Origin of the sequence: Sediminimonas qiaohouensis DSM 21189, from assembly GCF_000423645.1 — a bacterium.
In the GTDB taxonomy this organism is placed as follows: Bacteria; Pseudomonadota; Alphaproteobacteria; order Rhodobacterales; family Rhodobacteraceae; genus Sediminimonas; species Sediminimonas qiaohouensis.
This window is the reverse complement of the sequence record NZ_AUIJ01000015.1, coordinates 1-55361: the sequence shown is the minus strand read 5'-3', so window position 1 is coordinate 55361 and position 55361 is coordinate 1. Positions and strand designations below refer to the sequence as shown.

Annotated in this window: 55 protein-coding genes, 1 tRNA gene and 2 pseudogenes (1 of these 58 running past the window's edge); 29 read left to right on the top strand and 29 right to left on the bottom strand. The window is 63.9% G+C overall.

Annotated elements, in window-relative coordinates; genetic code table 11:
* Window positions 1-407 carry the 3' portion of an ATP-binding protein gene (locus G568_RS18800; RefSeq protein WP_169576958.1) on the top strand. 58 nt of this gene lie to the left of the window's left edge, so only the last 407 of its 465 coding nucleotides appear in the window; its start codon lies beyond the left edge, outside the window; its stop codon occupies window positions 405-407.
* Between the two features lie 402 nt (window positions 408-809).
* Complete coding sequence (locus tag G568_RS0112830; RefSeq protein ID WP_026758421.1) at window positions 810-2387, top strand: gamma-glutamyltransferase family protein; 1578 nt, start codon at window positions 810-812, stop codon at window positions 2385-2387.
* A 33-nt stretch (window positions 2388-2420) separates the two neighbouring features.
* On the opposite strand, the gene hspQ is transcribed toward G568_RS0112830, so the two are convergent.
* Window positions 2421-2747 carry a heat shock protein HspQ gene (gene hspQ, locus G568_RS0112825; RefSeq protein WP_026758420.1) on the bottom strand — a complete coding sequence of 109 codons (327 nt, stop codon included), beginning with the start codon at window positions 2745-2747 and terminating at the stop codon, window positions 2421-2423.
* A gap of 223 nt (window positions 2748-2970) precedes the next feature.
* Here hspQ and G568_RS0112820 point away from each other — a divergent pair, with 223 nt between their 5' ends.
* Window positions 2971-3561: a transglycosylase SLT domain-containing protein gene (locus tag G568_RS0112820; RefSeq protein ID WP_026758419.1), complete on the top strand. Its 591-nt coding sequence runs from the start codon at window positions 2971-2973 to the stop codon at window positions 3559-3561.
* Window positions 3562-3694: 133 nt separating this feature from the next.
* Here the strand turns inward: G568_RS0112820 and G568_RS0112815 are convergent, their stop codons facing one another.
* Both G568_RS0112815 and G568_RS0112810 read right to left on the bottom strand, forming a co-directional pair.
* Window positions 3695-4075, bottom strand: a complete 381-nt coding sequence (locus G568_RS0112815) for an HIT domain-containing protein (RefSeq protein WP_026758418.1) — start codon at window positions 4073-4075, stop codon at window positions 3695-3697.
* A gap of 8 nt (window positions 4076-4083) precedes the next feature.
* The gene (locus tag G568_RS0112810; protein WP_026758417.1) at window positions 4084-5661 is read right to left on the bottom strand and encodes a DUF5928 domain-containing protein; all 1578 of its coding nucleotides are present in this window, start codon (window positions 5659-5661) and stop codon (window positions 4084-4086) included.
* A gap of 141 nt (window positions 5662-5802) precedes the next feature.
* Between G568_RS0112810 and G568_RS0112805 the strand changes: the two genes are divergently transcribed.
* The 4 genes from G568_RS0112805 to G568_RS0112790 all read left to right on the top strand — a co-directional run bounded on the left by G568_RS0112805 (window position 5803) and on the right by G568_RS0112790 (window position 11425).
* The gene (locus G568_RS0112805) at window positions 5803-6621 is read left to right on the top strand and encodes a sulfotransferase family protein (RefSeq protein WP_026758416.1); all 819 of its coding nucleotides are present in this window, start codon (window positions 5803-5805) and stop codon (window positions 6619-6621) included.
* 138 nt (window positions 6622-6759) lie between these two features.
* On the top strand, window positions 6760-7938 hold the full coding sequence (locus tag G568_RS0112800) for an aminotransferase class I/II-fold pyridoxal phosphate-dependent enzyme (protein ID WP_026758415.1): 1179 nt from the start codon (window positions 6760-6762) through the stop codon (window positions 7936-7938).
* Window positions 7939-7954: 16 nt separating this feature from the next.
* Window positions 7955-10732 carry a DNA translocase FtsK gene (locus G568_RS0112795; RefSeq protein WP_026758414.1) on the top strand — a complete coding sequence of 926 codons (2778 nt, stop codon included), beginning with the start codon at window positions 7955-7957 and terminating at the stop codon, window positions 10730-10732.
* Window positions 10733-10801: 69 nt separating this feature from the next.
* On the top strand, window positions 10802-11425 hold the full coding sequence (locus G568_RS0112790) for a LolA family protein (protein WP_037374105.1): 624 nt from the start codon (window positions 10802-10804) through the stop codon (window positions 11423-11425).
* Between the two features lie 108 nt (window positions 11426-11533).
* Here G568_RS0112790 and G568_RS0112785 read toward each other — a convergent pair whose 3' ends face one another.
* Window positions 11534-12325 carry an alpha/beta hydrolase gene (locus G568_RS0112785; RefSeq protein WP_026758412.1) on the bottom strand — a complete coding sequence of 264 codons (792 nt, stop codon included), beginning with the start codon at window positions 12323-12325 and terminating at the stop codon, window positions 11534-11536.
* Window positions 12326-12409: 84 nt separating this feature from the next.
* Here G568_RS0112785 and G568_RS0112780 point away from each other — a divergent pair, with 84 nt between their 5' ends.
* The 4 genes from G568_RS0112780 to G568_RS0112765 all read left to right on the top strand — a co-directional run bounded on the left by G568_RS0112780 (window position 12410) and on the right by G568_RS0112765 (window position 16122).
* Window positions 12410-13888 carry an NAD-dependent succinate-semialdehyde dehydrogenase gene (locus tag G568_RS0112780; protein ID WP_026758411.1) on the top strand — a complete coding sequence of 493 codons (1479 nt, stop codon included), beginning with the start codon at window positions 12410-12412 and terminating at the stop codon, window positions 13886-13888.
* A gap of 165 nt (window positions 13889-14053) precedes the next feature.
* Window positions 14054-14746: a phosphatidylserine decarboxylase gene (locus G568_RS0112775; RefSeq protein ID WP_026758410.1), complete on the top strand. Its 693-nt coding sequence runs from the start codon at window positions 14054-14056 to the stop codon at window positions 14744-14746.
* Between the two features lie 4 nt (window positions 14747-14750).
* Window positions 14751-15497 (top strand): CDP-diacylglycerol--serine O-phosphatidyltransferase, encoded by a 747-nt coding sequence (gene pssA / locus G568_RS0112770; protein WP_026758409.1) that lies wholly within the window; start codon window positions 14751-14753, stop codon window positions 15495-15497.
* A gap of 1 nt (window position 15498) precedes the next feature.
* On the top strand, window positions 15499-16122 hold the full coding sequence (locus tag G568_RS0112765) for a class I SAM-dependent methyltransferase (RefSeq protein ID WP_026758408.1): 624 nt from the start codon (window positions 15499-15501) through the stop codon (window positions 16120-16122).
* A gap of 246 nt (window positions 16123-16368) precedes the next feature.
* Here G568_RS0112765 and G568_RS20530 read toward each other — a convergent pair whose 3' ends face one another.
* The 7 genes and pseudogenes from G568_RS20530 to G568_RS0112735 form a co-directional block, all read right to left on the bottom strand.
* Window positions 16369-16776, bottom strand: coding sequence for a DUF934 domain-containing protein (locus G568_RS20530; RefSeq protein WP_169576960.1), 408 nt, complete (start codon window positions 16774-16776; stop codon window positions 16369-16371).
* Between the two features lie 33 nt (window positions 16777-16809).
* Window positions 16810-17547 (bottom strand): annotated as a pseudogene (locus G568_RS20525) (phosphoadenylyl-sulfate reductase); the annotation flags it as partial.
* Complete coding sequence (locus tag G568_RS0112755; RefSeq protein WP_026758407.1) at window positions 17537-19213, bottom strand: nitrite/sulfite reductase; 1677 nt, start codon at window positions 19211-19213, stop codon at window positions 17537-17539. The pseudogene G568_RS20525 and the gene G568_RS0112755, both read right to left, overlap by 11 nt.
* Complete coding sequence (locus G568_RS0112750; protein ID WP_026758406.1) at window positions 19206-19514, bottom strand: DUF2849 domain-containing protein; 309 nt, start codon at window positions 19512-19514, stop codon at window positions 19206-19208. The genes G568_RS0112755 and G568_RS0112750 overlap by 8 nt, the downstream gene beginning before the upstream one ends.
* On the bottom strand, window positions 19511-20341 hold the full coding sequence (gene cobA / locus G568_RS18790) for a uroporphyrinogen-III C-methyltransferase (RefSeq protein ID WP_084627400.1): 831 nt from the start codon (window positions 20339-20341) through the stop codon (window positions 19511-19513). Before cobA ends, G568_RS0112750 begins: the two co-directional genes overlap by 4 nt.
* A gap of 286 nt (window positions 20342-20627) precedes the next feature.
* On the bottom strand, window positions 20628-21095 hold the full coding sequence (locus G568_RS0112740) for an Hsp20 family protein (protein ID WP_026758405.1): 468 nt from the start codon (window positions 21093-21095) through the stop codon (window positions 20628-20630).
* A 252-nt stretch (window positions 21096-21347) separates the two neighbouring features.
* A complete protein-coding gene (locus tag G568_RS0112735; protein ID WP_026758404.1) occupies window positions 21348-22682 on the bottom strand; it encodes an amidase in 1335 nt (444 codons plus the stop codon).
* 46 nt (window positions 22683-22728) lie between these two features.
* On the opposite strand from G568_RS0112735, the gene G568_RS0112730 reads away from it, so the two are divergent.
* On the top strand, window positions 22729-23985 hold the full coding sequence (locus G568_RS0112730; RefSeq protein ID WP_026758403.1) for a UbiH/UbiF/VisC/COQ6 family ubiquinone biosynthesis hydroxylase: 1257 nt from the start codon (window positions 22729-22731) through the stop codon (window positions 23983-23985).
* A 12-nt stretch (window positions 23986-23997) separates the two neighbouring features.
* Here the strand turns inward: G568_RS0112730 and G568_RS0112725 are convergent, their stop codons facing one another.
* The 5 genes from G568_RS0112725 to G568_RS0112705 all read right to left on the bottom strand — a co-directional run bounded on the left by G568_RS0112725 (window position 23998) and on the right by G568_RS0112705 (window position 27715).
* Entirely contained in the window at window positions 23998-24210 is a 213-nt protein-coding gene (locus G568_RS0112725; protein ID WP_026758402.1) for a Trm112 family protein, read from the bottom strand.
* Entirely contained in the window at window positions 24207-24854 is a 648-nt protein-coding gene (locus G568_RS0112720; RefSeq protein ID WP_026758401.1) for an LON peptidase substrate-binding domain-containing protein, read from the bottom strand. Before G568_RS0112720 ends, G568_RS0112725 begins: the two co-directional genes overlap by 4 nt.
* A 28-nt stretch (window positions 24855-24882) precedes the next feature.
* The gene (locus G568_RS0112715; protein ID WP_026758400.1) at window positions 24883-25803 is read right to left on the bottom strand and encodes a thioredoxin family protein; all 921 of its coding nucleotides are present in this window, start codon (window positions 25801-25803) and stop codon (window positions 24883-24885) included.
* Window positions 25804-25868: 65 nt separating this feature from the next.
* Entirely contained in the window at window positions 25869-26657 is a 789-nt protein-coding gene (locus tag G568_RS0112710) for an exodeoxyribonuclease III (protein ID WP_026758399.1), read from the bottom strand.
* 371 nt (window positions 26658-27028) lie between these two features.
* The gene (locus G568_RS0112705; protein WP_026758398.1) at window positions 27029-27715 is read right to left on the bottom strand and encodes a response regulator transcription factor; all 687 of its coding nucleotides are present in this window, start codon (window positions 27713-27715) and stop codon (window positions 27029-27031) included.
* Between the two features lie 160 nt (window positions 27716-27875).
* On the opposite strand from G568_RS0112705, the gene ribA reads away from it, so the two are divergent.
* Both ribA and G568_RS0112695 read left to right on the top strand, forming a co-directional pair.
* Window positions 27876-28970, top strand: coding sequence for a GTP cyclohydrolase II (gene ribA / locus G568_RS0112700; RefSeq protein WP_026758397.1), 1095 nt, complete (start codon window positions 27876-27878; stop codon window positions 28968-28970).
* 85 nt (window positions 28971-29055) lie between these two features.
* A complete protein-coding gene (locus tag G568_RS0112695; RefSeq protein WP_026758396.1) occupies window positions 29056-29553 on the top strand; it encodes a L,D-transpeptidase family protein in 498 nt (165 codons plus the stop codon).
* Window positions 29554-29568: 15 nt separating this feature from the next.
* On the opposite strand, the gene G568_RS0112690 is transcribed toward G568_RS0112695, so the two are convergent.
* Window positions 29569-30222 (bottom strand): YggS family pyridoxal phosphate-dependent enzyme, encoded by a 654-nt coding sequence (locus tag G568_RS0112690; protein ID WP_026758395.1) that lies wholly within the window; start codon window positions 30220-30222, stop codon window positions 29569-29571.
* Between the two features lie 179 nt (window positions 30223-30401).
* On the opposite strand from G568_RS0112690, the gene G568_RS19705 reads away from it, so the two are divergent.
* Window positions 30402-32123 carry a tetratricopeptide repeat-containing sulfotransferase family protein gene (locus tag G568_RS19705; RefSeq protein ID WP_169576957.1) on the top strand — a complete coding sequence of 574 codons (1722 nt, stop codon included), beginning with the start codon at window positions 30402-30404 and terminating at the stop codon, window positions 32121-32123.
* 82 nt (window positions 32124-32205) lie between these two features.
* Here G568_RS19705 and G568_RS0112680 read toward each other — a convergent pair whose 3' ends face one another.
* On the bottom strand, window positions 32206-33174 hold the full coding sequence (locus G568_RS0112680; RefSeq protein ID WP_026758394.1) for a porin: 969 nt from the start codon (window positions 33172-33174) through the stop codon (window positions 32206-32208).
* Window positions 33175-33440: 266 nt separating this feature from the next.
* Here G568_RS0112680 and G568_RS0112675 point away from each other — a divergent pair, with 266 nt between their 5' ends.
* Window positions 33441-33950 carry a DUF3576 domain-containing protein gene (locus tag G568_RS0112675; protein WP_026758393.1) on the top strand — a complete coding sequence of 170 codons (510 nt, stop codon included), beginning with the start codon at window positions 33441-33443 and terminating at the stop codon, window positions 33948-33950.
* A 7-nt stretch (window positions 33951-33957) separates the two neighbouring features.
* Here G568_RS0112675 and G568_RS0112670 read toward each other — a convergent pair whose 3' ends face one another.
* Entirely contained in the window at window positions 33958-35217 is a 1260-nt protein-coding gene (locus tag G568_RS0112670) for a glycosyltransferase (RefSeq protein WP_037374104.1), read from the bottom strand.
* Between the two features lie 176 nt (window positions 35218-35393).
* Here G568_RS0112670 and leuS point away from each other — a divergent pair, with 176 nt between their 5' ends.
* From leuS to holA, 3 genes are read left to right on the top strand one after another with little or no spacing between them, the layout of a single operon-like run.
* A complete protein-coding gene (gene leuS / locus G568_RS0112665) occupies window positions 35394-37964 on the top strand; it encodes a leucine--tRNA ligase (protein ID WP_026758391.1) in 2571 nt (856 codons plus the stop codon).
* Window positions 37951-38439, top strand: a complete 489-nt coding sequence (lptE, locus tag G568_RS0112660; RefSeq protein WP_026758390.1) for an LPS assembly lipoprotein LptE — start codon at window positions 37951-37953, stop codon at window positions 38437-38439. Before leuS ends, lptE begins: the two co-directional genes overlap by 14 nt.
* Window positions 38436-39461, top strand: coding sequence for a DNA polymerase III subunit delta (gene holA / locus G568_RS0112655; RefSeq protein ID WP_026758389.1), 1026 nt, complete (start codon window positions 38436-38438; stop codon window positions 39459-39461). Before lptE ends, holA begins: the two co-directional genes overlap by 4 nt.
* A 12-nt stretch (window positions 39462-39473) precedes the next feature.
* Here the strand turns inward: holA and G568_RS0112650 are convergent, their stop codons facing one another.
* Window positions 39474-39938, bottom strand: coding sequence for a hypothetical protein (locus G568_RS0112650; RefSeq protein ID WP_051202979.1), 465 nt, complete (start codon window positions 39936-39938; stop codon window positions 39474-39476).
* A 135-nt stretch (window positions 39939-40073) separates the two neighbouring features.
* Between G568_RS0112650 and G568_RS0112645 the strand changes: the two genes are divergently transcribed.
* The gene (locus G568_RS0112645) at window positions 40074-40496 is read left to right on the top strand and encodes a MerR family transcriptional regulator (protein ID WP_026758387.1); all 423 of its coding nucleotides are present in this window, start codon (window positions 40074-40076) and stop codon (window positions 40494-40496) included.
* A gap of 12 nt (window positions 40497-40508) precedes the next feature.
* On the opposite strand, the gene G568_RS0112640 is transcribed toward G568_RS0112645, so the two are convergent.
* Together G568_RS0112640 and G568_RS0112635 are read right to left on the bottom strand one after the other, a co-directional pair.
* The gene (locus tag G568_RS0112640) at window positions 40509-41213 is read right to left on the bottom strand and encodes a winged helix-turn-helix domain-containing protein (protein ID WP_026758386.1); all 705 of its coding nucleotides are present in this window, start codon (window positions 41211-41213) and stop codon (window positions 40509-40511) included.
* Window positions 41185-41475, bottom strand: coding sequence for a hypothetical protein (locus G568_RS0112635; RefSeq protein ID WP_026758385.1), 291 nt, complete (start codon window positions 41473-41475; stop codon window positions 41185-41187). The genes G568_RS0112640 and G568_RS0112635 overlap by 29 nt, the downstream gene beginning before the upstream one ends.
* A 181-nt stretch (window positions 41476-41656) precedes the next feature.
* Between G568_RS0112635 and G568_RS0112630 the strand changes: the two genes are divergently transcribed.
* From G568_RS0112630 to G568_RS0112620, 3 genes are all read left to right on the top strand, one after another.
* Window positions 41657-42127 carry a hypothetical protein gene (locus tag G568_RS0112630; RefSeq protein ID WP_026758384.1) on the top strand — a complete coding sequence of 157 codons (471 nt, stop codon included), beginning with the start codon at window positions 41657-41659 and terminating at the stop codon, window positions 42125-42127.
* A gap of 297 nt (window positions 42128-42424) precedes the next feature.
* Window positions 42425-43057: a ribonuclease HII gene (locus G568_RS0112625; RefSeq protein ID WP_026758383.1), complete on the top strand. Its 633-nt coding sequence runs from the start codon at window positions 42425-42427 to the stop codon at window positions 43055-43057.
* A 93-nt stretch (window positions 43058-43150) separates the two neighbouring features.
* Entirely contained in the window at window positions 43151-44257 is a 1107-nt protein-coding gene (locus G568_RS0112620) for a site-specific DNA-methyltransferase (RefSeq protein WP_026758382.1), read from the top strand.
* A gap of 96 nt (window positions 44258-44353) precedes the next feature.
* Here the strand turns inward: G568_RS0112620 and G568_RS0112615 are convergent, their stop codons facing one another.
* Entirely contained in the window at window positions 44354-45487 is a 1134-nt protein-coding gene (locus G568_RS0112615; RefSeq protein ID WP_026758381.1) for an alkane 1-monooxygenase, read from the bottom strand.
* A gap of 29 nt (window positions 45488-45516) precedes the next feature.
* Window positions 45517-46596: an A/G-specific adenine glycosylase gene (mutY, locus tag G568_RS0112610; RefSeq protein ID WP_026758380.1), complete on the bottom strand. Its 1080-nt coding sequence runs from the start codon at window positions 46594-46596 to the stop codon at window positions 45517-45519.
* Between the two features lie 83 nt (window positions 46597-46679).
* Between mutY and G568_RS0112605 the strand changes: the two genes are divergently transcribed.
* Genes G568_RS0112605 through G568_RS0112595 form a run of 3 tightly spaced genes read left to right on the top strand, consistent with a single transcriptional unit; the run spans window position 46680 to window position 48992 of the window.
* Window positions 46680-47192, top strand: coding sequence for a DUF721 domain-containing protein (locus G568_RS0112605; protein WP_026758379.1), 513 nt, complete (start codon window positions 46680-46682; stop codon window positions 47190-47192).
* A 13-nt stretch (window positions 47193-47205) separates the two neighbouring features.
* Complete coding sequence (locus tag G568_RS0112600; RefSeq protein ID WP_026758378.1) at window positions 47206-47874, top strand: DsbA family protein; 669 nt, start codon at window positions 47206-47208, stop codon at window positions 47872-47874.
* On the top strand, window positions 47871-48992 hold the full coding sequence (locus G568_RS0112595) for a CaiB/BaiF CoA transferase family protein (protein WP_026758377.1): 1122 nt from the start codon (window positions 47871-47873) through the stop codon (window positions 48990-48992). Before G568_RS0112600 ends, G568_RS0112595 begins: the two co-directional genes overlap by 4 nt.
* Window positions 48993-49028: 36 nt before the next feature.
* Here the strand turns inward: G568_RS0112595 and lpxK are convergent, their stop codons facing one another.
* From lpxK to G568_RS0112570, 5 genes are all read right to left on the bottom strand, one after another.
* Window positions 49029-50021 (bottom strand): tetraacyldisaccharide 4'-kinase, encoded by a 993-nt coding sequence (gene lpxK / locus G568_RS0112590; RefSeq protein ID WP_026758376.1) that lies wholly within the window; start codon window positions 50019-50021, stop codon window positions 49029-49031.
* Complete coding sequence (locus G568_RS0112585) at window positions 50021-51244, bottom strand: 3-deoxy-D-manno-octulosonic acid transferase (protein WP_026758375.1); 1224 nt, start codon at window positions 51242-51244, stop codon at window positions 50021-50023. The genes lpxK and G568_RS0112585 overlap by 1 nt, the downstream gene beginning before the upstream one ends.
* 6 nt (window positions 51245-51250) lie before the next feature.
* Complete coding sequence (locus G568_RS0112580; protein ID WP_026758374.1) at window positions 51251-51493, bottom strand: DUF4170 domain-containing protein; 243 nt, start codon at window positions 51491-51493, stop codon at window positions 51251-51253.
* Between the two features lie 129 nt (window positions 51494-51622).
* Window positions 51623-52207: a glutathione S-transferase family protein gene (locus G568_RS0112575; protein WP_026758373.1), complete on the bottom strand. Its 585-nt coding sequence runs from the start codon at window positions 52205-52207 to the stop codon at window positions 51623-51625.
* A 162-nt stretch (window positions 52208-52369) separates the two neighbouring features.
* Entirely contained in the window at window positions 52370-53389 is a 1020-nt protein-coding gene (locus G568_RS0112570) for a LacI family DNA-binding transcriptional regulator (RefSeq protein WP_026758372.1), read from the bottom strand.
* A gap of 92 nt (window positions 53390-53481) precedes the next feature.
* On the opposite strand from G568_RS0112570, the gene G568_RS0112565 reads away from it, so the two are divergent.
* The 3 genes and pseudogenes from G568_RS0112565 to G568_RS20295 form a co-directional block, all read left to right on the top strand.
* A tRNA-Arg gene (locus G568_RS0112565) sits at window positions 53482-53558 on the top strand.
* A gap of 97 nt (window positions 53559-53655) precedes the next feature.
* Window positions 53656-55020: a tyrosine-type recombinase/integrase gene (locus G568_RS0112560; protein WP_026758371.1), complete on the top strand. Its 1365-nt coding sequence runs from the start codon at window positions 53656-53658 to the stop codon at window positions 55018-55020.
* A 213-nt stretch (window positions 55021-55233) separates the two neighbouring features.
* A pseudogene (locus G568_RS20295) lies at window positions 55234-55361 on the top strand (IS5/IS1182 family transposase); the annotation flags it as partial.

Below are 55361 nucleotides of genomic sequence, written 5' to 3'. Positions count from 1 at the left end.
GCAGCCTTGAACAGATCAAGGCGCACGCCACCCGGCATAACGCGGATCACGTGATGCTGGGCACGATCGAGATCGTTCTTGCCGAAGTGCTGAACAATATTGCCGAACACGCCTATGCCAGCCAGCCGCGCGGCGGCCCGATCGATATCACCTGCACCGCCACCCCCGTTGCATTTCGCTTTGCCGTGCTGGATGAGGGGACGCCATTGCCTAGGGGCGTGTTGCAGGCCCGTTCGATGCCAAGGCAATACCCCCCCGAGGGCCCCCTGCCCGAAGGTGGCTTTGGTTGGGATCTGATCCGGATGCTCAGCGTCAGGCTGAGCTTCACGCGCAAGCACGGCCGCAATTGCCTAAGCTTTGCCGTGCCCATCCTCAAGGGCGCGATGTGCCCAAAGGATGGCAGATAGCGGCGCGGCGCCCCTAATTTGCCCCAATGCAATCCTATTGCGGTCGGATTCCTTCTTCATACACAATACTGTAGCTGGATATGGCTTCCCTCGGCGCCGCGGTTTTCACAGCCCCCACCCAGTGCGCGGCGTCGAGGTTCTCTTTCCCCCATGATCACGGCCATGCTGCCATTCGATATAGCGCCCGGCGCGGAATCAAAGCCGCGGGCCGCCCCGTCGCCCCAAAGGGGCGCCGTCCATCATAGGCACGGCGATGCGCGGCTTCTCAACCGATCGCCCTATGCCCGCAACAAGCTATTCATACCCCATGTGTTTGGCCCCGGCCCGCTCCAAGCTGCTGATATCTTGTAGTTCTGGCGCCAGTGATGCAGGATCGACGCGCCAAACCCCAAAGGAATACCCATGCGCGATTTTCATCTTCCCGGCCGCTCTCCCGTTCTGGCGACGGGTGGCATGTGCGCCACCTCTCATCCGCTGGCGGCGAAGGTCGCCGTTGATACGCTTGAGCGCGGCGGAAACGCCATGGATGCGGCCATCGCCGGCGCCGTCCTTCTGGGCATATGCGAGCCGCACATGACCGGCATTGGCGGCGATTGCTTTGTCCTGTTTTCCACTCCCGGCAGCCAGGATATCCATGCCTGGAACGGCTCCGGCCGCGCGCCTGCCAGCGCCGATGCAGACGCGCTGCGCGGGGCCGGCCACGATGCGGTGCCGCTCAACAGTGCCGAGGCGGTCACCATCCCCGGCGCCGTTGATGCGTTCTGCCAACTGTCTGACAAGCACGGCAAACTTGGCCTCGACGCGCTGCTGGCCCCGGCCATTCACTATGCCGATGCCGGCGTTCCGGTGGCGCCGCGTGTCGCGATGGATTGGACGGCAACCAGCGGCGCGCTGGACGATACCGCGCGCAAGCATTTCATGTTCGATGGCAAACCCGGCCAGATCGGGCAGGTCTTCCGCTCCCCCGGTCAGGCCGAGGTGCTGCGCCGTATCGCGCGCGACGGACGCGATGCGTTCTACACCGGCGAAGTGGCCGACGACATGCTTGCCGCGCTGCACCGCCATGGCGGTGGCCACGACGCGCAGGATTTCGCCGCCGCGGCAAGCAACGCGACCACGCCCGTGGACGGCACCTACAAGGGCACCGATTTGCTGGAGCATCCGCCCAACGGCCAAGGCGCAACCGCGATATTGCTGCTCAATATCCTGTCGCATTTCGACATCGCCAGCATGGACCCGTTCGGCAGTGCCCGCGCCCATATCGAGGCCGAGGCGACCAAGCTGGCCTATGACGCGCGCAACCGTTTCATCGCCGACCCGGACCACACCACCGCGCTGGATCACATGCTATCGCCGGAAACGGCGGCGCGGTTGGCCGCGCTGATCGATCCGGCCCGCGCGATGGGGCCGCCCGCCCCCCTGACCGAGGCGGTGCACCGCGACACCGTCTATATCACGGTCGTGGACAAGGACCGGATGGCGGTCTCGCTGATTTACTCGATCTTCCACCCGTTCGGATCGGGCATCGCGTCGGACAAGTTCGGCATCTTGCTGCAAAACCGCGGCGCCGGGTTCACCCTGTCGAAGGGGCACCCGAATGAATATGGCCCCGGCAAGCGCCCCATGCACACGATCATTCCCGGCATGCTCCGCCGCCAAGGGCGCCTGATCATGCCGTTCGGCGTGATGGGCGGCCAGTATCAGTCAACCGGGCACGCGCGCTTCGTGTCGAACCTGGTCGATTTCGGCATGGCGCCGCAAGACGCCGTCGATGCGCCGCGCGCCTTTGCCGATGGCGGTGTGCTCAAGCTTGAAAAAGGCTACAACGCGAAAACCCGGCAGGAGCTGGCCGACCTGGGCCACCGGATCGAGGTGCCTGACGCCCCCATCGGCGGCGCGCAAAACATCCTGATTCGCGAGGATGGCGTTCTCGAAGGCGCCTCAGACCCGCGCAAGGACGGGTGCGCGTTGGGGTACTGACCCCATGCCGCCCGGCGCGCCGTGCCGTTCTGTTCAGTTCAGTTGGAAATCCAGCGGATAGTGCCCATCCTCGAACGGGCCGAACAGGTCCGGGATATCGGGGTGATCCACCGGCTCGCCGGAATAGTCGGCGACAAGGTTCTGCTCGGACACATAAGCGACGTAATAGCTCTGCTCGTTTTCCGCCAGAAGGTGGTAAAACGGCTGCTCGCGCCGCGGGCGGCTATCCTCGGGGATGGCATCGTACCATTCCTCGGAATTGCTGAATTCCGGGTCCACATCGAACACGACCCCGCGAAACGGGTGCTTCTTGTGGCGAACGACCTGGCCAAGATGATATTTCGCGCGCGTTTTCAACATATCAGACGTGCCCCTACCTGCCATGAATAGCCGCAACAAGGGGTATTTGTCCAACGATAGGACAAATTTCAACGGAAACACTCTGTCTCGGCGATCACGAAAATAAGAGCCAACACGCGCTCAAATCCAAACCGCCAAGCGCGCAAGCAGGGAATACCCGTTTCCTCGCGGGCCTGTTTCAGCTAACATGGCAAAAAAAGAAGACATACGAGGCGAGAGGCAGATGAGCAGAACTCTTCGCGCTATGGTGATCATACTTGTGCTGGCGTCATGCGGCGGCGGCGACAGGTCTGCGCCGCGCAACCTTGACGATGCCTGTGCAATCGTGAAGGACAGGCCGGTTTACGGCCGTGCCTTCAAGAAGGCGCAAAGCAAATGGGGCGTCCCCGTCGCGGTGCAGATGGCCTTCATCCACCAGGAAAGCAAATTCGACGCCCGCGCGCGCACGCCGCTGCGCTACGCCCTTGGCATCCTGCCGATGGGGCGGCAAAGCTCGGCCTACGGCTACGCGCAGGCACTCGATGGCACGTGGCGGGATTATCAACGCGATCAGAACCGTTATGGCGCGCGCCGAGACAGGATATTCGACGCCACCGATTTCATCGGCTGGTACATGAACAAGACGCGTGAACGAAACAGCATCCCGCTATCGGACGCCCGCAATCAATACCTGGCTTACCACGAGGGGCATAACGGGTTCTCGCGCGGTACCTATCGGCGCAAAAGCTGGCTGATGCGCATCTCGGGCGAGGTGGCATCGCGCGCGATGACCTACGACGCGCAACTTGCCACCTGCGGGCGGCGCTGGCGCTAGGGCACAAGTTGCCGGGATGGGACTGGCCTGCTGTTGAGGCGGACGGTTGAGAAGCCGCGCTGACCCGCCGCAAGGGCCTCCTGATCTTCATCGGGTGTCTTGTGTCAGGCGGTAAACGCTAGCTCGCCGCGCCTCAATCCGCGCGGGGTAGCATCCGGCCAAGGCGGCGCCCGCCGAGGATGTGCACATGCAGGTGCGGCACCTCTTGAATTCCGGCCTCGCCCGCGTTGGAGATCATGCGAAAGCCGCCCCCCTCGCCCGGTTGCACGCCCATCATCTTGCAGACCTCGCCGATGGCGCGGGTGTAATCCACGATCTCGGCCTCGGACGCGGTCAGCGCGAAATGGTCGTAGCTGATATACGGGCCCTTGGGGATCACCAGAACGTGCACCGGTGCCTGTTCGGATATGTCATGGAAGGCAAGGCTGTGTTCGGTTTCCAGAACCGTCTTGCTGGGAATTTCGCCGCGCAGGATCTTGGCGAAAATGTTCTGGTCGTCGTAGCGTTCGGTCATCATGCACCTCAATCGGCAAAAATGTAGTGGATCGCGAGTATTTCATGCGCTTTCTGTTCGGAAACGGCAAGGAAGCGCGCCAGGTTTCGCGCGTTCACATCGACCGAGTCCACCTCGCGGATGCGGCTGTAATTGTCGTACCCGGCATCGCGGATGTTTTCGCTTTCGTTGGCGATGTCCTGCCGGATCGTGGGCAGCAGACGCTCTAGCGTGCGCGTCGGCGTTTGCTCGCCGGCCAGGCCGACGCGTTTGGCGTGACCCTTCAGGTAGATGTCGGAAAACAGGCAATCGACCTCAAGCAGGCGGGTGGTCGAGCGGTCGCCGCCGAAATCGTTCAGCAGCTCGATATTGGACGGATCTATGCAGATGATCAGGCGGTTGGTGTCGTGGTATTCGAACAGCATCCGCATCAGGGCGCGGCGGTGGCGCGTCCGTTTGCCCAAGGTCGCCTGGATGCCGCCCAGATCGGGCAGGTCGGTGTCGGCTTCGTTGAACAGGTATTCGATCGCCGGGATGTCCGTCGCCGCGCGGATACGGCCGACGAGGCGCTTGGCGATGTGCCATTTCTTGCAGATGATGATCATCAGCTCGCGCTCGCGGCCCAGGGTGCTTTCGGTTTCCCAAAACCGGGTGCCAAAGCGCCGCCCGATGCGGCCGCGCCCCGCCAGGAACTGATAGAGGCTGCGCCCCTCGTTCGAGATTTGGAAGTCGACGCCGGTGGCTGAATACAGCACCCCCAGCCGCGATTTCAGCTCCAGCGCCTCGGGGCTGATCTTGCGGGCAAAGAGGTAGTCCTGCGCCAGCAGTAGATCGTAGTGATCATTGTAGAACGTCACCGGCATGCCGTAATCCGAAAACATCAGGAAGGTCAGCGTCCGGGAACGGATCTCGGGGGCGGGGATCAGGTGCCTCACGAGGGTCTGAAAGAAGGTTTCATCGGGGATCCACGTGGTGCGGAAAAACCGCATCACATCGGGGCGCTCACGCGTGAAGGCGAGGATCTTTTCGATGGTGCGGCGGCGCAGGCACCACCATTGGCTACCGATCTGGACATCGATATCGTGCGGAATGGGCCGCGACAGGTGCAGCTTTTGTTGCAGCGCCATCGAGGCATAGAACAGCCGCTTGTGTTTGCGTTCGTTGAAATAGTGGCGGTAAATCAGGCGCTCTTGCTTGATGCCGGTCTTGATCCAGTCGCTTTTGAAGAAATCGAAGCTTTCGATATAATCAACGTCTTCGGCATCGAGGAAATCGTGGGCGTATTCGGCGGACTTGATCGCCATGCAATCGCCCGACACCATGTAGAAATGCGTGGCGCGGGGAAAGGCGGCTTCGGCCGCTTCGACGGCGTTGAGGGTGGCCTGCACCAGGGACCATTCGCCCCAGCCGCACTTGATCCGCTTGCGCGCGAAAGTGATGTTGGGATTGTCCGCCAGGGCGGACCTGATACGATCGAAATCGGCGTTGGCGGCGCGGGCATCAAAGTGGATCGCCATGCAATCGCCCATGGCGGTAAGCTGCTCTGCCTGCCTGATTATGGCGTCGGGGTCCTTGTGGCACAGCAGTATGAAGGCGATTTTTGCCATTACGGAAACGAAAGCCCCTGTTCAATGTCTTTGTAGGGATAGATAAAGGGCAAAAGTCGTTGAATAAACATTATTTATTTTGTTTTTTCGACAATGGTAGCTCCGGCGCGTTGTGGCGCGTTGGCAAAGGAGGGCGTGTTCATGGGATTTCCCGGAACCTGGATGACGACAAGCGAAAGCGTGGTGTATCGCGTGGTGCCGAAATGCGCCTGCTCGACCATTGGGCAGATCATGTATTATTCCGACCATGGCGAATTTTTCGACGGCGATATTCATGACGCCCGCAGCGGCATCCACAAATGGGCGCTCGAGGACAGTCAGAAGGCCATTTCGGACAACGTGAAAGGGCACAAATCCTATGCGTTCACATGTGTGCGCAACCCTTACACGCGCATATTGAGTTCGTTCTTCGACAAGGTCTGCGGGATACAGCGCAATGGCAAGCGGTATCGCGGCAACCTGGTGCCGCTGCTGGTGCAGAAATACGGCATCGAGGTGGGGGGCGAGGACGGAACAGAAGAGTTCGACCAGATCAAAAGCTTTCGGCGTTTCCTTCTGTTTGCGCGCGATACGATCCGCTGGCGCCGGCCGATGGACCCTGACATTCACTGGTCGGCGATGTCGGGGCATGTGTCTACCTTCATCCTGAACGGGGGAACGTATGACAGCATCTTCTGGACCGAGCGGTTCAACGAGGGGATGCAACAGGTGCTGAACGGGATCGAAACGCCGCATGCCGTCGATTTGGAACAGGTGCCGCGCTTCAACGAATCCGAGGGGCACGGGCCCAAGCGGGCGCACCCCGTCGAGGATTATTTCGACGATCTGTCGATGCACCTGGTTTACGAGATCTACAAGCGCGATTTCCGGCTGTTCAAATACGATTTCGAGGACCCGTCGAACAAGATGCCCACGGGCGAGATCGACCTCGACGAGGTGCATGCCAAGCTGGGCGATTGATTTCGCCCATTTGCACATTTGCCGCAGCCGCAGGAATGCGTGGGCGTGTGCCACTGTTGTTCTGGACGCAACGGCCCCGTTTCGGTAGTTTGGGGCAAAACGGGGCGTCAATGATCCCGAACCTTGAGGCAGTTGAATATGTTTCCCGAGCGGTTTTCGAACCTTCCGGCATATGCGTTCCCGCGTTTGCGGGCGCTTTTGGATGAGCACGCGCCCGGCGGCGACGTGATTCACATGTCGATTGGAGAGCCAAAGCACCCGTTTCCCGATTGGGTGGGCGAGGTTTTGGCGGCCAATACGGCGGGCTTCGGGCGCTATCCACCGAACGAGGGCAGCGAGACGCTGCGCGCCGCGATCAGCGATTGGCTGCGCCGCCGCTATGGCGTGTCGGTGGACCCGGAAACCGAGGTGATGGCCCTGAACGGCACGCGCGAGGGGCTTTATAACATATGCATGGCATTGGTGCCCGAGGCCAAGGCGGGCGGCCGCCCGGTGGTCGCGATGCCGAACCCGTTTTACCAGGTTTACATGGTTGGCGCGCTATCCGTCGGGGCAGAGCCGCATTTCGTTCCGGCCACGCAGGAAACGGGTCATCTACCTGATTTTACGTCACTTTCCAAGGATGTGCTTAACCGGATGGCGGCGGCTTACATCTGCTCGCCGTCGAACCCGCAAGGCGCGGTGGCAAGCCGTGCCTATTGGACCGATCTGATCAAGCTGGCCGAGCAATACGATTTCCGCATCTTCGCCGACGAATGCTATTCCGAGATATACCGCACCGATCCGCCGGTAGGCGCGATGCAGGTCGCGCAGGAGATGGGCGCGGACCCGGAGCGGGTGGTGATTTTCCATTCGCTGTCGAAACGATCGAACCTGCCGGGGCTGCGATCGGGGTTCATCGCGGGCGGCGCGCAAAGTATAGCAAAGGCGCGGCAACTGCGGGCTTATGGCGGTGCACCGCTTCCTCTGCCGCTGCAGGCCGTGGCAGAGCGGGCGTGGACCGATGAAGCGCATGTGGTTGAAAACAGGCGCCTTTACCAAGAGAAATTCAAGCTGGCCGACGAGATTTTCGGCGATGTCGCGGGCTACGAGGGGCCGGAGGCGGGATTTTTCCTGTGGCTCCCGGTGGCGGATGGCGAGGATGCGGCGCTTCGGCTATGGCGGGAAACCGGGGTTCGGGTTCTGCCCGGCGCATACCTCAGCCGCGACGTGCGGGGCGAGAACCCCGGCAAGGCATATATAAGGGTCGCATTGGTGGCCCCAAAGCAAGAGATGCAGGCAGGGCTGATCGCGCTGCGCAACTGCATATACAATTGAGGGGACGAGGGCAGGAATGGCATATCAGAGTAGGGGACGTGATCCATTGTTCGACAGCGACGTTCAGGCCGCGATTGAAAAGCGCGGCAAGGAGTTGCTGGGCATCGCGCTGATCCTGTTGGCGGCTGCGGCTGCCGCGATGACGCTGTCCTACCACCCCGATGATCCGTCGTTCCTGTCGGCCACGGACGCGCCGGTGCGCAACTGGACCGGCGCGATTGGCGCCAGTATCGCGGCGCCGCTGTTCATGATCGTGGGCTGGGGCACGTGGGGCATTCCCATTATTCTTGGCGGCTGGGGACTGCGGTTTACCCTGCACCAGGGCGAGAGCCGCGCCCTGAGCCGCCTGATCTTCGGGCCGATCGCGGTTGCGCTGGCGTCGGTCTATGCCGCGTCGCTGGTCCCGGGCCCCGAATGGAGCCACAGCTTTGGGCTGGGCGGGCTGTTCGGCGATACGGTTCTGGGCACGGTTCTGGGTATCTTGCCAGTCAGCGCCAGCATCGGGCTCAAGCTGCTGTCGCTATTGCTGGGCCTGGTGATGCTGGGCTGCGGGGCGTTCGTGCTTGGGTTCACGTGGTCCGAGCTGCGAAGGGTTGCCCGGTTCCTGGTTGTCGGGCTGATCGTGGCCTATGCGGGCATGGTCAGGTTGCTGGCGTATGGCGGGCGCGGCGCCGTGGCCGGGGTTCAGGCGGTGAACGCCCGCAAGCAGGCGCAGCGCGACCAGCACCCACAAGAAGAGCCGCGCATGGGCGCGCCCGCCGCCGATTGGCGCGTGGATCGCGGGCCGGAGGCGGCGCCGGCGGATGGCCCCCGGGCAGAACAAGCGCCCGCCGCGAAGGGCGGTTTCCTGTCGCGTATGCCCGCGCTGGTGCGGCGGCCTGATCCGCTGCCGGAGCCGGAACTGATAGAGCGCGCGCCGGCGGCGCAGGTTGACGAGATGCCCGGCGATGACCGCATCAAGGCCAAGATCGCCGACGTGATCCGAAACCGCGTGCGCGCGGCCCCGGAGGTGAGCGCGGAGCGCGGCCCGGCGGACCCGGCGCATATGCCGCCCGAGCCGCCGCTGACATCCTTTGCAGCCGCCCAACCGGACGATGACGCGGTTCTGGACGACGACGCACGCGAGGACATGGAAACGCCCGAGTGGCCCGCCGCCGCGCCCCACAGCATCCCCGTTGCCGAGCCGCGCAAGGTGGTGCAGCACGCCGCGCGCAAGCCGGTACAGCCCTCAACCCGCGCCAAGGCCGAAGCGCAGCCCGCCCTGCAATTCGAGGAAACGGGCGCGGAGTTCGAATTGCCGCCCCTGAACCTGTTGTCGAACCCCGCGACGATCCAGCGGCACCATCTGAGCGATGAGGCGCTGGAGGAAAACGCGCGGATGCTTGAGACGGTTCTGGACGACTACGGCGTGAAGGGCGAGATCGTCAGCGTCCGCCCCGGCCCCGTCGTGACGATGTACGAGCTGGAGCCGGCGCCGGGCCTGAAGGCGAGCCGCGTTATCGGGCTGGCCGATGATATCGCGCGGTCGATGTCGGCCCTGTCGGCGCGTGTGTCCACGGTGCCGGGGCGGTCTGTCATCGGGATCGAGCTGCCGAACGAGAACCGCGAAAAGGTGGTTCTGCGCGAGATCCTGAGCGCGCGCGATTACGGCGACAGCAACATGAAGCTGCCGCTGGCGCTGGGCAAGGATATCGGCGGCGATCCGATCGTGGCGAACCTGTCGAAAATGCCCCACCTGTTGATCGCGGGCACGACCGGGTCGGGTAAATCGGTGGCGATCAACACGATGATCCTGTCGCTGCTGTATCGGCTGACGCCGGATGAATGCCGGTTGATCATGATCGACCCCAAGATGCTGGAACTGTCGGTGTATGACGGCATTCCGCATCTTCTCAGCCCCGTCGTGACCGACCCCAAGAAGGCGGTTGTCGCCCTGAAATGGGTGGTCGGCGAGATGGAAGAGCGGTATCGCAAGATGTCAAAGATGGGCGTGCGCAATATCGACGGCTACAACAGCCGCGTCGCCGATGCGCTGGCCAAGGGCGAGATGTTCTCGCGCACGGTGCAGACGGGCTTTGACGACGAAACCGGTGAGCCGGTGTTCGAGACCGAGGAATTCGCGCCCGAGAAGATGCCCTATATCGTCGTCATCGTCGACGAGATGGCCGACCTGATGATGGTCGCCGGCAAAGAGATCGAGGCTTGCATCCAGCGCCTTGCGCAAATGGCGCGGGCCAGCGGCATTCACCTGATCATGGCGACGCAGCGCCCCTCGGTGGATGTGATCACGGGCACCATCAAGGCAAACTTCCCGACGCGGATTTCCTTCCAGGTTACCAGCAAGATCGACAGCCGCACGATCCTGGGCGAGATGGGCGCCGAGCAGCTTCTGGGGATGGGCGACATGCTCTATATGGCCGGCGGCGCGCGCATCACGCGGTGCCACGGGCCGTTCGTCAGCGACGAAGAGGTCGAGGAAATCGTGCGGTACCTCAAGTCGTTCGGCCCGCCCGATTACGTGGGCGGCGTTGTGGAAGGCCCGGACGAGGACCGCGAGGGCAACATCGACCAGGTGCTTGGCCTTGGCGGCAACACCGATACCGAGGATGCGCTATACGATACCGCCGTGGCGATCGTGGTGAAGGATCGCAAATGCTCGACCTCGTATATACAGCGCAAGCTGGCGATCGGGTACAACAAGGCCGCGCGCCTTGTCGAGCAGATGGAGGAACAGGGCGTTGTCAGCGGCGCCAACCATGTCGGCAAGCGCGAGATCCTGGTGCCTGAGCAATAATGCGCGCATCGCGTTTTCGTGAAGCGCGGGCGGGGTGAAACGCACCGGGCGAGTATATAGGTGGGTGTCATGACATTTGTTCGATCCCTGTTGCTATCCGGGGTGGCCATGGCCCTGATCGCGCCCGCATCGGCCGAGGCGGAAGAGGCGCAGCCGCTGCCGCTGTCGGAGATTTCCGATTACCTGAACGATCTGCGCCTGGCGCGCAGCCCGTTCACGCAGATCAACGACGATGGCAGCGTCACCACCGGCACCCTTTACATGAACCGCCCGGGCCGGATGCGGTTCGCCTATGACGAGCCGGAGGATACCGTCGTGATCGCCGGCGGTAGCGCGGTGGCCATTTTCGACCCCAAGAGCAACCAGGGGCCGCAGACCTATCCGCTGGACCGCACGCCCTTGTCGCTGATCCTGGCGGAGGATGTGGACCTGTCGAGGAACGGCATGGTCGTGGGCCACGAACGCCGCGGCCCCGCAACGGTGGTAACGGCGCAAGACCCCGAACACCCGGAATACGGCAATATCGAGCTGGTCTTTTCGCACGAGCCGCTGGAACTGCGGCAGTGGGTCATCAACGACGACAGCGGATCAAGCACGACCGTATCTCTGGGCGCGCTAAGCGAGCCGGAGGAGTTGGACGCGTCGTTGTTCAGCATCCAAGTAGAGCAAAGCCGCCGCGAACGGACGCGGTGAACGTTTGATGGTCGCGGCGTGATACTGGCGCGGAATTGTGCCCGCAGGGTGCCGCGGCCCGCCAACGCGCGGCTCCTCATCCCGTTCGCCGACGTCAGCAACACCCCCCTACCCCAATAACCGCGCGACCATGTCGCTGTTCGGATCGGCCAGTGCGTCGATCACGTCGAAATGGTGCCGCTTGGGTACCTCCTCGCACGGTGCGCCCCACGCCTGCGACAGCCACCCCGCCTGATCCAGGAACGCGGGCCGCTCGTCGCCGCCGACCCACACGCTCACCGGCACGCCCTTGCGCGGCTGCATCAACACCGGGCTTTCCGCCTCGGCGCTTTGCTGGTCCAGGTGCAGCGGCTCGGCCATCGATGTTCTCAGAAGCGGCCGCAGGTCCGCCACAGGCGAGATCGGCATCACATGGCTCAGCCGCGCCGCCACCGCGTCCGGCAGGACACCGGGCACCGTCATCCGCGCCACCAAATGCCCGCCCGCCGAATGCCCCGCCAGGGCAATCGGCCCGCCGACCATGCCCGCCGCCACCTCCACCGCGCGCGCGATCTGCGCGGCGATGTCGGCAATCGTCACGTCCGGGCACAGGTCATAAGACGGCATCGCCACCGCCCACCCCCGGCTAAGCGCGCCACCAGCCAGGTGCGACCAAGTGGATTTGTCGAACCTGAGCCAATACCCCCCATGCACGAAAATCATCAATCCGTGCGCCTTTTCCATCGGCAGGAACAGGTCGAACCGCTGGCGCGGACTATCGCCATAGGGAACGTCCAGATCGGCCAACCCCTGTTCCAACAGCCCCTCGCGAAACGCCGCCGCCTCCCGCGCCCAGCGCGGCGGATACGCGTCCGCCCCCTCGATATGGGCGGCATTTGCATAGGCATCATCCAGTTCCACGGCGTGTTCCCCTCCATCTGGTGCTAGACAATGGTAACGCCAGATGGTTTCCCTTTAACAGACCAAAATCAACGGAGTCCCGCCATGACCCAATCCAAAACCGATCTGAAATCACTGCTCAAGGATCCCTCACTTCTGGCCGAGCAGGCATATCTGGCCGGGGACTGGACCGATGGCGCGGGCGGCGCCACCTTTCCGGTCACCAACCCCGCGCGCGGCGACGTGATCGCCAATGTCGCCGACCTGTCGCGCGAACAGGTCGCGCAGGCCATCGCCAAGGCCGAGGCGGCGCAAAAGGAATGGGCGAAATACACCGGCAAGGAACGCAGCGTGATCTTGCGCCGCTGGTACGACCTGATGATGGAAAACCAGGACGACCTGGCCACCATCCTGACCGCCGAACAAGGCAAACCCCACGCCGAGGCCAAGGGCGAGATCGCCTATGGCGCCTCGTTCATCGAGTTCTTCGCCGAAGAGGCCAAGCGCATCTACGGCGAAACCATCCCCGGCCACCAGCGCGACAAGCGCATCACCGTCATCAAGCAGCCGATCGGCGTCGCCGCCTCGATCACGCCATGGAACTTTCCCAACGCGATGATCACCCGCAAGGCCGGTCCGGCGCTTGCGGCGGGCTGTGCCTTTGTAGGGCGCCCCGCGTCCGAGACGCCGCTATCGGCCACGGTGCTGGGCGTTCTGGCCGATCGCGCCGGCATCCCCAAGGGCGTGCTTAGCATCGTGCCTTCCTCGCATGCCTCCGACATCGGCCGCGAATTTTGCGAAAACCCCGCGGTGCGCAAGCTCACCTTCACCGGCTCGACCGAGGTGGGCCGCATCCTGCTGCGGCAAGCCGCCGACAGCGTCATGAAATGCTCGATGGAGCTGGGCGGCAACGCGCCCTTCATCGTGTTCGACGACGCCGATGTCGATGCCGCCGTCGAAGGCGCGATCATGTGCAAGTTCCGCAACAACGGCCAAACCTGCGTCTGCGCCAACCGCCTTTACGTGCAGGACGGCATCTATGACGCCTTCGCCGAAAAGCTGGCCAAACGCGTGTCCGAGATGAAAGTGGGCGATGGCCTGGAAACCGGGACCGAGCTGGGCCCGCTGATCACCCCCGACGCCATCACCAAGGTGCAAGAGCACATCGCCGACGCCACCGCCAAGGGCGCCAAGGTGATCCTCGGCGGCGAGGGCAGCCAGATGCAGGGCAACTTCTTTGGCCCCACCATCGTCACCGACGCCACCCGCGACATGGCCTTTGCGACCGAGGAAACCTTCGGCCCCCTCGCGCCGCTGTTCCGGTTCCATGACGAGGACGAGGTGATCGAGCTGGCCAACGACACGATCTTCGGCCTTGCCAGCTATTTCTACGCCAACGACCTTTCCCGCGTCACCAAGGTGGCCGAGGCGCTGGAATACGGGATCGTCGGCGTCAACACCGGCATCATCTCGACCGAGGTCGCGCCGTTCGGCGGGGTCAAGCAATCGGGGCTGGGGCGCGAAGGCTCGCATCACGGCATCGATGAGTTCATGGAGATGAAATACATCTGCACCTCGGTCTGAGGGTCGGTCTGACTGGCCATTTCCACCCGAAAAACGCAAAGGCGCCGGACCCGCTCGGCGCCTTTGTGCCTTTGCGGCGGCCATAAGGCGGCACGCCGCATTGCCACGGGGCCGGGTCATGGGATAAGCCGTGCCCAACCATAGCTGCCCCCGGATACCGCACCCATGAAAATGACCGACACGTTCATCAAGCCGATGCACCCCGAGGGGCGCCGTTTCGTGGCGATATTCGCCGCCATCGCGGTGGTGCTGTTCCTGATATGGGAACCGCTGGGTTGGCTGGGCGTTGGCGCGACGGTCTGGTGCTACTACTTCTTCCGCGACCCCGTGCGCGCCACCCCTACCGAGGACGGCCTGATCGTCAGCCCCGCCGACGGCGTCGTGTCCCTGATCGAGCCGGCCGTGCCCCCGGCCGAGCTGGGCCTCGGGCCCGAGGCCCTGACCCGCGTCAGCGTATTCATGAACGTGTTCAACTGCCACGTGAACCGCGCCCCGGTCGAAGGCACCGTCACGGCGGTATCCTACCGGCCCGGCAAGTTCCTGAACGCCTCGCTCGACAAGGCCAGCACCGATAACGAGCGCAACAGCCTGGCCATCCAGATGGCAGATGGCCGCCACATCGCAGTGGTGCAGATCGCCGGGCTTGTCGCGCGCCGCATCATGTGCTGGACAGACAAGGGCGCCCACCTGCGCACCGGCGAGCGGTTCGGCCTGATCCGCTTTGGCTCGCGGTTGGACGTGTACCTGCCCGATGGCGTGGCGCCGCTGGTGGCTGTGGGGCAAACCATGATCGCGGGCGAAACCGTGCTGGCCGATCTTGGCCGCGACACCGCCCCGCGCACCGCCCGGATGGAGTAGGCAAATGACAACCGCCCGCCCCAAACGCGAACTCAGGATCGTGCAGCTTTTGCCGAACATGATGACGGTGGCCGCGATCTGTGCCGGCCTGACGGCGATCCGCTTCGCATCGCAGGGCAATTTCAAACTCGCGGTGCAGCTAATTCTGCTCGCCGCCATCCTCGATGGCCTCGACGGTCGCCTTGCGCGCCTTTTGAAAAGCGAAAGCCCGATGGGCGCGGAGCTGGATTCGCTGGCCGATTTCCAGAACTTCGGCATCGCCACCGGCTTGCTGATCTATTTCTGGGCGTTCCAGGACATGCACAACCTGGGCTGGATCGCCGTTGTCGTCTATGCCCTGTGCTGCGTGCTGCGGCTGGCGCGGTTCAACGTGTCCAACAAATCCGATGAACCCGCGCCCGCGCATTTCATCGGCGTGCCCGCCCCAGCCGGGGCGTTCCTTGCGCTGCTGCCGGTGTTCGCCTCGCTCGCGATGGCAAATGACGCGCTGTTTCCGGCGCCCGTCGTCGGTGCGTGGATCATCGCCATCGGTTTTCTCATGATCAGCCGCGTGCCGACCCTTTCGCTCAAGGCGCTGATGATCCGGCGCGGGCAGGTGCGCTATGCCTACGTGGCGTTCATCTGTTTCCTCGGCGCCTTGATCGGCTTTCCCTGGCTCACGCTGACAGGGCTGGGTTTTGCCTATATGATATCGGTGGCGTGGACATGGCGCCGGCACTCACCCACTGCTGAAGACGAACAGGACATCTGACATGGACTTGAACGCGGTCAAATCCTCATACGCCCGTTGGGCGCCCGTCTATGACAAGACCTTCGGCGCCATTACTGAGGGCGGGCGGCGCCGCGCGGTCGCCCATGTCAACACCCGCGGCGGCACCGTGCTTGAGGTTGGCGTCGGCACCGGCCTATCGCTTGAGCATTACGATCCCGCCATCACCGTGACCGGCATCGACTTCAGCGATGAAATGCTTGCCAAGGCCCGGCACAAGGTCGCGCGCCGTGCGCTCGACAATGTCGCATCGCTCAGGCAGATGGACGCGCGCACCCTCGATTTCCCCGATAACAGCTTTGATACAGTGGTGGCGATGCACATCGTGTCGGTGGTGCCCGACCCCGAACAGGTGATGGCCGAGATGGCCCGCGTCTGCAAACCCGGGGGGCAGGTGGTGATCACCAACCATTTCGCCCGCGAAAAGGGCGTCATGGCCGTGATCGAACGCCTGATGGCGCCGTTCGAGAAAACCCTCGGCTGGCATTCCGATTTCCCGCTGACCCGCGTCACCGGCGAATCCAGCCTTCAAATCGTCACCAAGCGGCCGATCCCGCCACTGGGCATGATGACATTCCTGGTCATGGAAAAGGCACCGGCGGGGTAACGTATGTTGCGCCGGGCCGGACAAGGGGGTTTGCCTATTGCTGCCATTAGACATAAAACCCTGCGCGAAATAGCGCCCGCAGGGCGCCGCGCATCGCCGGGCCGCCCCCCGGCACGGCGATTTGGCTGATACCTGCGCAACGCTCTGCGGTTTTTCGGATTTGGCGGGCATAAAATGCCCCGCACAAGCGGTGGATCGCCGCACCGCGGCCCAGCGATGCGCGCTACTGCTGCCCCCTGACTAACACTAGCCCGCCCCGCGCAGCCTGCTCTGGTAATCATGCGCGCGCCAGTCCGCGCGCGCCTGCCATTGCTCCCACGGTTGCCGGCGCGCCAGCTCGGGCGTGATCTCGACCTCGTCGAACCCGGCGCGGCGGGCCATCGCGTATTGATCCGCGATCACGTGACCGGCGGCGCGCAAGCGGCCCGTGAACCCCATCATGCGCAAACGCCGCGCCATGGTGAACCCGCGCCCGTCGGAAAACGCCGGGAACGCGATGCGTATCGCCTCGACACCCTCCAGGCGCCCGATCAGCGCGCTCACATCGGCATCGGACCCCAGGTCCAGCGCCGCCGCACCCGTCTCCTCGGGCGGCTGGAATTCCTCGCCCCGGTCATCTGCGGCAAACCCGGTATCGGTGACGATCACGTTCATCGGCGGCTCCTTGTGTTCTTGCGGCCTGTCATCCGCCACCGGCCCGCGCACCAGCTTGCCGTCGACGAAGTGAATGCCGCATTCTTCCTTGTCCTGCCCACGCCACCGGCCCGCGCGCGGATCTTCTCCGTCCTTCACGCGGCTGGTGCACGGCGCGCACCCGATCGACGGGTACCCCTTCGCCACCAGCGGATGCCGGGGCAGGCGGTTGTTGATCATGTAGTCCTGCACATCGTCCGGCCGCCAATGCGCCAGAGGATTGACCTTGAGGCGCTTGTCGCCCTCGTTCTCAAAGAAATCCAGGTGCGAGCGCGTCTGTCCCTGAAACCGCTTGCGCCCGGTGATCCACGCGTCGAACGGCTCCAGCGCGCGCTCAAGCGGCTCGGTCTTGCGCAGGGCGCAGCAGGCGTCGGTGTCGGCCTTGTGCAGCAGCCTGTCAGGGTCATGCGCGGCCAACGCCTCGGGCCGTGCCCGGATCGTGCGCACGTCGCTCAGACCCAGTTGCGCCGCCACCTCGGCCTGGTAGGCCAGCGTCTCGGCAAACAACATCTGCGTGTCGATGAACAAAACCGGCGTTGACCGGTCCAGCACCGAAATCATGTGCAACAGCACCACCGATTCCGCCCCGAACGACGACACCAGCGCAATGCGCCCCACCGCCGGATCGCTTAGCGCGCGGCGCAACACGGCGATCGCCGCGTGGTTGCGGTAGCCGTCGTTCAGCGCCTCGGCCCGCGCCGCCACTGGCCCTAGTATCGTGTCATGCTGCATCTCGCCGCCTCTGTGCCTGCTCGGGATAGAGCGCATCCTTGAACGGCTGCGCCCCAAGACGCCGGAACACCTGCAAGAATGTCTCGCCCGCATCCTCGCGCAGGTCCAGGTAGGCCAGCACCAGCCGCTCGACCGCCGGCACGATCTCGTCCGCGGAGAACCCCGGCCCGGCGCGCTGCCCGATCACGGTGGTCTCGCTGCCGTCCCCGCCCAGCGTCACCTGGTAGTTCTCGACCCCCGCGCGATCCAGGCCCAGAATGCCGATATGGCCGACATGGTGATGCCCGCACGCGTTGATGCAGCCCGAGATCTTGATCTTTAGCGGCCCCACCTCGTGCTCAAGCTTCAACTCCTCGAACCGCGTCGCGATCTCCTGCGCGATCGGGATCGACCGCGCCGTCGCGAGCGAGCAGTAATCCATGCCCGGGCACGCAATGATATCCGACACCAGCCCCACGTTCGCCGTCGCCAGCCCCGCCTGCTTTAGCGCGGCATGTACCGCCGGCAGGTCGGCCCGGTGCACATGCGACAAGATCACGTTCTGCTCGTGGCTGATGCGCAGCTCGTCATGGCCGTACCGCTCGGCCAAATCGGCCATCACGCGCATCTGCGCTGCGGTGGCATCGCCCGGCGTCGCGCCCTGAGGCTTGAGCGATATCGTCACGATCGCATGGCCCGCATCCGCATGCGCCGCAAGATTGGTATCCGCCCAGGCCCGGAACACCGGGTCGGCGTCGCGCGCGGCAACGAAGGGCGCAATATCGCGCGGCGACAGGTCGGGGCGTTTGAACTGCGCCCTGATATCGGTCAGAAGCGCCTGATCGGCGCCGCTGAACAGCGCGCGCCGCTCGGCAAACGCCTCATTCACAAGCGCGCGGATCGTGTCGATGCCATGCTCGTGCACGGCAATCTTGATGCGCGCCTTGTACTTGTTGTCGCGCCGGCCCAGCAGGTTGTAAACGCTCAGGATCGCCTCGACATAGGGCAGCAGGTCGCGCTCGGGGATGAACGCGGCCAACTCCTGCGCCACCATCGGCGTGCGGCCCAAACCGCCCCCCACGAACACCCGAAAGCCCAGCGCGCCGGCACCGTCCCGGCGCACCTCCAACCCGATATCGTGCGAGCGGATCACCGCGCGGTCATTCGGCGCGCCCGTCACCCCGATCTTGAACTTGCGCGGCAGGAACTGGAACTCGGGGTGGTCGGTGGACCACTGGCGCAGCAATTCGGCATAGGGGCGCGGGTCGGCCACCTCGTCGGCGCTTGCCCCGGCGAAATGGTCGGCGGTCACGTTGCGCACGGTGTTGCCGCTGGTCTGGATGGCGTGCATCCCGACATCGGCCAGCGCCTCAAGGATATCGGGCACATCGCGCAGCTTGGGCCAGTTGTACTGGATGTTCTGCCGCGTCGTGAAATGGCCATAGCCCTTGTCCCACCGATCGGCAATATGGGCCAGTTGCCGCATCTGCCCGCTGTTCAGCGTGCCATAAGGGATCGCCACCCGCAGCATGTAGGCGTGCAACTGCAAATACAGCCCGTTCATCAGGCGCAGCGGGCGAAACTCTTCCTCGGTCAGGGACCCGTCAAGCCGCCGCTCAACCTGCGCGCGGAACTGCTCTACGCGGCCGCGTACATAGGCGTCATCGAATTCGCTGTAATCATACATCGACCAACTCCGTCTGCTTGCCATGCGGATAGTTCGACGGCCCGCGCGCGCGGAACGCCTCGCGGAAATGCACCGGCTCGGGTCCGTTCGGCCCCGGCCGCACATCCGCCAGGTACGCGCCCACGACCTCGCCGGTCTGCCGCTCGGCGTCCAGCAAGCGCACCTGCGCGTGCGCCTCGTCCTCGATCAGTTCCGCCTCGTGCAGGGCGCGCGTCCAACGGTCATCCGCCGTCAGGTATATTACATCGCCTTCGACCAGCGCATTCGCGGTCACGACCTTGGGGGTAAACGCTTTTGTCATGATGCCACCTCTTTCGCACCGGTGATTTCACTAGGCGCCGCCCACGCATCGCGCGGGCGCAATCCATAAAATGTCAGGACAGGCCCCGAAAACGCGGTGCCCTCCACCGTGTCGGCCAGATCGGCCAGCCGCGCCCCTATAACCCGCTGATCGGGGCGCGAGGCGTTCTCGATCAATGTCACCGCGGTATCGGGATCGGCGCCATGCATCATCAGCCGCCCCTGCACGAACCGCGCCGACCGCGTGCCCATGTAGATCGCGGCGACTTCGCCCTCGCGCGCCAAGGCGCGCCAGTCATGTTCGGCAAAGCCGGCCATGTCGTGCCCGGTGATCATTCGCACCGACGAATTGCGCGACCGCTTGGTCAGGCTCTGACCGATCGCCGCCACCCCGGCCGAGGCCGCCGTGATCCCCGGCACGATGCGCCACGCAACGCCCGCCGCGTCGCAGGCGTCGATCTCTTCGTCCAGGCGGCCGAACACCGTCGGATCGCCGGACTTGAGGCGCACCACCCGCGCCCCGCGCAGGGCGTGATCGGTGATCATGCCGTTGATGTCGCCCTGCGCCACCGATGGGCCAAAGCCCTTTTTGCCGGCGCTGATCCGCGTGGCCCGTGCCGGGCACAGCGCCAGCACCTGCGCACTGATCAGCCGGTCGTGGATCACCACATCGGCCGCCTCCAGCGCGCGCAACGCCCCCAGTGTCAGCAAATCCGCATCGCCGGGCCCCGCGCCCACGAAATCGACCCGGCCAGCCGTGGCACCGCGCCCGCCTGCGGCAAACAGGCCACGCAAGATGCGGCTAAGGTATCCAATTGGTCCAGGCATGGGCGACTCCTTCAGCATGCCCATAATATGGGATACTTTCCCGATATTTGCCTAGTATCTCGCGCCAATAAGAACATCTTTCCGCACGTTTCGCGCGTGAAAAACACCTGCCCGGAATCTTCGCGCCCCGCAGTCCGAGCATCCACGGAACGCCCCCACACCGGAACAATCGCGGGCCGCTTTTCCCGCCCCCGGCCCGCAAATGTGGGCTCCGAGACGAAAAAAGGCCCGCAACCCATGGCTGCGGACCTCGATTTCGCTTGAATGATATCCGGTCAGTCGTTGGTCAGTTGACCGGCTTTGCCTCGACCATGTCCTGCTCTTGGCCGGTCTCGGATGTCACCTCGATCCGGCGCGGTTTCAGTGCCTCGGGCACCTCGCGGACCAGGTCGATATGAAGCATCCCATCGGCATGCTTGGCGCCGGTCACGCGCACATGGTCGGCAAGATGGAACCGACGCTCAAACGCCCGCGCCGCGATCCCGCGGTGCAGGAATGTGCGGTCTTCGTCTTCCTCGGCTTTGCGCGCAGTCACGATCAGCGCGTTTTCCTTCACCTCGACATTCAGGTCGTTCATCGAAAACCCCGCCACCGCGATTGAAATGCGATAGGCGTTCTCGTCGATCTTTTCGATGTTGTAGGGCGGATAGGTCGATTGCCCCATGTCGCTGGCAAAGACGCGGTCCATCATGTCGGCGATCTGGTCAAAGCCAACCGATGCCCGGTAGAGCGGTGCAAGGTCAAAGTGTTGCATTGGTCATCCTCCTCTTGAGCGATACCGTTGATATGGCCTTCCCATGTCAGGGACAGGCCGCTTGGTCCGGCCCCTTTTTGGCGACCGGTACCGGAAATTTGGGAATATGCCGGCAGCGTTTCAAGACCTTTATCCGGGCCGGATTTCGGGCCGTCTTGGGCGACTGCATTGCAATGTACGAATCGCACGTTTCAAGCCGCGATGCGTCCGTTTCGGGCAATACGCCGTTCGTGACCCCGCCGCGCGGGGCGCTCACGCGCCGCTCATCAATGCCTGCTCGGCGGCACTGGCAAGGCGCAAAAGCCGCTCTTCGCTGCCCGTTCCACAGATCATGATGCCGCAACTTGGCACCCCTGTGGGCAGTGTCACGGCGCATCCGCCCATCAGGTTCACCACCCGCGTATTGCGCAAAACCCTAAGGTTTTCAGTGACATAATAGTCCGTATCGCTTTGCAGGCGGTCAATCTCGGGCGGCACTGACGGGCAGGTCGGCAGCAGGACGCCATCATACCCGGCCACCCGCGCCGCCCATTGCGCCCGGTATTTCCGCAGCGCGATCCATCCCTCAACATATTCCGGCCCCGTATGCCGCCCCCCAGACCGAAACCGATCCCTGATTCGATGGTCCATCGCCTCGGGATTCGCCTCGATCACGTCGCGCCAGTAGCCGTATGCATCTACCGTAAACAGAACGCCCGACAGCCCCATCGCGTACGCCACTTCGGGGGCTTCAATGGGCTCAACAATCGCGCCGGCATCTTTCAACCTGTTGATAGAGCTTGCAAAAGCACGGTTGGGCCCATCGTCAAGATCATCCAGAACCGCCGTTTGCAGCACCGCAAAGCGCCGCCCCTTTAGCGACGCGCCGCGCAGATCGGGCGCCTTGCCCCCCTCCAGCGCCGCCAGCATCAGGGCCGCATCTTCGACATTGCGCGCCAGCGGGCCGACGGTGTCGAACGTCTCGCACAGCGGCACCACACCCTCCAGGGACAAGCGCCCATGCACCGTTTTCAACCCCACCAGATCGTTCCACGCCGAGGGGATTCGCACCGACCCCCCGGTGTCAGACCCCACCGCAACCGGCGCCAACCCGTGCGCAATACTGGCCGCAGCACCCGAAGACGATCCGCCCGCGACACGCGCGGGGTCGTGCACGCAAGGTGCTGTTTCCGTTTTGGAATTCAGGCCCAGACCCGAAAAAGCCAGCTCGCTCATATGGGTCTTGCCCAGGCACACAAGCCCCGCCGCGGTGGCGTTCTTGAGCACGCGCGCATCGCGCTCCGGCACCCGCCCCTTCAGCAGGGCCGATCCTGCCTCGGTCCCGGTGCCTGCGGTGTCGAACAGATCCTTCCAGCTGACCGGCACCCCGTCGAGCGGCGACAACCGCCGCCCCTCCCTCGCTCTTTGCGCCGCGGCCTCCGCCTCCCCCTCGGCCCGCTCAGGCGTCAGGCGGGCATAGATGCGGTGCGAGAGGGGATGCGCCTGCTCGGCCTCCAAATACGCGCGCGTCAGGACGACCGGGTCAACCTCGCCCCGACCGATGGCGCGACCCAGCTCGCCCGCGCTCATCCACAACCAATCGTTCATAATGGGTCTCCTTCAAACGATTTGGACGGTAGCGGCAGCTCCGCGCATGGACAATCCCGTATCGCTGACCATATTGAAACGCATGACACATGATAGCGACCTCCTGATCGTCGGTGGCGGGCTAAACGGTCCGGCGCTTGCCCTTGCCGCCGCGCGCGCCGGCCTTACCGCCACGGTGATCGACGCACAGCCCGTGGCGCAATTGACCGATGCCGCCTTTGACGGGCGCGCCTATGCGCTGGCGATGTCCTCGGTCCGGTTGCTGCGCAACCTTTGGCTTTGGGATTCGCTGGCCGACAACAGCCAGCCGATGCTTGAGATCAAGGTCAGTGACGGACGCGCCGGCGAGGGGCCGCTTTCCAACTTTTTCCTGCATTTCGATCATGCCGAGATCGAAGAAGGCCCCATGGGGCACATGATCGAGGATCGGTTCCTGCGCCGCGCCCTACAAGACGCGATGGCCGATTGCCCCCCAATCACCCGAATCAACGAAGAGCGCGTTACCGACCAGGAAACGGACAGCACCGGCGTCACCCTGACGCTGGCCTCGGGGCGGGTGCTGCGGGGTCGGGTTCTGATAGGGGCTGACGGGCGCACCTCCGGCACCGCCGCGCGCGCAGGTATCCGGCGCACCGGATGGGATTACGGGCAAACCGCGCTGGTCTGCGCGATCGAACATGAATTGCCCCATAACGGCATCGCGCATCAGTTTTTCATGCCGCCGGGGCCGCTGGCGATTCTGCCACTGCCGGGTAATCGATCATCCATCGTCTGGTCGGAAACGCACGAGAACGCCGCGCGGTTCAACGCCCTGCCCGAGGACGAGTATATCGAGATGCTGCGCCCGCGCTTTGGCGATTTCCTGGGGGATATACGGTTGGCCGGGGGGCGGTTCAGCTACCCGCTCAGCCTGAGCATCGCCAACAGTTTCGTCGGCGATCGGCTGGCGCTAATTGGCGATGCGGCGCACGGGATGCACCCGATTGCGGGTCAGGGCCTGAACGCGGGGCTGCGGGATGTGGCAGCGCTGGCGCAGGTTCTGTCAGACGCCAGCCACCGCGGGGAAGACATTGCCGCGCAGGATGTGCTGGAGCGGTACCAACAATGGCGCCGCTTCGACACTGCGACACTGGCCATGGCGACCGATCTGACGAATCGCCTGTTTTCCAACGATAATCCGCTTCTGCGCATGGGACGCGACTTGGGGCTTGGCGCAGTCAACGCAGTGCCGGCGCTGCGCCGCGGCCTGATCCGCGAAGCGGCGGGCCTGACGGGCGATTTGCCGGAGCTGATGCAGGGCTAAACCCCTCCGCCATCAATCGTCCAACGCGCGCGCCTCGTCGATCAGCATGACGGGGATTCCATCGCGGATCGGATAGGCTAGGTGGCCGCTTTTGCTGATCAACTCTTGCCGCGCGGCATCATATTCCAGACGCCCGCCCGTCTTGGGACAGATCAGCGCCTCAAGCATATGCCGGTCGAAACCTGGCGCGGCGCCTGCGCCTGTCTCTTGCTGTGGTTCGGTCATTGTATGATCTCCTCGGAATCGCCGCCGCGCAAATCGTATTCTATCAGGGTCACCAGCGTCTCGCGCCGCGTCTCAAGGCAGGGCGCCTCAAGCAGGGCCTGTTTGTCCTCTGGATCGAAATCCAACATCATCGACAACGAATTGACCAGTAGTTCGTCATCCGCTTCGCGCAGGGTTTCCCAATCGGTCTGTAACTGGCGGCTGGCAAAATAGCGCGACAGCAGATCCATGAACTCGTCCCGGCGGAACGTGCCATCTTGCTCTTCCTCGCTGCGCAGGTCGCGCTCGAAGCCGTCCCACGACACCTCGCACCGGCGATAGGGGGTAAACCCGTCCACCTCGGTCAGCACCCGGAACCGGGACATGCCCGACAGGGTGATCATATAGCGCCCATCCTCGGTTTCCGAGAATTGCGTGACCCGCCCGGCGCAACCGATCTGTTGCAGGCCCTTGTCGTCGCGCCCGCCGCGCGTGTTCGGCTGCACCATACCGATCAGGCGCTCAGGCGTCTTGAGCGTATCATCCAGCATCGCAAGGTAACGCGGCTCGAAGATATGCAGAGGCAGCCGCGACCGGGGCAGCAAAAGCGCCCCCGGAAGCGGAAAGATCGGGATCATGCGGGGCAAGTCGAGTTGGTTGGTCATCACGAACTAAACTAGCCCGCCCGGCGCCTCAGGCAAACAGGATCGAGCTAAGCTTGCGCCGCCCGTTCAATGCCAGCGGATCATTCGGCTTGAGCGCGTCGAAGATGGTAAAAAGCTGCTGCTTGGCGGCGCCTTCGTTCCAATCGCGATCACGGCGCACGAGTGTCAGCAATTCCTCGATCGCGTCCTCGACCTTGCCATTGGCATAAAGCGCCTGCGCCAGATCGAACCGTGCCTGGTGGTTGTCCGGCTCTGCCTCGACCGCCGCGCGCAGATCTTCCAGCGGCCCGGCCTCTGCGGCCTGACGCGCCAGTTCAAGCTGCGCATGCGCGGCCTCCAGCGGCGCCGCCTCGGAAATCTCGGCCGGGGCACCGTTCAGCACCGCCTCGGCCTGCTCAAGATCGCCAAGCGCGATATGCGCACGCACCAGCCCGCCATAGGCTTCGGCATTGTGCTCGTCCTCGCCCAGAACGGCAGCAAAGGTTTGCGCCGCATCCGCCGCCGCGCCTTCGGTCAGCATCGTCTCGGCGGCCTCGATCGCCTCGGACAGGCCATCACCGCCACCCGCGCCGTCGCCGGCCAGGTCGACACACCGTTTGACGAACGCCTCAACCTCCGACCCGGCGACCGCGCCTTGAAACCCGTCCACCGGCTGTCCTTGCCAAAAGGCATAGACCGTCGGGATCGACTGAACACGCAACTGCCCGGCGATCGACTGGTTCTGGTCCACGTTCACCTTGGCCATCTTGACCGCACCCTTGGCCGCGGTCACAGCCGCCTCAAGCTGCGGGCCCAGCGTCTTGCACGGGCCGCACCACGGCGCCCAGAAGTCCACGATCACCGGCACCGTTTTCGATGCTTCGACAACCTCGGCCATGAAATCGGCCTCGGACACGTCCTTGATAAGATCACCCGCCGCGGCGGGCTGGTTTTGCCCTAGTTCCAGCATGTCTTTCACCCTTCAAATCAGTTGCCCCCTATATGAGGGTCAACGCGGCGGATTCAAAGCCCCGATCACAGATCAAAGGTCGCGAATACCGGCGCGTGGTCGCTGGGCTTTTCCCATCCTCTCACACTGCGCAAGATACGGCTCCCGTGGGCGGCGTTGCTGATATCCGGCGTCGCCCAGATATGGTCCAACCGCCGGCCCTTATCGGCCGCATCCCAATCGCGCGCGCGGTAGGACCACCACGAATATAGCTGCCCCTCGGGGATGTCCTGCCGGGTGACATCAACCCATTTCGCCGCATCCTGCGCATCGCCCAGGTGCTCGACCTCGATTGGCGTGTGGCTGACGACCTTCAGCAACTGCTTGTGGCTCCAGACATCATCCTCGCGCGGGGCGATGTTGAGATCGCCAACAAGGATGGATTTCCCGGCCCCTTCGCGGTGAAACCAATCGCGCATGTCCGTCAGGTAATCCAGTTTCTGGCCAAACTTCTCGTTGATCGTGCGATCGGGTTTGTCGCCCCCGGCGGGCACATAGAAATTGTGGATCACAACACCGTTTTCCAACCGCACCGCCACGTGGCGCGCGTGCCCCAGCCCCGCGAAATCCAGCTCGCCCATGTCCTCCAGCGGGGTCTTCGACAGGATCGCCACGCCGTTGTAGCCCTTCTGCCCGCGCGCGATCATGTGGCCATAGCCCAACTCGCGGAACCGCTCCAACGGGATCTTGTCCACCGGCGATTTGCACTCCTGCAGGCAAAGAACGTCGGGGGCCTCCTGCTCCAGCAGCCGGCAAACCAGCCCCTCGCGCAGACGGACCGAGTTGATGTTCCATGTGGCAAGGGTAAACGGCATTTGGTACCTCCGCGGGATTTACGTTGCCGATGGCCTAGCACAGCCGCGCCAAAAGCGGGAGAGGGCCGCGCCCCATTTGTTCGCCCCTTGGCACCGGACCCGCCACCCGTGCGGCGCGACTCTTCCAATGATTGAATCCCGGCGTGCGCTTCGGCACCCTCAGCGCCGCAATCCCACGAACGGCATGTTTCCGGTGACACTTGCCCGAAACATGCCCGTTAACCAAAAAAAGGCCCCGGCGTCGCCGGGGCCAGTCCAACAGGGAGGTGCATGCGATAACCCGCACATGCAACGGGATTCCGTATTGGTAACCTATTCTCAGAATACCACTTTGATCTGTGACAAGAAATAGTCCCGCAAACAGTGTTTTTCTATGTTGCCAATTTGTAACCGCCCCCTTCGGTCACCAACAGGCGCGCATTCGAGGGGTCCGGCTCGATCTTCTGCCGCAACCTATAGATGTGCGTCTCGAGCGTATGGGTCGTCACCCCGGCGTTGTAGCCCCAGACCTCGTGCAACAGCACCTCGCGGGGCACGACACCGTCATCCGTGCGGTAGAGATACTTCAGGATGTTGGTTTCCTTCTCGGTCAGCCTGATCTTGCGCTCGTCGTCCGTCACCAGCATCTTCATTGCGGGCTTGAACGTATACGGACCAAGCTGAAATACCGCATCTTCGCTTTGCTCGTGCTGGCGCAATTGGGCACGAATACGCGCCAAAAGGACGGGGAATTTGAAAGGCTTCGACACATAATCATTCGCGCCCGCATCCAGCCCCAGGATGGTATCGGCATCGCTGTCGTGCCCCGTCAGCATGAGAACCGGACTTTTCAGGCCCTGCTTGCGCAGCACACGGCACAACTCGCGCCCGTCCGTATCAGGCAGACCCACATCGAGGATAACCAGGTCATACAACCCTTCCTTGGCGCGGCTCATCGCCTCGGCGCCATTGGCCGCTTCGAATACGTCGAAATCCTCGGTCATGACCAGTTGCTCGCTCAACGCTTCGCGCAGGTCGTCGTCGTCATCAACCAGAAGGATTTTCCTGAGCTGTCCCATCGGTTCACTCCTTTGCTTTCTGTACAAGACTTGCGCCCTCGCACCGTCTCCGGCAAGGCAGGTGTAACTCGTTTCACGCTGTCGTGTTCTTACGTGGGTAAAATGTTCCAAAATGAAACATGACGCGCTAGATGAGGTGCACCTAATACGCGGACCAGTCATGAGCTTTGCCCCCAACACCACCGAAATTCTGTCGCGCGCCCGCGCCGACCTGCGGATGGGCGTGCCCGTCGTGTTGACGGCGCATGGCGGGGGTGTTCTCGTCCTGGCTGCGGAAACGCTCAGCAAGGAGCGTCTGCAAGACCTGCGCGCCCTTGGTGGCACGCCGGTGTTGGCGATCACCACGCGACGCGCCGAAACGCTCAAGGCGCGCCCCTACGACGGTGACTTGGCCCGCGTCCTGCTGCCGGGCGATGCCGGGCTGGCTTGGATATCGGCGGTGGCTGATCCGGCGGGCGATCTGGCCTCGCCGATGAAAGGCCCACTGCAAAGCGAACGAAGCGGCGATGCGACACTCCACCGCTTGGCCTTACGGCTAGCCAAATCGGCACACATCTTGCCCGCCGCCGTGGTCGTGGATCTGCCCGATCCACACGCCTTTGCCCGCGATCAGCACCTGACGCTGATCAACATGGATACCGCCGGGCCCCTACTGACGGCGCCCGCGCATCCTCATAACGTGGTTAGCGCCCGCTTGCCCGTCGCCGCCGCACCCGAGGGCGGACGCCTGCACATCTACCGCCCCGATGACGGCGGCGAAGAACATTACGCCTTCGAAATTGGCAAACCGCACCGCGATGCGCCGGTTCTTGCGCGCATTCACTCCGCCTGTTTCACCGGCGATGTTATGGGCAGCCTGAAATGCGATTGCGGCCCGCAACTGCGCGGCGCACTGGCCCAGATGGGCGAGGAGGGCGAAGGCGTTCTTCTCTACCTCAACCAGGAAGGGCGCGGCATCGGCCTGGCCAACAAGATGCGCGCCTACGCGCTTCAGGATCAGGGCTTTGATACCGTCGAGGCCAATCACCGCCTCGGATTCGAGGATGACGAGCGCGATTTCCGACTTGGCGCCGAAATCCTAAAATCCATGGGGTTCTCATCGGTTCGGCTGCTGACCAACAACCCGCGCAAGATTGAAATGATGGAAAAGTACGGCATCACCGTCACCGAACGCGTGCCGCTGAAACTGGGCGAAACCGCACAAAACCGCGCCTACCTGGCCACCAAGGCCGCAAAATCGGGGCACCTGCTATGATATGCGCTTCTTCTGGCCAAAAATATCCCGGGGGAGTCGCGGCACCCCGCGACGGGGGCAGAGCCCCCGATACCGGCGGCCGCCCATGACCCCCGCCGACCTGGTCCTCACCCCCACCGGGCTGCGCTTCATGGGGCGGCGGTTTCCCTGCGTCATCGGGCGCGGCGGCCTGACCTGCACCAAACGCGAAGGCGACGGCGCGACGCCCATCGGCACGCACCGGATCAACGGAATGCTCTATCGCCCCGATCGCATGGCGTGCCCGGCCCCTTGGGCGGTCCCCATCCGTCCCGGCGATCTGTGGTCCGATGACGCCGCGCACGCGGATTACAACCTTCTGGTGCGCGCGCCCTACCCCCACAGCCACGAATGCCTGCGCCGCGCCGATCCACTCTATGATCTCATAATGCTCACCGACTGGAACTGGCCACATGCCACGCGCGGCGCCGGATCTGCGATCTTCCTGCACCAATGGCGGCGGCCGGGCTACCCGACAGAAGGCTGTGTCGCGTTCCGGCGCGACCACCTGCATTGGATCGCCGCGCACGTCACGCCGCGAACACGTCTGATCGTGCGGGCCTGACCGCGTGCGCGCGCGTCAATCGTAATCACGTTCGCCAAAAATGGCGCTGCCCACGCGCACATGCGTCGCGCCAAGGGCGATCGCGCGCTCGAAATCGCTGCTCATGCCCATCGACAGGCCGTCCAGCCCGTTGCGCTCCGCGATCTTGCCAAGGAGCGCAAAATGTAGCGACGGTTCTTCCTCGACAGGCGGGATACACATCAGGCCCCGCACCGGCAGATCCAGACGGCGGCATTCGGCTATGAAATCATCCGCATCGGTTGGCATCACGCCGGCCTTTTGTTCCTCTTCGCCGGTATTCACCTGGATGAACACCTCGGGGCAGCGCCCCTCCTCCTGCGCCAGCCGTGCGATGGTTTTGGCCAGCTTGGGCCGATCGACCGAGTGGATCGCCTGGAACAAGTCGAACGCCTGCCGCGTCTTGTTGGTCTGTAGCGGCCCGATCAGGTGCAACTCGATCCCGTCGAAGCGCTCGCGAAACTCCGGCCACTTGCCTGCGGCTTCCTGCACCCGGTTTTCGCCGAATACGCGGTGCCCCTGCTCCAGAACCGCCTCGACGCGGGCGTTTGGCTGCACCTTGGATACGGCGATCAACGTTACGCTGTCCGGCGCACGGCCCGCGTCGTCGCAGGCTTTGGCGATCCGGTCCTGAATATCGTTCAGCGGCATGGCTCTTTTCCCCTCGCTCCACCCTTTTGGCGCAACAAACACCTTTGACGCACCATTGAAAAGGGGACAACGGCCATTGTCATTGATGACATGCCCCCACCCGGTATAGTCGCAGAGCAAATCATCGCAACAAAGGCGCACCCATGGCCCCGCATCCCCAGACCGTTTCAGAAAAGATCATGACGCAACTGAATGCGGGGCAGTTCAAGGGCGCGTTCAAAACAGCCAAGGCCGCCACGCGGCAATTCCCGAAAGAGCCGTATTTCTACAACCTGGCCGGTCTTGCGCAGGCCCAGATGGGGGACGAGCGCGCCGCGATCCCGTTCTTTCGGCAGGCGCTAAAGATGGCGCCGGGCAACCGCGATGTGCAGAACAACCTGGTGCAGGCCCTGATCAGCACCGGCCAGAACGCGCGCGCGCTATCGCTGTTGGAAAAGCTGCTGCCGAAGCGGCCCGACACCTCGCACGTTCTGTATCTGAGCGGCATGGCGCGGATGCGCAGCGGTGATTATCCCGGTGCATTGGCGGATCTGGACAAGGCCGTGGCGGAGGATCCCCGCAACGCCGCCGCGCTCAACCTGCGCGGGGTGGTGCGGCAGGAGATGAAGCAAGAGCAAGAGGCCCTCACCGACTACGAGGCATCCATCGCGATCGAGCCGAACGCCCCCGACACCTTGTCGAACCTCAGCCTTCTTCTGGGTCAGCTTCACCGCGAGGAAGACGCCATCGCCGCGTCCGAGAAGGCGCTGGCGATCAATCCCAACCATTTCGCCGCGCTTGAGGGGTATGCCATCCTGCTCAACCAGATGGGCCGGCGGCAAGAGGCGCTGGCAACACATGAACGCATCCTGGCCCTTTATCCCCATCACGCCGAATCGCTGTTCGAGGTGTCGCACCTGCATGCGGCCGAGGATCACGACGCGACGCTGGCCCGCGTGGATGCGGCGATCGCCAAGGCGTCCAAATCCTCGCCCGACATGGGCTTTCTCGCCTTCGCTAGGGCCAGCCTTCTGCAGCAGGCGGGCGATATAGACGGATCGGACCTGTGGTATCGCAAGGGCAACGACGTGTTCGCGCGGCATCGTCCCTTTGCCAAGGATCTGGCCGTCGCCGAAAAGGACGACATCCTTTCGCTGTTCGCCGGGGGCACCCCCCTGCCCGAGGGTCCGACGCAAGAGCCGGTGCCGATCTTCATCCTTGGCCTGCCACGGTCCGGCACCACCCTGACCGAACAGATGATTTCCTCGCACCCCGACGTTTACGGCGCGGGGGAACTGGCCGCGGCGGGGCGGCTGGCGCGCGCGCACCTGGATGCCGGTGGCCCGTTCGACGCGGAGGCGGCCGCGCGATTCGCGCAGGAGTATCGCGCCGCGCTTCCGCCCATGCCCGAGGGCACCCGCGCCTTTGTCGACAAGATGCCTTCGAATTACCGGCTTGTGGGGATGCTTCTGGCGGCGTTTCCCAACTGCGTAATCCTTCACATGCGGCGCGATCCGCGCGATGTGGGCCTATCGATGTGGCGCACGTATTTTTCCAGCCCGGCCATGTCCTTCACCTTTGATCAGGCGGCGACCGCGCTGCAAATCAACCTCTATCGGGATTACATGGATCATTGGAAGGCAATGTTCGGCGCGCGGATTACCGATGTCGATTATGCCGACCTGGTCACTAACCCCGAGGGCGGTAGCAAGATGCTGGCCGAGGCCTGTGGCCTGCCATGGGTGGAAGACATGGCCCTGCCTGAACGCAACCGCCGGGCCGTGCGCACCGCCAGCGTCAACCAGGTTCGCCAGGGGGTGCATACGCGCTCGGTCGGGGGGTGGCGGGATCACCGCGATGCGCTGTCGGAGCTGCTGACCGGGATCGACCCGGCGCGCTGGCCCGATCTGCCACAGGAATAGCCCCACGCAAAAACCGAACGCACAAAAGAAAAGGGCAGGTCCGAAGACCTGCCCTTCTTTGGGTCGTCTCGTTTCTGACGGATCAGAAGGAGAACTGAACACCCAGGTCGGCACGGGTGGTGCCGGCGGTATCTGCGATACCGCCGCGGACGGATGCGCCGCCGCCGAGGTCGTGGACAACACCAACACCCATGTTCTCATCACCGGTGAAGCCGTTCAGGGCTTCGTCGTGGTTGATGTAGGCCGACACGGAGGTCGCTGCGCCAACGTCGAAGGAGGCTGCGAGGCCGTACTTCATGGTGTTGCTGTTGGCAATCATGTTGCCGTTGTCAGCAACCTGCAGCGTCACGTTCGCGGGGCCAAAGGTGCCCGATGCGGTCAGAGCCCACTCGTTGTCGCCAGATTGGTTGCTGTCCTGCAGAGCCAGTGCGGCGCTGTAGTCGCCGAAGCTGTAAGCAACCCAACCTGCGGTGCGCTCGGTCGTGCCGTTAAAGCCATAGCCGTTCTGCTTCATGCTGTGCGACAGGTGTGCGCTGAAGTCGCCAGCGGAGTACTTGATGTCGACGCCCTGACGGCCGTTTCCGCCGGACGTGTAGAGGTCACCAGCGTAGTTATAGACGACGTTGGCATAGCCCAGGCCGGTCAGGCCAACGGAGCCAGCATACATGCCGGGCATGAATTCCAGGGCACCCTGAACGTGACCCATGGAGATTTCCAGACCGCCGGTGGAGACCCAGAAGCGCGGGCTGTTGAAGCCGCCGTGGCCGCCCACTACAGCACCGGACCCCATCGCAGTAACCGATGTTGCGCTGTAGCCCGAAGTGCCTTCGTTGGCCTGGTAACGGATCTGCGAGCCAAAGGTCAGGCCGCCATCGGATTCGGTGGTGGCGGTGACGACCAGACGGAACCGGCTTTCGATGCGAGTTTCGTCGCCGACACGGCCTTCGACGTGGTCAACACCCCAGCGAGCATAGCCGCCAAAGGATACGTCTGCGGCTGCGACGCCAGCGGTGGCGACCAGGGCAGTCGTTGCGAAGAGAATCTTTTTCATGGTTTTTCCCTCGGTTTTCATTCAAGCGCCCCAAACCGGAGAATCCAGATTGGGTATGGCAATCGTTTCGCTCTTTTCGGGGGCAGTTGGCAAGTATCCGGGGCCCTCGCGCCACAATGCCCTGTCGGATGATGCAGCTTTGCCACACCCATGCTTTTGGGCAGACCCGCGCGGCCGGCAACCCCTCGCGCGGGGGCGAGTATATCCTTGCTCCCTTGCGGGCGGTTGTTTAGGACAGGACAGAACGGATATTCAGGGGCGGTGCCATGACCATGACTCGCATTGTGAAACCCATCGCGCTTGGCGCGCTGCTGCTGTCGCTGGCGGCCTGTGGCGGCGGTGGCCTTTTCGGCGGCGGGCAGGGCGATGAGGGGCAGGAGGGCACCGGCGACGCCCCCAAGGCCACCAACTCCCGCGTCGAAGCACAGACCGGCGGCTCCAGCCTGTGGGATCTGTTCCGCAAGCAGAACCCGGATGTCACCGTGGCGGTCAACCGCTACCTGTGGAACGGCACGCTGGACGTGCTGAACTTCCTGCCGCTGGAATCGGTCGATCCGTTTACCGGCGTGATCGTGTTCGGCTATGGCACCCCGCCGGGCGGCGGGCGCGCCTATCGCGGCACCGTCTATATCAAGGATCCCGCGCTTGATGCGCGGTCGCTGGTTGTCGCGCTGCAAACGCGGCGCGGTCCCGTCGATGCCGCCACGCAACGCGCGATCGAGGATGCGATCCTTGCGCGGGCACGGCAATTGCGAATCGCAGACCGGAAGTTCTGATACCTGCTTAGTCGCCCACCGTTCCGGGCGTCATCGCCGCGAGCCGGTCCACCCACCGCATCTGCGCGGGCAGGCACACCGTTTCCAGATCATAATGCTGGCGCACATGCGCGCGCGCGGCGCGGCCCAGCCTTTCGCGCGCCTCGGGGTCATCGAGCAACCCGCACACCGACGCGATCAACGCGTCCTGGTCGAAAAACCCCGTCAGCAGCCCTGTCTCGCCGTCCGCGATCACCTCGCGCACCGGGGCGGTGTCGCTGGCGACGATGGCCGCGCCCACGCTCATCGCCTCCAGCAACGACCAGCTCAGGACAAAGGGGTAGGTCAGGTAGACATGCACCCGGCTGACCGCCAGAAGCGTGGCGAATCGATCATAGGGCAGCTTGCCCATGAAATGCACGCGGGCCCAATCCGCGTCGGGGAGCTGCGCGCGCACCTCGTCGATGAAAACCTGTTTCCACGTCTGCCCCTCGGGCGGGCGCGAGCCATAGCTGACCCCGTCACCCCCCACGATCAGAACCTGCGCGCGCGGGCGTTCCCGTAATAGCCGTGGCAAGGCACGCATGAACACGTGATAGCCGCGATAGGGCTCAAGGTTGCGGTTGACGAAAGTAATCACCTCATCCTCGCGCGTCACGCGCCCTCCTTCGGGCAGATGCAGCGCCACTGACCTGTCAGGCCACAGCAGATCAGTGGGAACCCCGTCATGGATCACGCTGATACGCTCGCGGAACTCGGGCGGATATGTGTCCGCCTGGAACCGGGTCGGGCTGATCCCCAGATCGCCCACCGGCAGGTGCAGCCGGTTGTTCAGGTTCTTGAGGCGGATGCGCAGCGCCTCGCCCGGCCCGACCTCGCGCATGAACTCGGGATCAAAAGCCATGTGATCCCCGTCCGAGCGGTGAAACAGTTCATAATAGAGCCCGATGCGCGCCTCGGGCCAGACATCGCGCAGGAACATCGCCTCGCCCCAGCCGGGATGCGCCACGATGATATCGGGGGTGAACCCCTGATCGCGCAGCGATAGCGCCGCGTAAAAACAGGCCTCCCCGCGGGTTACCTTGGTGTCCAGATCGATCAGCCACGGATGCACATGTTGCCGGCGGCTTTCCGGCAGGGCATAGGGCAAGACCTGCACACCGTTCCACCTGATGGGTTTTTCCACCCGCAACGTCAGCGCCACACAGCGATGCCCCCCAGCCGCCAGCGCCGGCGCCAGATGCTTGAACTGTCCGGGAAAATTCTGGTGTATGAAGAGGATGTTCATGGGGATTGGCCGCGTGGTCATGATGGGACTGCCCCCTTATACCCCGCTCAGGCCCACTGCATAGCGCTGCATTTTTGCGCCAAACCCCTAGACCATCGTGTCAAGCCCGCCTATCACCCGCTGGTAATATGTCGCCCGCGCGCGCCAGCGCGCTGATGAAAAGAGGTTTGCAGCACATGTCGCGCTATTCAGCCGCCGAGATCGAAGCGAAATGGCAAAAGGCCTGGGACGAGGCCGGGATATTCCGCGCCACCCGCGAGCCGGGCAAGCCCAAGTACTACGTGCTCGAGATGTTTCCCTACCCTTCGGGGCGCATCCACATGGGACATGTGCGCAACTACACCATGGGCGACGTGGTGGCGCGCTACAAACTGGCCACCGGGCACAACGTGCTGCACCCGATGGGCTGGGACGCGTTCGGCATGCCCGCCGAAAACGCCGCGATGGCAAGCGGCGGCCACCCCAAGGACTGGACCTACGGCAATATCGCGGTCATGCGCGACCAGATGAAGCCGCTCGGCCTTTCCATCGACTGGAGCCGCGAGTTCGCCACCTGCGACCCCGAGTATTACGGCCAGCAGCAGGCGATGTTCCTGGATTTCATGGAAAAGGGGCTGGTTTACCGCAAGAACGCCATCGTCAACTGGGATCCGGTGGACATGACCGTTCTGGCCAATGAACAGGTCGAGGATGGCAAGGGCTGGCGTTCGGGAGCCGAGGTCGAGCGGCGCGAGTTGACGCAATGGTTCTTCCGCATCTCCGACTTTTCCGAGGACCTTCTGACCGCGCTGGACGGGCTGGACAACTGGCCCGCCAAGGTCAAGCTGATGCAGGCCAACTGGATCGGGCGCTCGCGCGGGCTGCAATTCGCGTTCGATCTGATCGACGGCCCCGGCGGCTTTGACGGGATCGAGGTGTATACCACCCGCCCCGACACCCTGTTGGGGGCCAGCTTCGTCGGGATCTCCGCCGATCATCCGCTGGCCAAGACGCTTGAGGCGAACAACCCAGACGTGGCCGCCTTCTGCGCCGATTGCCGGCGCGGCGGCACCACCGAAGAGGCCCTGGAAAAGGCCGAAAAGAAGGGCATGGATACCGGCCTGCGGGTGCGTCACCCGCTTGACCCCGAATGGGATCTGCCGGTCTATATCGCCAATTTCATCCTGATGGATTACGGCACCGGCGCCATCTTTGGCGTGCCCGCACATGATCAGCGCGACTTTGATTTCGCCACCCGGTACAAGCTGCCGATCATTCCGGTGTTCACACCCTCCACCGGCGACACCGGCCCCCTGACCGAGGCTTACGTACCCCCGAAAACCGAAACCGTACACTATGTGCGTGCCATTGCGGGCGATGACGCGCAAACCGGCGAGGCGGCCATCAATGCCGCCATCGACCATTGCGAGGGGCGCGGCATCGGCAAGGGTGTGACGCAATACCGCCTGCGCGACTGGGGCCTGTCGCGGCAACGCTACTGGGGCTGCCCGATCCCGGTGGTGCATTGCTCCGATTGCGGCGTTGTGCCCGAACGCAAGGAAAACCTGCCGGTCGAGCTTCCTTATGACGAGGCGGGCCAGCCGATAGATTTCTCCATCCCCGGCAATCCGCTGGACCGGCACCCGACATGGGCCCAATGCCCCTGTCCCGCCTGCGGCAAACCGGCCCGGCGCGAAACCGACACGATGGATACCTTCGTCGATAGCTCGTGGTATTATGCGCGTTTCACCGCACCGCACGCCGAGACGCCCACCGACATGGCCGAGGCCGAATACTGGATGAACGTGGACCAGTATATCGGCGGGATCGAGCACGCGATTCTGCACCTGCTCTATTCGCGCTTCTTCGCGCGCGCCATGATCGAAACCGGCCATTTGCCGCAAAAGGCGCGCGAGCCGTTTGACGCGCTGTTCACCCAAGGCATGGTCACGCACGAGATCTACCAGACACGCGACGAGCGCGGGCGGCCCGTCTATCACCTGCCCGAGGAAGTGGAGGGCGGCAAGCTCAAGGAAACCGGCGAGGCGGTCGAGGTAATCCCCTCCGCCAAGATGTCGAAATCCAAGAAGAATGTCGTCGATCCGGTCAGCATCATCGATCAGTACGGCGCCGATACCGCGCGCTGGTTCGTGCTGTCCGATAGCCCGCCCGAGCGTGACGTGGAATGGACCGCCGCAGGCGCCGACGCCGCGTTCAAACACCTCAGCCGCGTCTATCGCATCGCATCTGAAATCGCAGCGGCTCGCACCGCCGAGGCCGCCGCGCCGGACGCCGACGAAGCGCTTTTGCGCGAGATGCACAAAACCATCCATGACGTGACCGGCGGGGTCGAATCCTTTGGCTTCAACGCGGCCATTGCGCGGCTTTATGCGTTTACCAACACGCTGGCCAAATCGCAGGCGGGCGGCGCGGCGAAAACCCGCGCGGCGCGCACGTTGGCGCAACTGATGGCGCCCATGACCCCGCACTTCGCTGAGGAACTGTGGTCGCTTCTGCAAGGCGAGGGCCTGATCGCCAACGCGCCGTGGCCCGTCGCGGACGAGGCCATGCTGGTGGACGAAACCATCACCCTGCCGGTGCAGATCAACGGCAAGCGGCGCGGCGAAATCAAGGTGCCGCGCGACATGGACAAGGCAGAGGTTGAAAAGATCGCGCTTTCGCTGGATGCTGTCGAAAAGGCGCTGAACGGGGCCGCGCCGAAAAAGCTGATCGTCGTCCCCGGGCGGATCGTGAATGTGGTGGTCTGAACGCAGAACCCTGGTTTTCGGCCTGTGCGCCCTGGCGCTGGCGGGCTGTGGCTTTGCGCCTGTCTATGGCCCGCAGGGTACGGCGGAGCGGCTGCAATCGGCGGTCCGGGTGCAGGCGCCCGATACCCGCACCGAGCAGCTATTGCTTCAACGCGTTGAGCAGCGGATCGGCCGCGGCTCACGCTATGAGCTGTCATATAACCTGACTATTCGGCGCAAGGAAATGGCCGTCGCGCCCACCAACATCTCGACCCGCTACAACCTCGTCGGAACCGTCAGCTACACCTTGCGCGCCGCCGGCACCGACACCGCCCTGATCAAGGGGCGTACCACCGGGTTCACCGGCTATTCCGCCACCGATTCAACCATCGCGACCAGCGCCGCAAAACGCGATGCCCATGCGCGGCTGGCCACGATCCTGGCCGACCGCATGATAGCGCGGCTTTTGGCCGCCGCCAGCGACCTGCCGGAATGAAGCTTAACACACGCGACGCCAACAGGTATTTCGCCAAACCCGACCCGACGCGCGCCGGGTTGCTGATCTTTGGCGCGGATGCGATGCGCGTCGCGCTCAAGCGGCAAGAGGTGATCGCCAACCTGATCGGCCCCGATGGCGAGGGCGAGATGCGCCTCAGCCGCCTGCCCGCCGCGGACCTGCGCCGCGATCCCGCCGCGCTTCTGGATGCAGTCAAGGCCCAAAGCTTTTTCCCCGGCCCTCGCGCCGCCTTTGTCGAGGATGCCACCGACGGCCTTGCCGACGTGATCGGCGCGGCGCTCAAGGACTGGCAGGAAGGCGATGCGCAGATCATAGTCACCGCCGGGCAGCTTCCCGCAAAATCCAAACTGCGCAAACTGTTCGAAGGGCACGCAAACGCCTACGCCGCCGCGCTCTATGACGATCCGCCAACCCGCGAAGAGATCGAGGCAGAGCTGGCCGCCGCCGGCCTGCACAATATAGCCCCCGACGCGATGACCGACCTGACCGCGCTGTCGCGCACGCTCGACCCCGGCGATTTCCGGCAGACCATCGCCAAGCTGGGCCTTTACAAGTTCGAGGACGACAGCGCACTAAGCTCAGACGATATCGCCTCCTGCGCGCCCGCCTCGGCCGAGGCCGATCTCGACGATATCCTCAACATCGTGGCCGAGGGGCGCTCGGCCGAGATCGGGCCGGTGATGCGCCGCCTGCAGGCGCAGGGCACGCAGCCGGTCAGCCTTTGCATCAACGCGGCGCGCCACTTTCGCGCGCTCTATACCGCGGCATCCGATCCCGATGGCGCGGCGCAGGGTATCGCCCGGATGCGCCCGCCCATCTTTGGCCCCAGACGCGATAGGATGCTGCGGCAGGCGCGCGGTTGGGGCGCGCCGCGCCTTGAGCAGGCATTGACGCTGCTGACGGATACCGACCTCAAGCTACGCTCGGCTGCGCAACACGCGCCCGCCATGGCCTTGGTCGAACGCGCGCTTATTCGCCTGTCGATGCTGGCCAAGCGATAAGGCGCGGCGTGCCTACTGCGCCGCCGCACCGGGGACCGCCGTGCCAAAGGCAATCCGGCACCCGCCCCAAAGCAGGATGGCAAACAGCAGGTGAATGCCCCCCGCCGCAACGATCAGCTTGGGCGTGATGGCGAGCCCGAAAAACCCCCATCCAACGATGGGAAAAAAGACCACGAGCACCAACCCCCATAGCGCCGCCGCCAGCGCAATAGCCCGCCCAAAGCTCAGGCTGTCACCAAACATCACGACAAAGAATGCGACAAAGGCCACGTTCCAAACCGTGTGAAACAGCAGACCAACCGGCAAGGGCACATCCCCCAGCAGAAGCCGAGCAAACGCAAGGCCCAGGGGCTCGGGCAAGGGCGAAATCCCGGCACGCAAAAGCCCTTGCATGGTTACGGCGGTCACGGCAGCCGCGACCAGGCCGATGATCAGGGTCTTGGCCCAATCCTTCGCGGACAACTGATGAAACTGCATGGTATCCTCCGATCACATCCGGTCCCGCCCCTTGGGCGGCGCAACACCCGGCAGGGCGCGGACCTTGCACAGATCCCCCCAACCACGGCAAACTCTGGGGGTTCAAGTGGCTTGAATTGCAACAGGAGGATCCACATGCCCGCCAACGATCCATTACTGTCCATCGGTCAGGCCGCCACGACCTGCGGTGTTCCCGCCCCGACCATTCGTTACTACGAGGAAATCGGCCTCATCCCCCCGGCACGGCGCAGCGCGGCCGGGCATCGGCACTACGAACCTGATGACATCGCCCGCCTGACCTTCATTCGCCGGTGCCGCGACTTTGGCTTCGGCATCGCGCAGGTTCGCCTGCTCTGCGGTCTGGCGACCAGCCCGGCAGAGGATTGCACCGCAGTGCGCGACATCGCGGCCGATCACCTGTCATCGGTGCGCCAAAAGCTTGATGAGTTGCGCGGCCTCGAGGCCCAGCTCAGCGCGTTCGTAGATAGCTGCGAGTCGGTCTGCTGCGGCGGGCAGTCGCGCGATTGCACCGTGCTGGCCGACCTTGCGAAAGCGTGACCGCGCCGCCGCCTACACCACGCTGATCACGTCCTTGTCCACGGCCAGCATGTAGCCCCGTCGCGCGATGTTGCGCACCAAAAGCTCGCTCACCAACTGATTGCCAAGCGTATCGCGCAGCCGCTTGATCCGCGTGGCACCCGCCGATTCGTCACAATCGGCCGCCGTGCGGCCCGAAACGATCGCCTCGATCTCGGCGCCGGACAGGATGTCGTCGTCCAACCGCGCCTCGGCCAAAACCGATAGCGTCTCCATCGCCGCATCAGTCATGCGAAATCCCATGTTATTGAGATAGACCATGTTCTCGCCCCGGCTGATCATCAGCGATGAAACCTGGATGCCCGATTGCTCGATCTGCGCCATTCGGCGGTGCAACGTCACCAGCATCACCAGCAAAACGAACGTCGCCACCATCAACGTGGTGGCGAACACCAGCAGTACCAGGATCACCATGCGATAGCCCGATAGCGTATCGGAAAACGCCGTGCCCGATTGCGCCAGTATCTCCAGAAGCTTGATCTCGGCCTGCGCGGTCAGGTCGTCGTTTTCCACGAACAACTGCTCGACCCGCGCGTTGAAGGCATTGGCATCCGGCAGGTTGGTCAGCAACCAAACCGCCAGAACCGCCAGTATCAGGACGATCCCCGCGATTCCCAAAGGCACCACGCGCCCCGACGTGCGCTTGATCTCAGAAGCGGAGGTAGAATTTTCCTGCACTTGCCTTCCTTTCGCTCAGACCCGACTCGTCAAAGACCGACAGCACGCGCAATAGGGTCCAGCCGCCCTGCGATAGCCGGGCAGCCACCTCTCCGCGCGCCGACGCCTTTGAGCAGCCGCCCGACAATTGCATGACACCGTAATGCAACTGCAACGGAGAGTCGCGCTTGGCTTTGTAGTCAGCATAGCATTCCGCCGCCTGCGCCGGAAACGCCTGCGTCAGAAGGAAGACAGATACAATGGGGATCAGGATCTTTTTCATGCCCTCACAATGCGCATGGGAGGCCTGATATACAATATCCAAAGGGGTCATTGCGGTCTGCTATCCGATAACACTGCCCCGTTATTGCTTGTCTTTGCCACCTGCGCCCAAGTTTGAACATGCCGGTCGGCGCTATCCGATCACGCACCGACCACCGAAATGCGCACGAAAGGAACCTGCCATGTCCCGCCCATTCATTGCCGCCGTTGTCGCGGCCTCTCTCGCCCTCTCGGGTCTATCTGCAACCACCGCCCAGGCGGGCAATCGTGACGTCGCCCGCGCCATCGCCGGTATCGCTGCCGTCGCGATCATCGCCGGCGCCCTTAGCGATCGTGACAATCGCCGCAATCGCGGCCATGTCACCCGGCGCTATGACCCCGATCCGGTGGTCATACCGCGCCCCTTGCCGCGCCGCGTGCAGCGCCATTCGCTGCCACGCCATTGCATGATCCGCGCTCAGAGCCGATATGGCGAGCCGCGCCGGGTGTTCGGCTCGCGCTGCCTGAACCGCAACTATCGCTTTACCGATAGCCTGCCGCGCGCCTGCGCCGTACGGATTGGCGGCAACCACCATCGCCACGCCAACTACGGCCGCCACGGCTACTCCGTCGGCTGCTTGCGTCAGCACGGCTATCACCTGGCGCACCGCTGAACTGCCCATCACCGCAAATGGGGCCGGGTCACGACCCGGCCCTTTGTGCCGGATCAGGCTGGCGCGGTATGGGCGGCGTATGGCTTGGTGTTGCCGTTGAGCGATCGGTTCAAGAGCCGCGCATCGGCGGGCTTCGACCTTGATACCGCGCAGGGCGCTATATCAAAGGTCCGCTCAAGACCAGCTTACCCACGTCCCGAACATTCCCAAACGCCCGCGTTGTCCGCACAGCCGTTATCTGACCTACCCGGCCCTTTTTCGTTGCGCCCCCGGCCAATCCGCGCTTTACCCCGCCTTATGGACGGGCCCGACTTCACCCTTGAACGCGCCGCGATACTGGCCGGCGCGCCCCGCATCGCCGGGGTAGACGAGGTTGGGCGCGGCCCGCTAGCCGGGCCCGTCACCGCCGCCGCCGTGGTGCTAGATCCGGACAACATTCCCGGTGGCTTGAACGATTCCAAGAAACTGACGCCCAAGCGGCGCGAGGCGCTCTGCGCGACATTGCTGGACGTGGCCGAGGTCAGTATCGCCCATGCCAGCGTCGAGGAAATCGATACGCTCAATATCCTGCGCGCCAGCCACCTTGCCATGACGCGCGCCATCGCCGGACTACCGTCGCCGCCCGATCACCTGCTGATCGACGGGCACATGATCCCTGACAATACGGTCATTCCCGCGCAGTGCGTGGTGCGCGGTGACGGGCTTTCGCTGTCGATCGCGGCGGCTTCGATCGTGGCGAAAACATGGCGCGACGCACACATGCGGGATTTGGCGCAACAGTTTCCCGGCTACGGATGGGAGCAAAACGCCGGCTACCCGTCAAAAAGCCACAGAGAGGCGCTTCAAAATCTTGGTGTCACCCCACACCATAGGCGTTCTTTCAAACCAGTGCACAATATCTTGTATCAATATAAAAATGTAAGTGACTGATTCAAAAAAGAAATTGACCACGAATCAGGTTTGACTCATCTTTGTCTTCGATCACAGAGCGCATCAAAACCGCGCCGGTTCCAGAGGCAGAGAATGACAGCAATGACAAAGACCAAGGGCGCAGATGCGCTCCCCCTCAATACGATTCTGGATGGCGACTGCATCGAAGTGATGAACAGTCTGCCGGAAAACTCGGTGGACCTGATCTTTGCGGACCCGCCCTATAACCTGCAGCTCAAGGGCGATTTGCATCGTCCCGACAATAGCCGCGTCGATGCCGTCGATGACGCATGGGATCAATTCGCCTCGTTCGAGGCCTATGATCGCTTCACCCAAGGGTGGCTGACCGCCGCGCGCCGCCTGCTCAAGCCCGGCGGGGCGATCTGGGTTATCGGTTCGTACCACAACATTTTTCGCGTCGGCGCCGCGATGCAGAACGCCGGCTACTGGATCTTGAACGACGTCGTCTGGCGCAAATCCAACCCGATGCCGAATTTCCGTGGCAAGCGTTTTACCAACGCCCACGAAACCATGATCTGGGCCAGCAAGTCGGAAGGCGCGAAATACACCTTCAACTACGAGGCGCTGAAATCCCTCAATGAGGGCATCCAGATGCGGAGCGATTGGGTCCTGCCGATCTGTTCGGGGCATGAGCGCCTCAAGGATGACGAGGGCAACAAGGCCCACCCCACGCAGAAGCCCGAAGGCCTGCTGCACCGGGTTCTGGTCGGCTCGACCAATGCCGGCGACGTGGTGCTCGATCCGTTCTTCGGCACCGGCACCACCGGCGCCGTGGCCAAGATGCTGGGCCGGGATTTCATCGGTATTGAACGCGAGGCCGCCTATCGCACCGCCGCCGAGAAGCGCATCGCCGCCGTGCGCCGCTATGACCGCGAGGCGCTACAAGTCAGCGCCTCCAAACGGTCAGAGCCGCGCATTCCCTTCGGCCAACTCATCGAACGCGGATTGCTGCGCCCGGGCGAGGTTCTGACCTCGGTCAACGGCAAGGCCGCCGCCAAGGTCCGCGCCGATGGCACCCTGGTCGCCGATGGCGTCAATGGCTCGATCCATCAGGTCGGCGCCGCGCTGGAAGGCGCGCCAAGCTGTAATGGCTGGACCTACTGGTGCTTCAAGCGCGACGGCAAGACCGTTCCCATCGACCTGCTGCGCCAACAGATCCGGGCCGAGAAAACCGCCTGAACGCGATACAGTTACCGCCGGTGCCCGTTGCCTGACATCGCGGGCACCCGACTGGCCCCGCCTGCCCGGCGGGGCCCTTTTTCATCGGGCCGCGCGTTATTCTGGCAGCGGCGTTTGCGCCTTGTTGTAGGGCCGCCAATCGGTGATCTCGGGGTAATACATATCACGCCAGCGGCGCACGCGCGGGTTCATCACCCGGCGCCACACCGACGGGATCATCGCCGCCATGGTCATGATCGGATAGCCATACGGCAATTGCGGCGCCTCCGCCTCGGTATAGTTCTGCAGCAGGGGAAACCGCCGGTTCGGCTTGTAGTGATGATCCGAATGGCGTTGCAGGTTTATCAGCAACCAATTGCTGGCCTTGTGCGCGGCGTTCCACGAATGATGCGGCTTCACATGCTCGTATTTGCCATCGCCCAGATGCTTGCGGGTCAGGGCATAATGCTCGACATAGTTGGTCAGCTCCAGTTGCCAGATCGCGATAAACGCCTGCCACACAAACAGAAGCACCCCGATCCACCCCCCTAGCAGCGGCGCCAAAAGCAGCATCGCCGCCTGAAGCGCCCAATAGCGCCAGAACGGGTTGGCCCGGTCGGTCCACGGACGCCCCTTGCGCTCCAGCCGCGCCGCCTCGGCCCGAAAGGCCGAGATCAGGGATTCGCGCAACACGCGCCGGAAATACCTGTGGAACCCCTCGTTATACCGCGCAGTGACAGCATCGCGCGGCGTGCCCACATGGACGTGATGGACCAGCAGATGCTCGGATCGGAAATGCGAATACAGGACCATCGCCAGCAGGAAATCGGCCAAGCCTCGCTCCAAACGGTTGGTCTGATGCATCAGCTCATGACTATAGGGAATGCCCACCGTCCCGGTAATCACCCCCACCCCGAAGAACAGCACGATGGTCTCCAGCGCGCCAAGGTGTTCTGCGCGCGGCACGTACCAGATCAGTCCGAACAACGTGATAAACTGCAGTGGCGCCCAGATCAGCGTGATCGCCCGATACCACGTCAGTTGATCCTCGTCCGTCTCGGGATCGGCGTTTTCAAGGTTCAGGCCAAGGATCGCATCGAGCGCGGAAAAGAAGTACCAGGTCACGATCGGCAACAGGATCACGGTCCAGCCGCCCTGCAACGCCCCAAGCCATGCAACCGGAATCAGGGCAAGCGTCATCCAGAACGGCAGCGCATTTTGCCAACGGGCGGTTTGGGACGAAGGGATCATGGTCATGCTCCGTATTGGCCGGGATCAGGCTACCCTGCCGTATCGAACTCACCTCGCGCCAGATCGAAAACCTTGCGCATCACGGTCGGCAAGTCCGAAGGCCGGAACGCCTGCGCCGGAATAAAGACACCCGTGCCCGGGTCCACGTCAAGCGGAAGATCGGCGACATATATGCACAGGCGCAAATGGAAATGCGTGAACGTGTGCCGCGCCTCGCCCGCCACCGTGCGCCAGTCCGCCACCACCGGCGGCGCGTCATGCGGCGCCTGCGCCTCGACCCACTCCGACCCCGGCCAGCCCAGCATCCCGCCAAGCAACCCGCGCTCGGGCCGTCGTTCCAACAGCCACGCGCCATCGCGCCGCCGCGCCACGTAGGCGTGGCCGTGGCGCACCGGTTTGGCCTTCTTGGGGGTCTTCACCGGTAGGTCCGCCGCACTCCCCGCCGCGCGCGCCTTGCACGCGGCCCACCATGGGCAGATGCCGCAGGCGGGGCTTTTCGGCGTGCAGATCGTCGCGCCCAGGTCCATCACCGCCTGCGCATAATCGCCCGGCCGCGCATCTGGCGTCAGCGCCGCCGCCATTTCGGTCAGCGCACGCTTGGCCCCCGGTAGTGCCTCGCGGTGATCATGCAGCCGTGCCATCACCCGCTCCACGTTGCCATCGACAACCACCTCGGGCCGGTCGAACGCGATCGCCGCGATTGCCGCGGCGGTATAGGGTCCGATCCCCGGCAACGCCTGCAAATCCGCGCGCGTGCCCGGAAACCGCCCGCCGTGATCAGCCACCACAGCCCGCGCGCATTTCAACAGGTTGCGCGCCCGCGCGTAGTATCCCAGCCCCGCCCACTCGGCCATCACGTCGCCATCGTCGGCCGCGGCCAGCGCCGCCACGTCCGGCCACCGCGTCATGAACCGCTCGAAATACCCGCGCACCGCGGCCACGGTGGTTTGCTGCAACATCACCTCGGACAGCCATACCGCATACGGATCGGGCCGCGCCCCCGCCGCGCGCGCCGCCGGGGGCACGCGCCACGGCATGTCGCGCGCATTGGCGTCATACCACGCCAGCAGGTCCGCCGCGCGCGGGGCAAAATGGGCTTCGTCACGCAAACTTTATGTCTCCTGGCGGCTGATATTGAATGGCAACCGTTTTCATGCCCACTAGAATAGGGCAAAAGGACAGGATGCAAGCAATGACCACCCCCCGGAAATCCAAGGGGTTCAAACGCACCTCGACGCTGCTACAGGGTCAGATCCGCCGCGCAGGCGAATCGCGCGGCTTTGCTGTGACGCGGCTGTTGACGCATTGGGCGGAGATCGCCGGGTCCGATATTGCCGCCATCGCCCGCCCGGTCGAGGTAAAGTACGGCCGGCAGGGGTTCGGCGCGACGCTGACCATCCTGACCACCGGCGCGCAGGCACCGATGCTGGAAATGCAAAAGGAAAAGCTGCGCGAAAAGGTGAACGCCGTCTACGGCTACAACGCCATATCGCGCGTGCGCATCACCCAGACCGCCCCGACCGGGTTTCACGACGGGCAAGTCAGCTTCGATCATGCCCGCAAACGCACCGAAACCGATACCGCCGCCCCCAACCCCGCCGTGACCAATGATGCGGCGCAGCTATCGGGCGACGTAAACGACACCGCGTTGCGCCAGGCACTTGAAATGCTGGCGCGCAACGTGCTCTCCAAAAACAGGACTTGAGAAAGGGTTTCACATGAACCGCAGAACCGCACTGATCGCGCTCGGCGCCGGCTTTCTGACGCTTGGCGGCTGGTGGACGCTCCAGCAGCAGACCTCAACGCAACTGCCCCCCATTGGTGCGGCCAACGCACAGGATGCCGCCGATGTGGACACCTCCGGCATCGTGGAAATGACGCTAGGCGATGCCGATGCGCCGGTTACGCTGGTGGAATACGCCTCGTTCACCTGCCCGCATTGCGCCACCTTCCACGAAGGCCCGTTCAAGAAGCTCAAGGCCGATTACATCGACACGGGCAAGGTGCATTTCATCTACCGCGACGTGTATTTCGACAGGTTCGGCCTGTGGGCCGCATTGGTCGCGCGCTGCGACCCGGACCGCTTTTTCGGGATAGGCAACCTGCTCTATTCCCAACAACGCGACTGGCTCGGCGATGGCGACCCCTCGGCGATCGTGGAAAACCTGCGCAAGATCGGCCGCGTTGCCGGGCTGGACGATGAACGCCTCGATGCCTGCCTTGCCGACAACGATAAGGCGCGCACACTGGTCGCGTGGTATCAGCAGAACGCCGAGGCGGACGATATCGATTCCACCCCGAGCCTTGTCATCGACGGGCAGAAATACTCGAACATGGCCTATGAAGAGCTGTCCTCGATCCTTGACGAGAAGCTGGCCGACGAATGACACGCGCACCACTTGCCGGCCTCAAGGTCGTTGAACTGGCGCGCATCCTGGCCGGCCCCTGGGCCGGTCAGACGCTCGCCGATCTGGGCGCCGAGGTTATCAAGGTCGAAAGCCCCGCAGGCGACGATACCCGCCAGTGGGGCCCGCCCTTCGTGCAGCGCGGCGATGACCGCAGCGCGGCTTACTTCCACTCCTGCAATCGCGGCAAATCCAGCGTCACCATCGATTTCCGCACGCCCGAAGGGCAGGCGCAGGTGCGCGACCTGATTGCCGACGCCGATATCGTGATCGAGAATTTCAAGCTTGGCGGGCTGGCCAAGTACGGCCTTGATTACGACAGCCTCGCCGCCGTCAATCCGCGGCTGATCTATTGCTCGATCACCGGCTTCGGCCAGGACGGGCCTTATGCCCATCGGGCCGGGTACGATTACATCATTCAGGGCATGTCGGGCTTGATGTCGATCACCGGCGAGCCCGACGGCCAGCCGCAGCGCGCAGGCGTGGCGATCACCGACATTTTCACAGGCGTCTATTCCACCACCGCCATCCTGGCCGCCGTGCACCAGCGCACCCAGACCGGGCGCGGGCAGCATATCGACATGTCCCTTCTGGACGTGGCCGTATCAGTGACCGCCAACCAGGCGCTCAATTACCTGTCCACCGGCACCCCGCCGGGGCGCACAGGCAACTACCATCCCAACCTGACGCCCTACCAGGTGTTCGATTGCAGCGACGGCTACATCATCATCGCCACCGGCAACGATGCGCAGTACCAACGCCTGTGCCGTCTGCTGGGACTGGATTGGATGGCCGAAGACCCAAAGTTCCTGCGCAATGCCGACCGCGTGGAAAACCGCCCCGAGATGATCGCCCTGCTGATGGCGGAGACCGCCAAGATGACCAAGGCCGATCTGCTGTCGGGCTGCGAGGAGCAGGGCATTCCCGCCGGCCCGATCAACGACATGGCCGAGGTCTTTGCCGACCCGCAGGTCATCGCGCGCGGCATGCGCATCGACCTGGACGGCGTGCCGGGCGTGCGTGCACCCTTCCGGTTCTCGGGCGCCGATCTGGCGCTGACGCGTCCCGCCCCCAAACTGGGCGAGGACAACGGCACCTAGACTGCACCACGCCGGGCGGACAACAGCCGCCCGGCATCAAAGCAGCGCATCAAACGCCGCCGCCAGCGGCGCGTCATCGTAGACCTGCAACCGCACCGGCAGCGTGATCACCTGCGCCCGGAACCGCGGCGGCAGGCGCACCGCGTCCTTTTCCGTGGTGACAAGCTGCGCCCCGCGCAGCCGCGCCTCGTGCTCCAACCGCGACAGCAGCGCGGGCGTCAGCGCCTGATGATCATCCAGCGCCTCCGCCCGGATCAGGTGCGCGCCCAGACTGCGCAGCGTGGCAAAAAACTTCTCGGGGTGGCCGATCCCGGCAAAGGCAAGGAACGGCGTGTCGTCCCACGACATGCCGGTTTGCAACGGCGCAAGCGCGCCGGTGACATGCGGCAACGCCCCGATCGCATCACCCCATTGCGCCGCGAACCGTTCCTGCGCTTCGCCGGAACCGATCGACAGCACCATGTCGGCGCGCGCCAGCCCCGCCGCCACCGGCTCGCGCAGCGGCCCGGCAGGCAGGCAGCGGCCGTTGCCGAACCCCTTGGACGCGTCCACCACCACGATCGATAGATCCTTGTGCAGCGCCGGGTTCTGGAACCCGTCATCCATCACGATCACCTGCGCCCCGGCACGCACCGCCTGCGCCGCGCCGGCGGCCCGGTCCCGCGCCACCCACACGCGTCCGAACGCCGCCAGCAGCAGCGGCTCGTCGCCCACTTGGGCCGCAGTGTGGCGCGCCGGGTCTACCTCGACCGGCCCGGTCAACCGACCGCCATGCCCGCGCGAGACGACATGCGCCTCGATATGCCGACTACGCAGCATGTCCAGCAGGGCGATCACCGTCGGCGTCTTGCCGGTGCCCCCGGCGTTCAGGTTGCCAACACAGATCACCGGCACCCCCACGCGCGCGCCATTTGCCTGCGACACCCGCCGCGCCGTCGCCCATGCGTAAAGCGCCCCCAGCGGCGCCAGCAAACGCGCCTGCCATGCCGGGCGCGCGGGCGGGGTGTACCAAAACCCAGGTGCGCGCATCATGCCCCCTCCTGCCGGTCCAGAGCGTCCTGCGCCAGGTCAACCACCCGATTCGTCACCTCGGCCCCATCGGTGGCAACCGTCCACGCCGCATGCGCCATCGCCGCGGCCTGATCCGGCGCGGTCAGATGCGTCAGCGCCGCGGCCAGCGTCTCGGCGTCCTTGATCGAACGCGCGGCGCCTGCCTCGGAAAAACGGGTATAAGCCGGGCGATACCGCGCCACGTTCGGCCCGTGCAATATAGCCGATCCAAGCGCCGCCGGCCCGAACGGATCCCGCCCGCCATGACCTGCGTCCAGAGAACTGCCCATGAACGTGATCGGCGCCAGCCGGTACCATAGCCCCAGATCATGCTCGTCCGTATCGACCAGCAGGATTTGCGTCACCTCCTGTGGCACCTCACCCAGAGACCAGCGCGCCACGCGCCATCCCTTTGCCCGCAGGGATTGCGCCATTTCCACGCCCTGGCTCGGATCATCCGGCACCACGATCAAAAGCCGCCGATGCGCAGATCGCAGCGCGGCGCGATGCGCGTCGATGATGACCTGCAGCTCGCTTGCCTGCACAAGCGCCGCCAGCCAGACGGGCCGCCCGCCGATTGCCGCCTCCAGCGCCTCGCGCTCATCCTCGTTGCACGGCAGGGCACTTGTGCCGCTTTGCAAGGTGCCGCTGACGCTGATCCGCTCTGTCGCCACGCCAAGGCGGACCAACCGGCGCGATGCATTCGCCGATGACGCCATCACGCATTCGAAATGCCGCAAAACCGCGCGCGCCGGGTCGGGCCACGGCCGCCCGCGCACGCCCTCAAACCCCGAGTCCGCCGCATCGACCAGAAACATCGGAATGCCCGCCTCGGCGCTGCATTCGATCAACGCCGGGCGCAGGTGCCCCACCGTCCAGATGCACAGATCGGGCGCCCAATGGGCCAGGAACGCCTCGATCGCCGGGATCGATTCGGGCGGCACCGTCTGCACGATCACCCGGCTTGGCAGGTCGGGCAAGGCGCCCGTATCCTCGCCCACCGTCAGCAGCAGCCGCAAACCGGGGCGCTGCACCGCCAGCCGCTCGGCCAGATCGCACAGCGCCAGCACCCGCCCGCGACTGCCCGCATGGCCCCAGACGAGCTCGCCCTCGGGGCGCTCTGGCAATTGGCGCGTCTCTTCGGTCGCATTGCCGCGCACCAATGTCATGTAGGCCGACAGCCCCAGCAGGCGCAGAACCATCGCGCGTTAGCCCAGTTCCTCGGTCGGCGATGCCTCGGTCTCTTCGTCGCGCAACCGGTGAAGATGCGCGATGAAATACCGCATATGTGCATTGTCGACGGTGCGCTGCGCCTCGGCCTTCCACGCGTTATGCGCGCTATCGTAATCGGGAAAGATACCGACGAGATGAATATCGTCCACGTTCTTGAACTTGTTCGAGGACGGGTCAACCAGTTCACCGCCGAAAACCAGGTGCAGGCGCTGTGTCATGGGTCTTATCCTTTGGGTTGTCTCGCTGCGCGCAGACTAGTGCCCCGGGCCGCAATTGTGAACCGATGGAAATCTATGCCCCTGCGGCGCTTTGGCGTTTCGTTGCACCACCAAAGCGCGCGCCTGCGGCTATTTGCCCGCGGCGCGCTTGAACGCCTCACGCCCGCGCATCGCCTTGGCGTAGCTCAACAGGCACTCATCCTCGACCGGGAATTTCGCGCCATAAGCCCAGTTCAGGCAATGCGCGGTGATAATATCGGCGATGGTCATCCGGTCCCCCATCAGGAACGGACCCTCGATCCGCTCGGCCAGCCGCGCCGCATTGCGCGCGAATTCCCATTTCAGGCTGTCTTTCACCTGCGGCACGCGCTGTTCCTCGGGCAGCACGAAACTGTGTCGCGCGGCTGTCCACAACACGGCATCCAACTCGTCCAGCGCCGTATGCGTCAGCGCATCCTGCTGCGCGCGCTCCACCGTGCCGGCGGGGTAGGTCAGCTTGCCGTGCTTGTCGGCCAGATAGGTCAGGATCGCGGTAGAATCGGTCAGCACCGCATCCCCGTCGCGCAGCGCGGGGATCTTGCCGGATGGGTTCGCCATGCGGGCCGCGTCGGAATGAGGGCCCACATCCGTATGGGTATAGGGCTCTTCCAGTTCCTCCAGCATCCACATCACGCGGAATGCGCGGCTCTTGGTGCTGCCAATCACGTCATACATGGTCGTCCTCCCTGTTCGCATGTCTGACGCCCTTATGACCTGCCGTGCCCAGGAATGGCCAGAACGCCGTTGCGTCGCATTCGGCAAACGGGGCGAGGGGACGCTGCCCCCTCGCGCTCCCCCGGAGTATTTGTGGCAAGATGAAACATGCAAAGCGGGTAGTCAGCGGCGCAGGGTATCGCCATAGCTGATGGTGGGGGTCAAAACAACGGCGCTTTCGGCGGGATCCTCGCCCTTGCTGCGCGCGACGATAATCTCGGCGGCGCGGCGCCCGATCTCGGCACGGCACGCGTCCATCGTGGCCAGCTTGCGCGGCAGACCTTGCAGCAACTCGACGCCGTTGAACCCCGCGAGCCCGATTTGCGCGGGAATATCATAGCCCTGCTCGATCAGGTAGAGCAAACCACCCGCCCCGATCATGTCATTGGAATAATACAGGAAATCCAGATCCGGGTTGCGCTCGAGTATCGCTTGGGTCATCTCGCGCCCCTTGGCCAAGGCGGACCCGCCCGAGTAGAATTCCTGATCGGCTATCTCAATACCGCCCTTGGCCAGCGCCTGCGTGAACCCTTCGAACCGCTTGCGCGCGCGGTGATCCAGCGGCATCTTGGTGCCCAGGAAGCCGATTTTCCTGTACCCCGCCTTCAGGATCGCCTGCCCCATCTCGCGCCCGGCGCGGCGGTGCGAAATGCCCACCATCGCGTCAACAGGGTGGCCATCGACATCCATGATTTCCACCACCGGGATACCCGCCGCCCGCAGCATAGCGCGCGATGCGTCCGAGTGCTCCAGCCCCGCGATGATCACCCCCGAGGGCCGCCACGACAGCATCTCGTAGAGGACCTTTTCTTCCTTCTCCGGCAGGTAGTCGGTGATGCCCACCACCGGTTGCAGATCGGTATCCTCTAGCACCTTGCTGATGCCGGTCATCACCTCGGGAAACACCATGTTGGACATCGACGGGATGATCACCGCCACCAGGTTAACCCGCTGGCTGGCCAGCGCGCCGGCGATCTTGTTGGGCACGTAGCCCAGCGCCTTGGCCGCCGCTAGAACCCGCTCTCGCGTGGCGGGGGAAACATCGCCCTTGCCGCGCAACACGCGGCTGACGGTCATTTCCGATACCCCCGACGCCTCGGATACATCGCGCAGGGTCAACGGGCGGGGCGGGTGTGCTGTCACGGCAATTCGTCCTGAAAATGCGTCAGGGGTGATGCTAGCGTGAACCACCGACCTTGTTCAAGCGGCGCGCAATCGCTAAAGACCCCACACGCGGCCCCGTGGCTCAACTGGATAGAGCAGCCCCCTCCTAAGGGGCAGGTTGCAGGTTCGAATCCTGCCGGGGTCGCCAGATCAAAAAAACATTGCAATTCAAGTTACTTGCAGGATAGTAGGAGCCGGCTTGTGGTGTTAAGGACACCACCGAAGGACACTACAGGGTCGCTGCAATGGACTACATCGAGCAACCGAGGGGAGCGGGAACGGCTTATCGCTTCAGGATGAAGACTCCGAAAAGCCTTCGGGGAACCCCAAACCCATGGTCGGAAGGCAAGCCGCTCGGCACTTGGATCATCAGGCCGATGGAAGGGCAACGGCATCTGCCCAGCGCCAAGAAGTTGCGCGACATCTACCTAGCCGAAGTGCGGAAGTTGGAGATCGAGTATCGCGCCCGGCACAGGTTCAGCTTGGAGAAGGCAGAGCTGTGGGCGGATGCGCTTCGGGCAGACCGAGACGACGGCCTTTTTGTCCGAGACCTCATCTACGACGAAGCCGAGAGAGCACCGGAGGGCGAACGCAAGGCATTCCTGAAGGTGGCCACAGCTACAACCCTGCCACTATCCAAGGCGACGTCGCAGTACCTTGATGCAAGAGCACCGGGCAATCCATACGGGAACAAGCCGCTCCGCAAGACTTCGGCGAACGAGGTCATCACCGCAGTCAACTACCTGTGCGCGTTCATGCACACGACATCCGACGCCCTGTTTCTCGACGACATCACCCCCGAATTGGTGTCGGACTTTCAGCACGAGTTCCTTCCGGCACAGACCTCGAAGAAGACGGGCAGGGCGTTGACGCCGGGTACTGTTGAAAAACTGACGACCATGCTGCGGGGTCTCTGGCGCTGGGCGCTGGCCAGAAAGAAAGTGAAGCTGACATCCAACCCGTTCAACCGACCCGATGATGACGTGCCGAGAGAGAGAAAACAGGCCGAGCCTAAACGAGACCAGTTCAAACCCGAGGAGACCCAAAAGGTGCTCGCGGCAGTTCCTCAGGGTGACCGCATGGGTGACTTGTTCCGGTTGGGACTGGTGACAGGAGCGCGTGTGACCGAGATCGCGAAGGTGAGCGTCGCCGAATCGAAAGAAGACGGCTCTGTTTTCCTCATAGCTGGCGGCAAGTCGGAGAATGCCAAGAGGGTGGTACCAGTGCCCGTGGTTGCCCAGCCCATCGTAAAGCGCCTTCGTTCTGAAGCGTTGAAGGAAGGACAAGAGAGGCTGTTCCACGCCTTCCCTATCAATGCTGCCACCGGCACTGCTAAGTCTGCGTCCAAGGCATTTACCGGGTTGCGACGGAAGGTTCTTGGCGGGGAGACCGATGAGCGGCTAGCGTTCCACTCCCTCCGTCACACGTGGAAAACGATCTCACGCCGGGCGGGACTGTCTATAGACGATGCGCATGACCTTGGCGGATGGGCCGGGGTCAAAAGAACGTCGAACCCATACGATCACGGCTTGAACGACAACGAACTTGCTGAGGCACAGGAGAAGGTAGCAGCTCTGCTGAGCCGCGAGGGACATCTAGAGGGCTTCTGATGTCGGCTCCGGCGGCAGGCATGCCGCAGCATTTCTGCATCTGTCTATCCCTTTGGAAAGCCACACGAAACCGAAAGGGTGGTCCTGCATGTATCCCCGAAGCTCAGGTGCAGGTGACCCCGTGTCGGGGAGACAACGTGCAATCCGAAGGGCTCTGTTGCACAAAGCGCGTGAGGGATTCATGTCGCGAATCCAGTGTGGTAGCTGGGCGACATGAGCAGACCCACACCCCCAACCTACAAGACCAGGAACTGGCCGGCCTATAACGAAGCGCTCAAGCGCCGTGGCTCGCTGACAGTCTGGTTTGACCCGGAGATGATCTGGGAGGCTGCGCCGACCGG

What these genes read in the sequence shown, in the direction of transcription:
- G568_RS0112830 (WP_026758421.1), top strand. Translation starts at nt 810, where the DNA reads ATGCGCGATTTTCATCTTCCCGGCCGCTCTCCCGTTCTGGCGACGGGT.
- hspQ (WP_026758420.1), bottom strand. Translation starts at nt 2,747, where the DNA reads ATGTTGAAAACGCGCGCGAAATATCATCTTGGCCAGGTCGTTCGCCAC.
- G568_RS0112820 (WP_026758419.1), top strand. Translation starts at nt 2,971, where the DNA reads ATGAGCAGAACTCTTCGCGCTATGGTGATCATACTTGTGCTGGCGTCA.
- G568_RS0112815 (WP_026758418.1), bottom strand. Translation starts at nt 4,075, where the DNA reads ATGACCGAACGCTACGACGACCAGAACATTTTCGCCAAGATCCTGCGC.
- G568_RS0112810 (WP_026758417.1), bottom strand. Translation starts at nt 5,661, where the DNA reads ATGGCAAAAATCGCCTTCATACTGCTGTGCCACAAGGACCCCGACGCC.
- G568_RS0112805 (WP_026758416.1), top strand. Translation starts at nt 5,803, where the DNA reads ATGGGATTTCCCGGAACCTGGATGACGACAAGCGAAAGCGTGGTGTAT.
- G568_RS0112800 (WP_026758415.1), top strand. Translation starts at nt 6,760, where the DNA reads ATGTTTCCCGAGCGGTTTTCGAACCTTCCGGCATATGCGTTCCCGCGT.
- G568_RS0112795 (WP_026758414.1), top strand. Translation starts at nt 7,955, where the DNA reads ATGGCATATCAGAGTAGGGGACGTGATCCATTGTTCGACAGCGACGTT.
- G568_RS0112790 (WP_037374105.1), top strand. Translation starts at nt 10,802, where the DNA reads ATGACATTTGTTCGATCCCTGTTGCTATCCGGGGTGGCCATGGCCCTG.
- G568_RS0112780 (WP_026758411.1), top strand. Translation starts at nt 12,410, where the DNA reads ATGACCCAATCCAAAACCGATCTGAAATCACTGCTCAAGGATCCCTCA.
- G568_RS0112775 (WP_026758410.1), top strand. Translation starts at nt 14,054, where the DNA reads ATGAAAATGACCGACACGTTCATCAAGCCGATGCACCCCGAGGGGCGC.
- pssA (WP_026758409.1), top strand. Translation starts at nt 14,751, where the DNA reads ATGACAACCGCCCGCCCCAAACGCGAACTCAGGATCGTGCAGCTTTTG.
- G568_RS0112765 (WP_026758408.1), top strand. Translation starts at nt 15,499, where the DNA reads ATGGACTTGAACGCGGTCAAATCCTCATACGCCCGTTGGGCGCCCGTC.
- G568_RS20530 (WP_169576960.1), bottom strand. Translation starts at nt 16,776, where the DNA reads ATGAACGTGATCGTCACCGATACCGGGTTTGCCGCAGATGACCGGGGC.
- G568_RS0112755 (WP_026758407.1), bottom strand. Translation starts at nt 19,213, where the DNA reads ATGTATGATTACAGCGAATTCGATGACGCCTATGTACGCGGCCGCGTA.
- G568_RS0112750 (WP_026758406.1), bottom strand. Translation starts at nt 19,514, where the DNA reads ATGACAAAAGCGTTTACCCCCAAGGTCGTGACCGCGAATGCGCTGGTC.
- cobA (WP_084627400.1), bottom strand. Translation starts at nt 20,341, where the DNA reads ATGCCTGGACCAATTGGATACCTTAGCCGCATCTTGCGTGGCCTGTTT.
- G568_RS0112740 (WP_026758405.1), bottom strand. Translation starts at nt 21,095, where the DNA reads ATGCAACACTTTGACCTTGCACCGCTCTACCGGGCATCGGTTGGCTTT.
- G568_RS0112735 (WP_026758404.1), bottom strand. Translation starts at nt 22,682, where the DNA reads ATGAACGATTGGTTGTGGATGAGCGCGGGCGAGCTGGGTCGCGCCATC.
- G568_RS0112730 (WP_026758403.1), top strand. Translation starts at nt 22,729, where the DNA reads ATGGACAATCCCGTATCGCTGACCATATTGAAACGCATGACACATGAT.
- G568_RS0112725 (WP_026758402.1), bottom strand. Translation starts at nt 24,210, where the DNA reads ATGACCGAACCACAGCAAGAGACAGGCGCAGGCGCCGCGCCAGGTTTC.
- G568_RS0112720 (WP_026758401.1), bottom strand. Translation starts at nt 24,854, where the DNA reads ATGACCAACCAACTCGACTTGCCCCGCATGATCCCGATCTTTCCGCTT.
- G568_RS0112715 (WP_026758400.1), bottom strand. Translation starts at nt 25,803, where the DNA reads ATGCTGGAACTAGGGCAAAACCAGCCCGCCGCGGCGGGTGATCTTATC.
- G568_RS0112710 (WP_026758399.1), bottom strand. Translation starts at nt 26,657, where the DNA reads ATGCCGTTTACCCTTGCCACATGGAACATCAACTCGGTCCGTCTGCGC.
- G568_RS0112705 (WP_026758398.1), bottom strand. Translation starts at nt 27,715, where the DNA reads ATGGGACAGCTCAGGAAAATCCTTCTGGTTGATGACGACGACGACCTG.
- ribA (WP_026758397.1), top strand. Translation starts at nt 27,876, where the DNA reads ATGAGCTTTGCCCCCAACACCACCGAAATTCTGTCGCGCGCCCGCGCC.
- G568_RS0112695 (WP_026758396.1), top strand. Translation starts at nt 29,056, where the DNA reads ATGACCCCCGCCGACCTGGTCCTCACCCCCACCGGGCTGCGCTTCATG.
- G568_RS0112690 (WP_026758395.1), bottom strand. Translation starts at nt 30,222, where the DNA reads ATGCCGCTGAACGATATTCAGGACCGGATCGCCAAAGCCTGCGACGAC.
- G568_RS19705 (WP_169576957.1), top strand. Translation starts at nt 30,402, where the DNA reads ATGACGCAACTGAATGCGGGGCAGTTCAAGGGCGCGTTCAAAACAGCC.
- G568_RS0112680 (WP_026758394.1), bottom strand. Translation starts at nt 33,174, where the DNA reads ATGAAAAAGATTCTCTTCGCAACGACTGCCCTGGTCGCCACCGCTGGC.
- G568_RS0112675 (WP_026758393.1), top strand. Translation starts at nt 33,441, where the DNA reads ATGACCATGACTCGCATTGTGAAACCCATCGCGCTTGGCGCGCTGCTG.
- G568_RS0112670 (WP_037374104.1), bottom strand. Translation starts at nt 35,217, where the DNA reads ATGAACATCCTCTTCATACACCAGAATTTTCCCGGACAGTTCAAGCAT.
- leuS (WP_026758391.1), top strand. Translation starts at nt 35,394, where the DNA reads ATGTCGCGCTATTCAGCCGCCGAGATCGAAGCGAAATGGCAAAAGGCC.
- lptE (WP_026758390.1), top strand. Translation starts at nt 37,951, where the DNA reads ATGTGGTGGTCTGAACGCAGAACCCTGGTTTTCGGCCTGTGCGCCCTG.
- holA (WP_026758389.1), top strand. Translation starts at nt 38,436, where the DNA reads ATGAAGCTTAACACACGCGACGCCAACAGGTATTTCGCCAAACCCGAC.
- G568_RS0112650 (WP_051202979.1), bottom strand. Translation starts at nt 39,938, where the DNA reads ATGCAGTTTCATCAGTTGTCCGCGAAGGATTGGGCCAAGACCCTGATC.
- G568_RS0112645 (WP_026758387.1), top strand. Translation starts at nt 40,074, where the DNA reads ATGCCCGCCAACGATCCATTACTGTCCATCGGTCAGGCCGCCACGACC.
- G568_RS0112635 (WP_026758385.1), bottom strand. Translation starts at nt 41,475, where the DNA reads ATGAAAAAGATCCTGATCCCCATTGTATCTGTCTTCCTTCTGACGCAG.
- G568_RS0112630 (WP_026758384.1), top strand. Translation starts at nt 41,657, where the DNA reads ATGTCCCGCCCATTCATTGCCGCCGTTGTCGCGGCCTCTCTCGCCCTC.
- G568_RS0112625 (WP_026758383.1), top strand. Translation starts at nt 42,425, where the DNA reads ATGGACGGGCCCGACTTCACCCTTGAACGCGCCGCGATACTGGCCGGC.
- G568_RS0112620 (WP_026758382.1), top strand. Translation starts at nt 43,151, where the DNA reads ATGACAGCAATGACAAAGACCAAGGGCGCAGATGCGCTCCCCCTCAAT.
- G568_RS0112615 (WP_026758381.1), bottom strand. Translation starts at nt 45,487, where the DNA reads ATGATCCCTTCGTCCCAAACCGCCCGTTGGCAAAATGCGCTGCCGTTC.
- G568_RS0112605 (WP_026758379.1), top strand. Translation starts at nt 46,680, where the DNA reads ATGACCACCCCCCGGAAATCCAAGGGGTTCAAACGCACCTCGACGCTG.
- G568_RS0112600 (WP_026758378.1), top strand. Translation starts at nt 47,206, where the DNA reads ATGAACCGCAGAACCGCACTGATCGCGCTCGGCGCCGGCTTTCTGACG.
- G568_RS0112595 (WP_026758377.1), top strand. Translation starts at nt 47,871, where the DNA reads ATGACACGCGCACCACTTGCCGGCCTCAAGGTCGTTGAACTGGCGCGC.
- lpxK (WP_026758376.1), bottom strand. Translation starts at nt 50,021, where the DNA reads ATGCGCGCACCTGGGTTTTGGTACACCCCGCCCGCGCGCCCGGCATGG.
- G568_RS0112585 (WP_026758375.1), bottom strand. Translation starts at nt 51,244, where the DNA reads ATGGTTCTGCGCCTGCTGGGGCTGTCGGCCTACATGACATTGGTGCGC.
- G568_RS0112580 (WP_026758374.1), bottom strand. Translation starts at nt 51,493, where the DNA reads ATGACACAGCGCCTGCACCTGGTTTTCGGCGGTGAACTGGTTGACCCG.
- G568_RS0112575 (WP_026758373.1), bottom strand. Translation starts at nt 52,207, where the DNA reads ATGTATGACGTGATTGGCAGCACCAAGAGCCGCGCATTCCGCGTGATG.
- G568_RS0112560 (WP_026758371.1), top strand. Translation starts at nt 53,656, where the DNA reads ATGGACTACATCGAGCAACCGAGGGGAGCGGGAACGGCTTATCGCTTC.